Source organism: Lysinibacillus sphaericus (assembly GCF_000600105.1).
GTDB lineage: Bacteria > Bacillota > Bacilli > Bacillales_A > Planococcaceae > Lysinibacillus > Lysinibacillus sphaericus.
The window spans coordinates 1153431-1211101 of sequence record NZ_CP006837.1 but is presented as its reverse complement, the minus strand read 5'-3'; the positions used below and the strand labels follow the sequence as shown (position 1 = coordinate 1211101).

General features: G+C 37.5%; 54 protein-coding genes, 1 riboswitch and 1 other annotated feature (2 of these 56 cut by a window edge). Of the genes, 10 read left to right on the top strand and 44 right to left on the bottom strand.

The window, feature by feature from the left end:
• Both T479_RS05550 and T479_RS05545 read right to left on the bottom strand, forming a co-directional pair.
• Nucleotides 1-251: the 5' portion of a GNAT family N-acetyltransferase gene (locus tag T479_RS05550; protein ID WP_025218846.1), read on the bottom strand. It extends 163 nt beyond the left edge of the window; the window shows 251 of its 414 coding nt (coding positions 1-251); it begins with the start codon at nucleotides 249-251; its stop codon lies beyond the left edge, outside the window.
• A gap of 24 nt (nucleotides 252-275) precedes the next feature.
• Nucleotides 276-1502, bottom strand: a complete 1227-nt coding sequence (locus T479_RS05545) for an MFS transporter (RefSeq protein ID WP_038509511.1) — start codon at nucleotides 1500-1502, stop codon at nucleotides 276-278.
• 62 nt (nucleotides 1503-1564) lie between these two features.
• Nucleotides 1565-1825 (bottom strand) — a binding site (T-box leader).
• 254 nt (nucleotides 1826-2079) lie between these two features.
• Here T479_RS05545 and T479_RS05540 point away from each other — a divergent pair.
• The 9 genes from T479_RS05540 to T479_RS05500 all read left to right on the top strand — a co-directional run bounded on the left by T479_RS05540 (nucleotide 2080) and on the right by T479_RS05500 (nucleotide 8500).
• A complete protein-coding gene (locus T479_RS05540) occupies nucleotides 2080-2604 on the top strand; it encodes a sigma-70 family RNA polymerase sigma factor (protein WP_024361596.1) in 525 nt (174 codons plus the stop codon).
• On the top strand, nucleotides 2597-3304 hold the full coding sequence (locus tag T479_RS05535) for a DUF3600 domain-containing protein (RefSeq protein WP_025218844.1): 708 nt from the start codon (nucleotides 2597-2599) through the stop codon (nucleotides 3302-3304). Before T479_RS05540 ends, T479_RS05535 begins: the two co-directional genes overlap by 8 nt.
• 317 nt (nucleotides 3305-3621) lie before the next feature.
• A complete protein-coding gene (locus tag T479_RS05530; protein WP_024361598.1) occupies nucleotides 3622-4041 on the top strand; it encodes a hypothetical protein in 420 nt (139 codons plus the stop codon).
• Nucleotides 4042-4551: 510 nt separating this feature from the next.
• Nucleotides 4552-4911, top strand: coding sequence for a GntR family transcriptional regulator (locus tag T479_RS05525; RefSeq protein ID WP_024361599.1), 360 nt, complete (start codon nucleotides 4552-4554; stop codon nucleotides 4909-4911).
• Between the two features lie 3 nt (nucleotides 4912-4914).
• Complete coding sequence (locus T479_RS05520) at nucleotides 4915-5781, top strand: ABC transporter ATP-binding protein (protein WP_025218843.1); 867 nt, start codon at nucleotides 4915-4917, stop codon at nucleotides 5779-5781.
• Nucleotides 5778-6473 (top strand): hypothetical protein, encoded by a 696-nt coding sequence (locus tag T479_RS05515; protein WP_025218842.1) that lies wholly within the window; start codon nucleotides 5778-5780, stop codon nucleotides 6471-6473. Before T479_RS05520 ends, T479_RS05515 begins: the two co-directional genes overlap by 4 nt.
• Nucleotides 6474-6494: 21 nt before the next feature.
• Complete coding sequence (locus T479_RS05510) at nucleotides 6495-7238, top strand: CPBP family intramembrane glutamic endopeptidase (RefSeq protein ID WP_024361602.1); 744 nt, start codon at nucleotides 6495-6497, stop codon at nucleotides 7236-7238.
• 108 nt (nucleotides 7239-7346) lie between these two features.
• Nucleotides 7347-7811 carry a DJ-1/PfpI family protein gene (locus tag T479_RS05505; protein ID WP_249038313.1) on the top strand — a complete coding sequence of 155 codons (465 nt, stop codon included), beginning with the start codon at nucleotides 7347-7349 and terminating at the stop codon, nucleotides 7809-7811.
• A 362-nt stretch (nucleotides 7812-8173) separates the two neighbouring features.
• Nucleotides 8174-8500, top strand: coding sequence for a CotD family spore coat protein (locus tag T479_RS05500; protein WP_024361604.1), 327 nt, complete (start codon nucleotides 8174-8176; stop codon nucleotides 8498-8500).
• Between the two features lie 53 nt (nucleotides 8501-8553).
• Here T479_RS05500 and T479_RS05495 read toward each other — a convergent pair whose 3' ends face one another.
• The 7 genes from T479_RS05495 to T479_RS05465 all read right to left on the bottom strand — a co-directional run bounded on the left by T479_RS05495 (nucleotide 8554) and on the right by T479_RS05465 (nucleotide 16716).
• Entirely contained in the window at nucleotides 8554-10116 is a 1563-nt protein-coding gene (locus T479_RS05495) for a sensor domain-containing diguanylate cyclase (RefSeq protein WP_025218841.1), read from the bottom strand.
• Between the two features lie 454 nt (nucleotides 10117-10570).
• Nucleotides 10571-11110: a PadR family transcriptional regulator gene (locus tag T479_RS05490; protein WP_025218840.1), complete on the bottom strand. Its 540-nt coding sequence runs from the start codon at nucleotides 11108-11110 to the stop codon at nucleotides 10571-10573.
• An 88-nt stretch (nucleotides 11111-11198) separates the two neighbouring features.
• Complete coding sequence (locus T479_RS05485; RefSeq protein WP_038509507.1) at nucleotides 11199-12347, bottom strand: YhgE/Pip domain-containing protein; 1149 nt, start codon at nucleotides 12345-12347, stop codon at nucleotides 11199-11201.
• A 288-nt stretch (nucleotides 12348-12635) separates the two neighbouring features.
• Nucleotides 12636-13235, bottom strand: a complete 600-nt coding sequence (locus tag T479_RS05480) for a hypothetical protein (RefSeq protein ID WP_025218839.1) — start codon at nucleotides 13233-13235, stop codon at nucleotides 12636-12638.
• 199 nt (nucleotides 13236-13434) lie between these two features.
• Nucleotides 13435-14769, bottom strand: coding sequence for a type I glutamate--ammonia ligase (gene glnA, locus T479_RS05475; protein ID WP_024361926.1), 1335 nt, complete (start codon nucleotides 14767-14769; stop codon nucleotides 13435-13437).
• A gap of 99 nt (nucleotides 14770-14868) precedes the next feature.
• Entirely contained in the window at nucleotides 14869-15243 is a 375-nt protein-coding gene (locus T479_RS05470) for a MerR family transcriptional regulator (RefSeq protein ID WP_024361927.1), read from the bottom strand.
• A gap of 222 nt (nucleotides 15244-15465) precedes the next feature.
• Complete coding sequence (locus tag T479_RS05465; RefSeq protein WP_025218838.1) at nucleotides 15466-16716, bottom strand: methionine gamma-lyase family protein; 1251 nt, start codon at nucleotides 16714-16716, stop codon at nucleotides 15466-15468.
• A 147-nt stretch (nucleotides 16717-16863) separates the two neighbouring features.
• Between T479_RS05465 and T479_RS05460 the strand changes: the two genes are divergently transcribed.
• Nucleotides 16864-17469, top strand: a complete 606-nt coding sequence (locus T479_RS05460; protein ID WP_024361929.1) for a trimeric intracellular cation channel family protein — start codon at nucleotides 16864-16866, stop codon at nucleotides 17467-17469.
• 220 nt (nucleotides 17470-17689) lie between these two features.
• Here T479_RS05460 and cobT read toward each other — a convergent pair whose 3' ends face one another.
• From cobT to recA, 35 genes are all read right to left on the bottom strand, one after another.
• Nucleotides 17690-18745 carry a nicotinate-nucleotide--dimethylbenzimidazole phosphoribosyltransferase gene (cobT, locus tag T479_RS05455; RefSeq protein ID WP_025218837.1) on the bottom strand — a complete coding sequence of 352 codons (1056 nt, stop codon included), beginning with the start codon at nucleotides 18743-18745 and terminating at the stop codon, nucleotides 17690-17692.
• A 110-nt stretch (nucleotides 18746-18855) separates the two neighbouring features.
• Nucleotides 18856-19030: riboswitch (cobalamin riboswitch) on the bottom strand.
• Between the two features lie 113 nt (nucleotides 19031-19143).
• Nucleotides 19144-19446 (bottom strand): rhodanese-like domain-containing protein, encoded by a 303-nt coding sequence (locus T479_RS05450; protein WP_024361931.1) that lies wholly within the window; start codon nucleotides 19444-19446, stop codon nucleotides 19144-19146.
• Between the two features lie 98 nt (nucleotides 19447-19544).
• On the bottom strand, nucleotides 19545-19775 hold the full coding sequence (gene hfq / locus T479_RS05445) for an RNA chaperone Hfq (protein WP_024361932.1): 231 nt from the start codon (nucleotides 19773-19775) through the stop codon (nucleotides 19545-19547).
• 107 nt (nucleotides 19776-19882) lie between these two features.
• Complete coding sequence (miaA, locus tag T479_RS05440) at nucleotides 19883-20767, bottom strand: tRNA (adenosine(37)-N6)-dimethylallyltransferase MiaA (protein WP_029747180.1); 885 nt, start codon at nucleotides 20765-20767, stop codon at nucleotides 19883-19885.
• A complete protein-coding gene (locus T479_RS05435) occupies nucleotides 20754-21671 on the bottom strand; it encodes an alpha/beta fold hydrolase (RefSeq protein ID WP_024361933.1) in 918 nt (305 codons plus the stop codon). The genes miaA and T479_RS05435 overlap by 14 nt, the downstream gene beginning before the upstream one ends.
• Nucleotides 21672-21674: 3 nt before the next feature.
• Nucleotides 21675-23321 (bottom strand): glycerol-3-phosphate dehydrogenase/oxidase, encoded by a 1647-nt coding sequence (locus T479_RS05430; protein WP_025218836.1) that lies wholly within the window; start codon nucleotides 23319-23321, stop codon nucleotides 21675-21677.
• 17 nt (nucleotides 23322-23338) lie between these two features.
• Nucleotides 23339-24832 carry a glycerol kinase GlpK gene (gene glpK / locus T479_RS05425; protein WP_024361935.1) on the bottom strand — a complete coding sequence of 498 codons (1494 nt, stop codon included), beginning with the start codon at nucleotides 24830-24832 and terminating at the stop codon, nucleotides 23339-23341.
• A 97-nt stretch (nucleotides 24833-24929) separates the two neighbouring features.
• Complete coding sequence (gene mutL, locus T479_RS05420; protein ID WP_025218835.1) at nucleotides 24930-26816, bottom strand: DNA mismatch repair endonuclease MutL; 1887 nt, start codon at nucleotides 26814-26816, stop codon at nucleotides 24930-24932.
• A gap of 14 nt (nucleotides 26817-26830) precedes the next feature.
• Nucleotides 26831-29398 carry a DNA mismatch repair protein MutS gene (gene mutS / locus T479_RS05415; protein WP_024361937.1) on the bottom strand — a complete coding sequence of 856 codons (2568 nt, stop codon included), beginning with the start codon at nucleotides 29396-29398 and terminating at the stop codon, nucleotides 26831-26833.
• Nucleotides 29399-29753: 355 nt separating this feature from the next.
• The gene (cotE, locus tag T479_RS05410; RefSeq protein WP_174412970.1) at nucleotides 29754-30368 is read right to left on the bottom strand and encodes an outer spore coat protein CotE; all 615 of its coding nucleotides are present in this window, start codon (nucleotides 30366-30368) and stop codon (nucleotides 29754-29756) included.
• Between the two features lie 179 nt (nucleotides 30369-30547).
• Nucleotides 30548-30985: a YlbF/YmcA family competence regulator gene (locus T479_RS05405; RefSeq protein ID WP_024361939.1), complete on the bottom strand. Its 438-nt coding sequence runs from the start codon at nucleotides 30983-30985 to the stop codon at nucleotides 30548-30550.
• Nucleotides 30986-32530 (bottom strand): tRNA (N6-isopentenyl adenosine(37)-C2)-methylthiotransferase MiaB, encoded by a 1545-nt coding sequence (gene miaB, locus T479_RS05400; protein ID WP_025218833.1) that lies wholly within the window; start codon nucleotides 32528-32530, stop codon nucleotides 30986-30988.
• Between the two features lie 230 nt (nucleotides 32531-32760).
• A complete protein-coding gene (locus T479_RS05395; RefSeq protein ID WP_024361941.1) occupies nucleotides 32761-33774 on the bottom strand; it encodes a histidinol phosphate phosphatase domain-containing protein in 1014 nt (337 codons plus the stop codon).
• Nucleotides 33774-34556, bottom strand: coding sequence for a DeoR/GlpR family DNA-binding transcription regulator (locus tag T479_RS05390; protein ID WP_025218832.1), 783 nt, complete (start codon nucleotides 34554-34556; stop codon nucleotides 33774-33776). Before T479_RS05390 ends, T479_RS05395 begins: the two co-directional genes overlap by 1 nt.
• Nucleotides 34553-35554 (bottom strand): ABC transporter ATP-binding protein, encoded by a 1002-nt coding sequence (locus tag T479_RS05385; protein WP_025218831.1) that lies wholly within the window; start codon nucleotides 35552-35554, stop codon nucleotides 34553-34555. Before T479_RS05385 ends, T479_RS05390 begins: the two co-directional genes overlap by 4 nt.
• Complete coding sequence (locus tag T479_RS05380) at nucleotides 35551-36336, bottom strand: ABC transporter permease (protein ID WP_024361944.1); 786 nt, start codon at nucleotides 36334-36336, stop codon at nucleotides 35551-35553. The genes T479_RS05385 and T479_RS05380 overlap by 4 nt, the downstream gene beginning before the upstream one ends.
• Nucleotides 36336-37166, bottom strand: a complete 831-nt coding sequence (locus tag T479_RS05375) for an ABC transporter permease (RefSeq protein WP_370510656.1) — start codon at nucleotides 37164-37166, stop codon at nucleotides 36336-36338. Before T479_RS05375 ends, T479_RS05380 begins: the two co-directional genes overlap by 1 nt.
• A gap of 99 nt (nucleotides 37167-37265) precedes the next feature.
• A complete protein-coding gene (locus tag T479_RS05370) occupies nucleotides 37266-38099 on the bottom strand; it encodes an alkaline phosphatase family protein (protein ID WP_024361946.1) in 834 nt (277 codons plus the stop codon).
• Nucleotides 38089-39177, bottom strand: a complete 1089-nt coding sequence (locus T479_RS05365) for an ABC transporter substrate-binding protein (RefSeq protein WP_024361947.1) — start codon at nucleotides 39175-39177, stop codon at nucleotides 38089-38091. Before T479_RS05365 ends, T479_RS05370 begins: the two co-directional genes overlap by 11 nt.
• A 255-nt stretch (nucleotides 39178-39432) precedes the next feature.
• A complete protein-coding gene (locus tag T479_RS05360) occupies nucleotides 39433-39807 on the bottom strand; it encodes a 2-oxoglutarate ferredoxin oxidoreductase subunit beta (protein ID WP_227665416.1) in 375 nt (124 codons plus the stop codon).
• A gap of 833 nt (nucleotides 39808-40640) precedes the next feature.
• A complete protein-coding gene (locus T479_RS05355; protein ID WP_024361949.1) occupies nucleotides 40641-41507 on the bottom strand; it encodes a 2-oxoacid:ferredoxin oxidoreductase subunit beta in 867 nt (288 codons plus the stop codon).
• Nucleotides 41507-43246 (bottom strand): 2-oxoacid:acceptor oxidoreductase subunit alpha, encoded by a 1740-nt coding sequence (locus T479_RS05350; protein WP_024361950.1) that lies wholly within the window; start codon nucleotides 43244-43246, stop codon nucleotides 41507-41509. Before T479_RS05350 ends, T479_RS05355 begins: the two co-directional genes overlap by 1 nt.
• Nucleotides 43247-43674: 428 nt before the next feature.
• The gene (locus tag T479_RS05345; protein WP_010858535.1) at nucleotides 43675-43941 is read right to left on the bottom strand and encodes a stage V sporulation protein S; all 267 of its coding nucleotides are present in this window, start codon (nucleotides 43939-43941) and stop codon (nucleotides 43675-43677) included.
• Between the two features lie 230 nt (nucleotides 43942-44171).
• The gene (locus T479_RS05340) at nucleotides 44172-44969 is read right to left on the bottom strand and encodes a TIGR00282 family metallophosphoesterase (RefSeq protein ID WP_025218830.1); all 798 of its coding nucleotides are present in this window, start codon (nucleotides 44967-44969) and stop codon (nucleotides 44172-44174) included.
• A gap of 167 nt (nucleotides 44970-45136) precedes the next feature.
• Nucleotides 45137-46288, bottom strand: a complete 1152-nt coding sequence (locus T479_RS05335; RefSeq protein ID WP_227665415.1) for an acyltransferase family protein — start codon at nucleotides 46286-46288, stop codon at nucleotides 45137-45139.
• A gap of 57 nt (nucleotides 46289-46345) precedes the next feature.
• A complete protein-coding gene (locus T479_RS05330; protein ID WP_025218828.1) occupies nucleotides 46346-47854 on the bottom strand; it encodes a lipopolysaccharide biosynthesis protein in 1509 nt (502 codons plus the stop codon).
• On the bottom strand, nucleotides 47851-48894 hold the full coding sequence (locus T479_RS05325) for a glycosyltransferase family 2 protein (protein WP_025218827.1): 1044 nt from the start codon (nucleotides 48892-48894) through the stop codon (nucleotides 47851-47853). Before T479_RS05325 ends, T479_RS05330 begins: the two co-directional genes overlap by 4 nt.
• A gap of 4 nt (nucleotides 48895-48898) precedes the next feature.
• On the bottom strand, nucleotides 48899-50239 hold the full coding sequence (locus T479_RS05320; RefSeq protein ID WP_025218826.1) for an O-antigen ligase family protein: 1341 nt from the start codon (nucleotides 50237-50239) through the stop codon (nucleotides 48899-48901).
• Nucleotides 50236-51417, bottom strand: coding sequence for a glycosyltransferase (locus tag T479_RS05315; protein ID WP_025218825.1), 1182 nt, complete (start codon nucleotides 51415-51417; stop codon nucleotides 50236-50238). The genes T479_RS05320 and T479_RS05315 overlap by 4 nt, the downstream gene beginning before the upstream one ends.
• 38 nt (nucleotides 51418-51455) lie before the next feature.
• The gene (locus T479_RS05310) at nucleotides 51456-52574 is read right to left on the bottom strand and encodes a glycosyltransferase family 4 protein (RefSeq protein ID WP_024361957.1); all 1119 of its coding nucleotides are present in this window, start codon (nucleotides 52572-52574) and stop codon (nucleotides 51456-51458) included.
• A 63-nt stretch (nucleotides 52575-52637) separates the two neighbouring features.
• The gene (locus T479_RS05305; protein WP_025218824.1) at nucleotides 52638-53402 is read right to left on the bottom strand and encodes a tyrosine-protein phosphatase; all 765 of its coding nucleotides are present in this window, start codon (nucleotides 53400-53402) and stop codon (nucleotides 52638-52640) included.
• Nucleotides 53403-53433: 31 nt separating this feature from the next.
• On the bottom strand, nucleotides 53434-54138 hold the full coding sequence (locus tag T479_RS05300; protein WP_024361959.1) for a CpsD/CapB family tyrosine-protein kinase: 705 nt from the start codon (nucleotides 54136-54138) through the stop codon (nucleotides 53434-53436).
• 31 nt (nucleotides 54139-54169) lie between these two features.
• Nucleotides 54170-54868: a YveK family protein gene (locus T479_RS05295; RefSeq protein WP_038509499.1), complete on the bottom strand. Its 699-nt coding sequence runs from the start codon at nucleotides 54866-54868 to the stop codon at nucleotides 54170-54172.
• A 325-nt stretch (nucleotides 54869-55193) separates the two neighbouring features.
• Nucleotides 55194-56753 carry a ribonuclease Y gene (gene rny / locus T479_RS05290; RefSeq protein WP_024361960.1) on the bottom strand — a complete coding sequence of 520 codons (1560 nt, stop codon included), beginning with the start codon at nucleotides 56751-56753 and terminating at the stop codon, nucleotides 55194-55196.
• 454 nt (nucleotides 56754-57207) lie between these two features.
• Nucleotides 57208-57671: the 3' portion of a recombinase RecA gene (recA, locus tag T479_RS05285; protein ID WP_025218823.1), read on the bottom strand. It continues 601 nt past the right edge of the window; 464 of the gene's 1065 nt are visible here — the last part of the coding sequence; the start codon falls outside the window, past its right edge; it ends in the stop codon at nucleotides 57208-57210.

Here is a 57671-nt window from a genome sequence, read left to right as displayed (position 1 = left end):
TTATCCATCAGTTCCGTACCAATATGCTGTCCACGAAGTTCTTCACTTACCCATAAATACTCAACTTCTAGCCAATTTCCATGTGTCTCTCCAATTAACCCTGCAACTCTAGTTCCTTTTTCATCTTCTACAAAAATTCCAATATCTTTTACTACCTTTTCTTCAAGATTTGAAAGATTGTATTTTAATAACGCTTGAAAAATATGGGCTTTCTCCTCGTTAGTAACATTTTCACATTCAATATATTTCATTTTTCTGCCTCCTCTATTGCTTTATTAATTATTGAAAGAAGATACCTCTTTTTTAAAATACGCTTGCTTTTTTGTCCCCGTTACAGCTTTCCAAGCCAATAACCCTAAGAACAAGAAGAACATCGCACCAATTAAGCCGACAGGTCGAATCGAAGTGAATTCAGCGGCTAAACCCATTACAATCGTTACGGCTACAATAATACTTGCTTCAATAACACGAAAGAAGCTTTCAAACCTTCCCATTATCTTTACAGGTACATGATTTTGGTAAAAAGTTAGATAGCCTGTATTTGCAAATGTTACGGCAAAGCCTATTAAAAATACACCTGGTACTGCACTAAAAAAACCGCTAGCACTATAAAATACTAGATATCCAATTGAGGTGAAAATAGTACCGACACCTATTAAATGATTCACCGCAAGATGCTTTGTAAATATAGAATTAATGATAGACCCGATGATAATGCCAGCTCCAAAAATACTTAGTAAATACCCATAATTAGTATCTGAAATTGACAGTACACCTTTAGCAAATGCTGCCTCTAGAGAATCGATTGCAGTCATAAATATCGTAGTACCACTAAATAATAAATAAATTTTGGTGATATAAGCATTTTCCTTTGTAAAATTAACAACTACATGACAATCTTTTTTTATTAATTCCCATGAAAATCTTTGCATTTTTGTTTCTTTATCTCTTACATCAACATTAGGTAGCATCATGATAAGAAGTGCCGAAAAAAGTAATGCAATTGCATTTATATGAATGGCAGTATACGGTGTGCCTAGCCAAAATAATATACCCGCAATAGCAGGCCCTATTAATGAACCACAAGAATTGATAAAACTACGTAGTGCATTAAAACGTTGCCGATCTTTCACAGGGATTAGTTTCGTCATATACACCATCGATGTAGGCTGAAATATAGCACTGCCCACATTTATGATAAATGCTACTCCATAGACATAAATAAGCGAAGGTAAAAAAGGAATTACCGCAATACATAATGCCCGGAACATGTCCAATCCCATCATAAGTAGCCGCGTATTTACCCGATCAATTAAGCTACCTGCCCAAGTATTTGAAAAAATCGTTGCGATTGGACCGAGGATATATAATAAAGCAATGGCAAGTGGGGAACCTGTTTCATTCAATAAGATTAAATTAAGTGCAATCAGATAAACCCACGCACCCACATTTGAAATGCCTATCCCGCCTAACAGCATTAAAGGATACTTCCATCTGGACATTATCACCACTCCTATTTTATTTTTAATAAAACAAAATAAAAAACTCACCCCCAAGATAGTATCTTGGGGGCGAGTCATATCGCGGTGCCACCCCAGTTCGTTTCTACATTGCTGTAGCAACCTTATCGAGTACGGCATTTTTCAAAATCGTGCGATACTCTATCCCGTTAACGTGAGAATACGTTGCATCATCATTGTGTCAACAAATAAATCCAATGCACAGCTCAAAGGCTTGTTTCAACATATTTCGTATCCCTCCTTTTCAGCTCCCAGAGGTCTCTGTAGATCGTACGTATGTTTACTCTTCTTTTCATAGCTTTTCATATGTAATTTTGTAAATCTTATACTATTTTAAATTAAATTTCAATACTAAAAGAAATTGACTATTTTTTTCATGTCTAATATAACACACTAATGAGGGTTGATTATCCATATGCGTCTCGTCACTTTTAAAACTATACTTTCATAATTGACATCCAATTGACAACTACTTTTAATTTTTTGATAAAAAATTTAAGCCAAAACACCTGATCGTTTGTCTAATAGACGTACAACGAAAACGAAAGGAGGAAATACGATGAAACTTGAACGTTTAGTAAAGAAAGCACAAAAAGGAAATGATAAAGCCTATGTAATGCTTTTCCAACAGTACGAAGCAGATATTTATCGAATGGCTTTTGTCTATGTAAAAAATAAAGAAGATGCATTAGATCTTGTTCAAGAAGTGGCCTATCAGTCTTTTAAAAAAATCAGTACATTGAAAAAGCCTGAATTTTTCAAGACATGGCTAATGAAAATAACGATTAATTGTGCCCTAAACTTAATTAATAAAAATAAAAAAGTAATTCCGCTAAATTCAAACTTGGACAAGATTATGAGGACGGAAGATGAAGATATTGCACTGACGTTATCTTTAAATAAGCTAATTGACACTTTACAAGAGGATGAAAAAAGTGTCATTTTACTAAAATATTATGATGATCGGACATTAAAGGAGATTTCCGAGATATTAGATATCCCACTAGGAACCGCAAAGTCTGTCCTATACCGCGCTCTAGATAAGCTTCGTCAAAATTTTAAGGAGGTAGATAGCTATGCATAATGATCTTAAACAAGAGCTTTCACAAATTGACATCCCTGCTGAAATCCACGAAAGAAGTAAATTGGGCATTAAAAAAGCAAAATCCGAAAAAGGTGGTAAATTGAATCGTTTTGTTAAGAAACGATTAGCTATCGCTGTGATTTCCGCTTCGTTAATGATTCCAACAGGCGTATTTGCTTATCAAGCATTACTTGCCGATGAATTATATGGTTCTTTTGATAATCTAAAAAAACATGCTGCAAATGTGACAATGGAAAGTTACTTATTATTCAATGCAAAACTCGATCAAGCAAAAGGTGACTTAGGAAAAGAAGAGTATGAACAATTTAAAGAATTATTAAATGTCTTTACAAGTGCCAAAATTGAATATGGCAACCACAATGGCAACATCGATTATTCTCAAATTCCCGTAGAGCCATTAGAGGAGATTAAAGCCGCTATGTATGAAGTGCAACCATACTTTGACAAATTGAACGGCCTTCCATCAAGTAAAGACGTTTTAACGGCTGAAGAATATGAACAATATATACAAGCCCTCATGACCTATGAAACGACGATGGCACAACTAGGTGTTTCTAGTGTTCCAGACGTCGAGACAATGCCTAAAGAAATGCAACAGCAATTCATCGAAGCTCAAAATTACTTACAATATGTAAATGACAAGCAGGTTGAAGTAAAAATTGACGCGGGAATTGAATGATAACAAGAAAACAGCTTGGGAGTAGAATATACCAAGCTGTTTTTCTATTGTCCCTCCTCATCGGAGCCTATGAGGCAACACTTCCACGTTATGTTTCGTCATACTTTTAGTAGTACGCTACAATTCCCTTAATAATGTATAAAAACAAAAAATGTTAAAACTTATAGGTGCAAACGTAACGTCATAAAGTGTAAAATATCCACTATAATTAAGATATATAATGTTGCCCAACTAGTATTTGTCGGCGATGTCATAAGTATCTTTTCTTCGTGGTTTTTGACAAGTTGTGCTATATTCAAAGTGTCAGGAGTGAGTTGATGAAAAAGTTTTTAACAATTATCACAATAATTCTTGTTTTACTCGGAGCAGCTGGCTATGCCATGTGGCATTTTGGGACAAATATTGCTTCCGAAAAAATTATCGAAAAAGTGGAGTCTACTTTAGATGACGAAAATCTAGCAGAAGTAAAAACCTATATCGAGAACGATCCGAAAGTTCAAGAAATTGTAAGCGAGGCAGCAACTACAAATCCGGATACTCTCCCCTTCCAAACTAAGGAAGAAGCGATACGTGTGTTAATAACAAAAGTGGGCGTTAATCGTTTACTTGATATTCAGGAACAAGCGCAAAACGGTTCAATTAGTGAGGATGAAATATTATCCGAAATGGAAGGTAAACTATCTGAAGATGAAATTTCTGCTTTAAAATATGTTTTATATAAAGAATTGAATAAATAAAACGAGCCCTAAACGTTTAAATTGTCACAAGCAGTGATGCTAAGAAAACACAGCTATTGTTATTTCTTACACTAACGCCAACCACTCAAAAGTCTCACAGTGAAAAGTGGTTGTGGCAACCCATTGGTGCTGGTGGGTCTAACAATATGGACTCGATTCCTCTTTAGTGGAATCGAGTCTTTTTTTATAGACATTACCGCAAAGCACGACTAAATAATGGGTCCTCCAACAAATCCTCAAGACACCTGGCATTTATTTTTTTCATGCGCGTCCCCTTGCTCACAGTTATAAACGACGACCTCCGCCATGCTATTTTATCACCTTCCTACTCATGCAACTCCGAAACGAACTAACCTAGCCCAATCATAAAAGGACAAAATTTGAAAATAAACTATATGAAAACAAGATTTTTAAAACTAGAGATAATTGCCAACAATAAATTGACAATTTAATTGCTTCGTTGTATGGTTAGTTACATAAGTAATGAACCAATTAACTAGGAGGTGGATTGTGATTTATTCGTTAAGCAATGAAAAACCAATCTTCCAGCAAATTCGTGAACGGGTTGAAGATGCCATTCTTGATGGGCAACTACAATCTGAAGATCGCATTCCATCAACCAATGAATTTGCCAAAGAGTATCAAATAAATCCTGCAACAGCAGGCAAGGGTGTGAACGAATTAGTGGAAAAAGGTGTCATTTATAAAAAACGAGGCGTAGGTATGTTTGTCAGTACAGATGCACGAAAAATTTTAATTGCAGAACGTAAGGAAAACTTTTTTGCACAACATATTGAACCGTTAAAAAAAGAGGCGGTACGATTAGGCATCTCTGACGAAGAATTACAAAATATGTTACAGAGGGGATAATTTATGAAGATTGATGTTAGAAATGTTAGCAAACTGTATAAGCAAAAACATGCTTTAAAAAATGTATCTTTTACGATTGAAGGGCAAAAAATCATCGGTTTTTTAGGTCATAATGGCGCTGGTAAAACAACATTTTTAAATTTATTAGCAGGGCTTATTCCTACAACTGAAGGGCATATACGTATCAATGGCGAGAATGTTTTCAATGCCCCTGCTATATTGCGTAACATTTGTTTTGTTGCAGAGAGTGGCAATTTTCAAGAAGATATGACGATCGCACAATGTTTAAAGACTAATCGTTTTTTCTATCCAAAGTGGGATGAACAGCTTGCAAATGAGCTTCTTCAAGTATTTGCCCTTAATCCAAAAGATAAAGTGCGCAATTTATCTAAAGGGATGGTATCTGCACTCGGTATTATTACAGGGTTTGCTAGTCATGCTGCCATTACCATTTTCGATGAGCCCTATATTGGCTTAGACGTAGCTGCCCGCAATACATTTTATGATTTATTAATTGATCAACAAATAGAACATCCAAGGCTATTCCTTTTATCGACGCATTTAATAGATGAAGCCAGTGAATTGTTTGAAGAAATCCTTATTCTGCAAGAAGGTGAGTTATTGCTGCAAAAAACGGCGGAGCAATGGGATCAGTATATTGTTGCAGTAAAAGGAAATGCTCAAGATGTTGAACGCGCAATACTAGACTTAGAAGTCATTTACAAGCATATTTTTATGCATGATATGACGGCCGTTGTCTATGCCAACGGTCGTGCAATCGAAGGTCAAAATATTACATTAGAAAATGTATCTTTACAAGACCTGTTAGTGTATTTAAGTAAACAGCAGAAAGAGAGGTTAGTAAAATGAAAACAGTACAAGGTAGTTTATATGTATTTTTTCAAAGCTATAAAAAAAGTAATATTATTTTTTGGTGCATTTTGTTTGCCATTGTCCTACTGTCATTTTTTATTGATTCCTTTTTTGGACAATATATTACTTTTGCTATGACCATCTCTATACCTGTCTATATTTTTTATAGTACGATGGGTGCTAAAATTTTAAATAAAACATTGCCTTATTTTTTAAAGCTTGGCTTAAGCCGTATGCAGTATGTTTGGAACGTAGGCTTATTTTTCATCGTTTGGAGCCTTATTGGTGCATTTATAATTGCCTGTACACACAAAATGATTTCCTTCGTCTCAAATCTATTAGATTATCAAAATATGGTCATTATTCACCCTCTATTCTTTTTTAGCAGTTCGGATTCATTTTTTCTAACAATGGCGATAGACACCGTGTTACTACTATTTTGTTTAATCTCAAGCCTGCTTTTAAATGTCGTCTTTTATCGCTTCGGCACATTAGGTGGCTACAGTTTTATTGGTGTAATGGCTTTGATTCCGATAATGATGGTAATTTTCGGATGGTACTCGCCACTTTTGCTGACATTATCGAAAGCATCCACTTTGCAAATAATCAGTAGCTTACTAGGTATGATTATTATCATTTATATTGTCATCTCAAGTGCATTACGAAAAGCTCCTGCAATGCCATCATAAAACCTTGAAGGGATCGACAAAATGAAAAAAATGATTTGTAAAATTGTAGGTTTAGAACTGCTTCTTCTATTTTTTTATGTTGCCAACGGGGCTTACGTTTCCATTCAACAACCTTCTAGTCCCTTTTTGCAATTTGCTTTGTTGATTCCTTTAGCAATCGGTCTCGTTCTTTATATAATTGCCAAAAAGAAATGGCGTCATTATTTCTTTATTCCCATTAATATCGAAAATATCTTTGTCTACTCACCTATGATTTTCGTTTTATGTATTATTTTATTTAGTACGAAAGGGTTAAATTTCGAATCCATTAGCGATTTATTGCTCATGTTTATCATGCAAATGTTTGTTGTTGCTTTTATTGAAGAAACAGTTTTTAGAGGCATCTTGCTGCGCTTATTGTTATCTAAGGGAACTTTTACTGCTATTTGGCTTTCTAGTATTCTTTTTGGCGTGACGCATGCATTGCAACTTATTGGGGGACAATCGCTGGAAGATACCATTATACAGATTATTTATGCCTTTCTTGTAGGTCTCGTTCTTTCGTTACTTATAATCGATGGGCAATCTATTATTTTGACGATTGTCTTCCATGGTTTCAACAACTTCTTTAATTTTATGGGGAATGCAGAAAGTTCCATGTTAACAGCGTATCTTATCATCATTGTACTGTTTGTGTATCTGTTATTTTTATGGAGACGTGTTAAGAAAAAGGCAGCGGTACAATCTCTGCGTAGTAGCAGTTCTGTACAAAATTTCTATCATTAATATATAGATATTACGCATGAAAAGAGAGGATAAAAATGAAAAAAACTGCCGTACTTTTATATCCGCAATTTTAGTGAATACGAATTAAGTGTAGCGTTATCGATATTAATGCAAGGGAAAAAACCTATCGTAACGATTGGCTTAAATCATCAGAAGATTATGGGCGAATCTGGTTTAACTTGTCTAGCCGATAGGCAATTAAGCGAAATTAATGTAGATGAGATTGATAGTCTCTTATTACCTGGCTGTATGGATATTGGAACATTAGTAGATGAGCAAGAATTATTATATTTTATTAAGACATTGGATTTACAAGGCGCAGTCATAGCTAGTATTTCCAGTTCCCCTTATCTTTTAGCCAAGGCAGGTGTACTAAAGGATAAATACTATACAGTCGGTTTACCACTTGAAGGCATGAAACAATTGGGTGTTTTTGATCTTAGCTATTACGCCGATGAACTAATAGTTCAGGATGGTAGGATTATCACGGCTAGAGGTAGAGGTTTTATTCAATTTGGTTTAGCCTTAGGTAAAGCGTTACAGCTAGATTTTGATGCACAATGGTATAAATAACAGTGCCTGTCACCCAAACAATTTTATTTAAATACTGATGATAAAACCCATAAAAACAAAGGATAGTTCTCGCCAATAGCTTGGCTTCAGAACTATCCTTTATTAGTTACATGATACTTTTATTTAACAGCTGGATTTTCATTTCTTTTGCTGTATACGTAAATTGACAAATAGCCTAAATCCCTTTTTGACTTTTCACCATAATACTTTTTCAATTTAACATCACACGGGCAAGAAAATTCATGCTATTGGGGCGTTTAAGAGATTTAACTAGCCCTTAATAGGCATACAAATAGACCATTTAGTCTTACATCTCATATGTTAATTATGAACCACAACTTATCAAAACAGGAGGTAATAACATGTTTAATCGTAAGCGTCACCATGGAAGAGGACCACAATGCTGCCCACCACAAACAATGCCAACACAATTTGACCCACCACAATTTTTACCGCCAGAGCAATATGTACGCACAAATTACATTCATACAGTTGTACCACACGTTCAACCTGCACATATTACAACAGTGAACAAACATATTATTGATCATCAATACTACTTCCCATGCACAGAGAACGTAGTAAATGAATGCTGTGAAAATCATACACTATGTGGTATGCCACATAATCACTGCCATATGCCACAACAACACATGGGTCACCATAAACATATGGGCATGGGGTATTAATTTGTATGCGATGAGACTCTTGATGTCTCATCGCTTTTCTTATATAACTAACATTATTTTTCGCCTGCTGTTTTTACCTGGTTCCGACCTGCTTGCTTAGCAAGATACAATGCTCCATCTGCCGCTTCAATCAATGCTTCTGTCGTACTAGCCATTTTAGGATACTCTGCAACTCCCGCTGATAGCGTTACTGGACGACCACAAGGACTGTTCGAATTTGCTAACTGTTGTCTTAAATTTTCCGCTACAACGGCTGCTTCTTCAACAGTCGTATTAGGTAATAGAATAATAAATTCCTCACCGCCATAACGACAACAAATATCGTTTTCTCGTGCCACTGCTTTCATTTTTTTGGCTAAATATTGTAATACTTTATCTCCCACTGCATGGCCATAGGTATCGTTGACGCTCTTGAAATGATCCAAATCGAGTAAAATAATTGAATGCATCAATTGATTTTTCTCCCATTCAGATAGCGTAGCATCCATTGTTCGTCGGTTTGTGACCCCAGTTAAAGGGTCGGTTGTCGACTGATCTTTAAAATAGGAAACTTGCCCTTGCAAAAAGGACAAACTTCGAATAAGTGCACTCTTTAAATAATATGCTTCAAAATACCAACTGCGTACGGACTTTAACCCTTCAACACTTCTCGAATCTAAGCTCTCTTCTGTTAATGTTGCTAACTGCTGCAACGGGCGGGCAATTCGCGCTGCGGTCCATAATAAAACAAAAATCGACAAAAGCATAAGCGGTATTGCATTAATTGCTACTTCTTGTACTCGATCAAACGAAGGCTCTAGCGCTACTTCTAATGGTCGTTGAGAAATGACACCCCAACCCGTTATCGGTACTGCACTATATCCAGCCAACATTTCAACATTTTTAGTATTCGTGACTAGCTGTGCACCATTTTTTCCTGATACTACTGCTTTCACTACTTTATTTTCCATTACAACATCATTGATGCGACTTGGATCTTGATGGTAGATAATACGTCCATCTGCATCTACTACAAACACATAAGAACCGTCATTATAATAATGCTCCCCTAACAGCAAATTAAATACATTATGTTCTTTTAAATAAATTGTACCTGCTACCATTCCCAAGTATTCGTTCTGCGCTGAAAATATAGGATAGGAGATAAAAATAATGAGTCTCCCTGTAATCCCTTTATACGGTTTCGATACGAGAGGCGTTTTTTTGGATAACGCCTCTTTCCCTCCTACAGAGGTCAAATACTTTCCTTTTACATCTACAGAAGGTGGTGAAACTGACAGTACTAGACCATCCGCATTCGACACTATAACGGAGTTAAACATATTATTTTGCATTTTCAAACGGTCTGTTTCTTTATCCAATGCTGCTTCATCGCCCATAATTGATTCCATATGATCTGCGCTGTAACCTAAAATTTGAAAGGCTTCTTCTAAGTAGGCGCTTGCGGTAGTTGCCAATTTTTGAGCATATACACGATTTGTTTCAAGTGAATTTTCCTTGATGGAATCCACATTCATACGATAACCACTCCATATGCTACCGATGCTTGTGAAAAAAAACGCTGCCATAGCTAAACCCATTATTAAATGTTTTAGCCTCAACTGTCTTGATTTCATTGTCTTCTTTTACTCCTATTTATGTATTTTGACTAGCTATTACTTAAGTTAAAAGACGCATATTTCTTAATCTATTAAAACACATATATCATTTTATTTTACAATTTATTTGTATATATTTAAAGTTATTGTAAAAGCAATATTGTCAAAGGCCTATATAATTATTGAAAAGCAAAACTATTATCATAATTTGGATATAAAAAATTACTATAACCTTAGTTATAAATTTTATTGTCAGTATATTTTCGTATTTTTTAATGCTGATAACACTTTAAGTAATTGCTAAATTAAGCTTTCTATCGGAATTGCCTGATAAGAGCTGCACTTTCCCCTTCGTCGGCACTTATCATTCAATTATATAATAATCCCTTGATTATTTGCGGGAAAAATCTCATTGAAAAAATAAGCGCAAAAAAGACTATTTACAATCATCATTGCAAATAGTCTCTTTCTGTTATATTTCTCCTTTTCGTACATGCTCTATTAATCTTTCTAGGTATTGTATGGAGCCCTGTATTCTAAAATTCGCATAATCGCTAACAAATTCAGCCAGCACTTCTACTCCTGGTTTCATAAACTGTTGTCTATCTGAATTAAAGAGATTATCCCATTTTGAATGCATCGCGTTTAACTTTTTTTCTAAAATATGAATAACCCGATCGCGGTCAACATGTTTGATATTGGCTAAACCAATAACCATATCACCAATTGTGTTTGCATTTTCAAATGATTTATAAATCTTTTTTGGCAAGGCTTCGCGTCCTTTTTCCGTTATAGCAAAAACGTGCTTATCTGGTCGATTATCTTCTTTTATAACTTCTTTCGTCTCAATTAGTCCTTGTTTCGCTAACGATTCAAAATGATAGTATAACTTACTTTCCGTCAAACCATTAATTGAGTCAAGAGACTGTAATTCAGAAATTTGTTTTTTTAAATTATAAGGATAATTATCTTCTTCCATAAGCTTGCTAAGAATGAAAATTTGAATTGCCATTATTTCAGCTCCTTAGGCAAATATTAGTTCCATTTTATCAAAACTAATGATTTACTTCATCAGAATTATAAGTGCATATTTCTTTGCTCTATTGTTCTACAGTTATTGGTAGGGGTTTATGAAGCATCCAAACGATCAGTACATTTATAACCATCGCTACAAATCCAACTGTTGTTAATCCTAAAATAAAAGGTGTGGCACTAATACTACCAAAAATATTGCTAAAGTATGCTTGAACAGAATAATACATTGGTGAAATATGGCTAATCCACTCATACGGTAAATACATCATTTCACGAGATATTGTTGCACCGTTAGCGATTGTCTGAATTAATAAAATTGGAATGTTTAAAATCATTCCTGCTTCCCCAATTAATAACACAACAACCGCATTGAAGTTAAAGCATGCCCAATAAATTAAAATTTGTTGGCCTAATATTTGGAAGAACACATCAGTTCCCGATAAATCATTGATAGCAAATGACATGCCCGTTGAAACAAGCCCAGCCAAAATACCAATGAGTATCGCTGTTAATTGCATATAAACGAATAAACGTGTTTTCGTTGCTTTCCCACGATTTGCTTTAAACGCTCCCACTAATTGCATTGCGCCAATCATAGCACCTACATAAAGCGCCATCGTTAAAAACATTGGTAGCATATTGTTATGCATGCCGTCTGGCACATCATTAATTGTCTCGATATTTCCTACATAGCTATTTTCAATTTGCTCTGCTAATTTGGCTGCTTGCTCTTGTGGTAAATGTAAGTTCATTAAAATCCCTTGCGCTGTTTGTTGTGAAAACTGTGCACTTAGTTGCTCATTTATTTGCATAACAATTTGTTGCATAGAGGACGATACAGCGGTTGCACTTGCTTCGTTAATGGAGAAATCGATGCTTGATGAAACATCTCCTTTTTGTAAATCAGCAGAAAATGTCTCTGGAATGTGAACGACTAACGCTAAGTCGTTTTTCTCTAAATCTTTTAATGCCTCTTTATTAGTAATATCTGTTTCAATATCCTTAAATGGAAGCTGTTCAGTTAAGCTATCAGCTATTTGGGCACCATATTCCCCTTTATCATCATTAATAATCGCAATTGGTAATGCATCAATATTGCCTGGTATCGCTGTGTAACCTGGTAGGAAGATACCCAACATACATACAGCATAAAAGATCCCCATAAAAATAGAGCCCTTGGCACCTTTCGTTTTTAAAAATTCTTTAAACTTCACTTAATTATTACTTCCTTTCTACGAACACCTAGTCTATTTATATTCTAAACAAAGTAGTTTAATTTAAGTAGTTTAATTAAACCGTGAGTGTAATTTTACAAAAATACTGTTTACTTTGCAATAAATAAAGATAGCCGACTATCATTAATTTTTATTTTTTGTCCAAACTGTGAAGTAGAAAATGGCATATTATCAACATTACAAAAAGTTAAACACACATCGCGCAACAAAAAAGCATTGCAGTTAAAAACTGCAATGCTTTTTTATAGTGTATAGCACCCTTAGGCATTACCTATTCATCTCGTTAAATAAATCATAGCCATAAAATAAAAATTTTAATTTTACTTTTATAATACATTGTTCAATTCTTCTATTTTTTTCTTCTTCAGAATACTCCATTGGCATTTTTACACAAACACCTAAATCGATCCACTTGATTATTTCTTGTTCGTTATCCCAATAGATATGTTCTAGTTTAAAATCAAAATCATATCGATTGACACTCATCATTTCCTTTTTGGCTTTAATCAATTGATTAAGAATTTTTCTTAATTCTTCAAGACTTATACCTTCTTTTAGCATCTCTAAAAGCGTTTTACCTTTTGCTTTTTCTATAAATAAATAATCTCTTTTTTTATAAGCGAACATCTTAGGAAAATATGGACTATCATGTAACTCCAGCAAAGCACAAATATCATTATCGCCTTTTCCGTCTGGTAATAACTTCTTTAATATAATTTCTTGTTCTTTATCCTCAAAAACAATGGAACGTCTTCTAGAATTTTGTATAATTTTCACATCTTTATTTAACACTCTTTTAAAGTTATATAAGTAAATTGAATTCTTACTTTCTTTCGGTAGCTTATGAAAAAATTTTGTTATTTGCACAGTCAATGCTCCTTTCATCCATAAAAAAATTTTAAAAAATATTTGGTTATTATTCAATAATTGACAAAAATGTTTTTTTAAAATAATTAAATACTATATTTTAGGAGTGTCAAAATAGCTGTGGACAGTTTGTGGGCTTGACAAAAGGATTTGTGGGCAAAAAAAAACGTTGGAGCCCATGAGCTCCAACGTTTTTTGATTAATACATTTTTAAATATTGGTCGCGTTCCCATTGGTGTACGGTTGTACGGTACATATCGAACTCGATTTCTTTTGCTTCTTTGAAGTTTGCGTAAATGTGTTCACCTAAAGCTGATTGAGCCACTTTATCTTGTGCAAGTAATGTTAACGCATCGTCTAGTGCTGGTGGTAAATTCGCAATACCGTTCGCTTTGCGTTCTTCTTCTGTCATTACATAGATATTGCGGTTAATCGCTGCAGGTGGCGTTAATTGTTGACGGATACCTTCTAGACCCGCTTCTAAAATAACAGCCATCGCTAAATATGGGTTTGCTGAAGGATCCACTGAACGTACTTCTACACGAGTTGAAAGTCCGCGTGCAGACGGGATACGAATAAGTGGTGAACGGTTTTGTGCAGACCATGCAACATAACATGGCGCTTCATAACCTGGAACTAAACGCTTATAAGAGTTTACTGTTGGGTTTGTTACGGCTGTGAATCCTTGTACGTGTGCAAGAACACCTGCCATAAATTGCATTGCTGTTTCAGAAAGACCTAGCTCTGTAGATTCATCGTAGAATGCATTTTCTTTCCCTTTAAATAAAGATACGTTGAAGTGCATACCAGAGCCTGCTTCACCGAACAATGGTTTTGGCATAAATGTAGCATGTAGACCGTGTTTACGTGCAATTGTTTTAACAACTAGTTTGAATGTTTGGATGTTGTCACAAGCTGTAATAGCATCTGCATATTTAAAGTCGATTTCATGTTGACCTGGTGCTACTTCATGGTGTGAAGCTTCGATTTCAAAGCCCATTTCTTCAAGCTCTAACACGATATCACGACGACAGTTTTCACCTAAATCTGTAGGCGCTAAGTCAAAATAACCACCGTGGTCATTTACTTCTAATGTAGGTTCACCTTTTGCATCTAATTTGAATAAGAAGAATTCTGGCTCAGGTCCTAAGTTGAAGCTTGTGAAGCCCATATCTTCCATTTTTTTAAGGATACGTTTTAAGTTGTTACGTGGGTCACCAGCGAATGGTTCGCCTTTTGCAGTGTATACGTCACAGATGAAACGTGCTACTTTCCCTTTTTCTGAAGTCCAAGGGAACACTACGAAAGAATCTAAATCAGGATATAAATACATATCCGATTCTTCAATACGCACGAAGCCTTCAATGGACGAGCCATCGAACATCATTTTGTTTTCTAGTGCTTTGTCTAGTTGACTAACAGGAATTTCAACGTTTTTAATAGTACCTAGAATATCCGTAAATTGTAAACGAATGAAACTTACATTTTTCTCCTCGATTAAACGCTTGATGTCGTCTTTTGTGTATTTACCCACAGTTTTCCACACTCCTATAAATTGTCTTGCTTATATCATTACCCTACCCTACTAAAAAAATAATAAACTGATTGTAATTTGAACCATTTCGTATTTATTTTAATAGAATCGGGATAAATCCCCACGTCGGATGGATGATTTTTGCATGCGCTGCGCTTGACGCATTTCTTCGCGCATAATCCGACGTAATTCTGTGTCGGTTAAATCTGGTTCTTCAGCGGCAATAGGATCTGATTTTTTGGCAAATATTTTTTTAATCTTCGCCATATTCATGCCCTGCTCCAAGTAATCTTTTATTTCAAGAAGTATATCGACATCATTTAATGAAAACATACGACGATTGCCTTCTGTTCGGTGTGGCTCAATTAAATGGTGTTCTTCATAATAACGAATTTGGCGTGCCGAAAGCTCGGTCAATTGCATCACGATACTCATAGATAATAACGGCATAGTTCGTCTAATTTCACGACTCATTTAAGTCCCCCCCAATACCCGCTTATCATATAACGAAAAAAATTCACTGTCAACAAAGATGTTAGGTTTCCTAACATGGTTTTTTAATTTTTTTTAGAATTGATGCAAAATTGTTAAAAACTAGTCAAAATACCTGAACGAAACATACACATTTACAGTTTATCTATTTATATTAGAGACAAGCCCCATCACTAAACTGTAATGGGGCCTTGTTAATAAAGTCTATTTTTGTAAGCCTTGAACTGCACTACAAATAGCAAATTTCACGTGCTCATATGTCAAGCCACCTTGAATAAATGCTGTAAATGGTGGACGAATTGGACCGTCTGCTGTCAGTTCAATACTCGAACCTTGAATAAATGTGCCTGCCGCCATAATAACATCATCCTCGTAGCCTGGCATATAAGCAGGCTCTGGTGCATAATGCGCATTAATTGGCGAGTTGGCTTGAATTTCACGACAGAAAGCAACCATTTGCTCGGCTGTATTAAACGATACCGATTGAATTAAATCTGTACGTTCAGCACGATAACTTGGGAACGTCGTCATGCCTACTTCCTCTAACATAGCCGCTGTGAAAATCGCACCTTTTAATGCTTGGCTGACTACATGTGGTGCTAGGAAAAAGCCTTGGTAAAAGTCACCTAGCGTATTTAATGTAGCGCCTGCCTCCGCACCAATTCCTGGTGATGTCATACGATAAGCACATTTTTCTACTAAGTCAGCTCGACCTGCAATATAACCACCTATTTTAGCTAAACCGCCACCTGGATTTTTAATAAGCGAACCAGCCATTAAATCCGCACCTACTTCTGTAGGTTCTTGTGCTTCCACAAATTCTCCATAGCAGTTATCTACAAATATAATAGCATTGGGTGCTAATTCCCGTACCTTGGCACACATTTCTGCAATTTGCGAAATCGTAAAGGATGGACGTGATGCATAGCCTTTTGAACGTTGAATGGCTATCATTTTTGTGTTCGGTGTAATGGCTGCAGCGACTGCCGACCAGTCAACCGTTTCATTATCGATTAAATCTACATGTCGATAACCAATTTTATAGTCCTTTAGCGAGCCCGTATCTTTGTCTCCTCCATCGACAATCGACTGTAATGTGTCATATGGTTGGCCTGATATATAAAGCAATTCATCACCTGGTCGTAACACGCCGAATAGACTAAGCGTAATTGCATGTGTTCCAGATATGATTTGAGGACGAACAATTGCCGCCTCTGCTCCAAAAACTTCCGCATACACACGTTCAAGATTGTCACGGCCCTCATCATCATAGCCATAGCCATTGGATGGATGTAAATGAAAATCGCTCACTTGATGCGTTCTAAATGCTGAAAGGACTTTTTGCTGGTTGAAGAACGCCATATTTTCTACTTTCGTATGATATGGGCGGACTCTTTCCTCAATTTTTTCCGCTAATGCTAACGTTTCTGCTGTTAAATGGGTTGTAAAAGTCATTGTTTTCGTCTCCGTTTCAAATTGTTCTTTCCTATCTTATCAATTTGTTTGCAACCCTGCAAAAAATGCTATTGTGTCTAGCTGTTAAATACGCTAAGCTAAGGGGCGGACTTACTACAAATTATTCTCGTTTAAGGAGGGAAAGTGATGGCTTGGGAAGTTTTTAGCATAATTGGGACAATTGCCTTCGCTATTTCCGGGGCAATAATTGCAATGGAAGAAGAATACGATTTATTCGGTGTATATATACTTGGCATTGTAACTGCATTCGGTGGCGGTGCCATTCGTAATTTACTTATCGGTTTACCAGTTACAACGTTGTGGGGACAGGATATGATGTTTCAAATTGCAATCGCTGCCATTACGATATTTTTTATTTTTCCTCATCATCTTATACAGCATTGGCATCGTTGGGGCAATTTTACAGATGCTATAGGCTTATCGGCTTTTGCTATACAAGGGGCATTATATGCAGTGAAGCTCAATATGCCCATTAGTGCGGTTATTGTAGCCGCAGTCTTAACTGGTTCAGGCGGTGGAATAGTTCGTGATTTATTGGCAGGACGTAAGCCACTCGTGCTACGTGATGAAATCTACGGTGTCTGGGCAGCACTTGCTGGTCTACTTATTGGATTGGAATTACTAGAAGGAGATATCTTTTTATACGTGTTATTCGGAGTTATTACAATTTTACGAGTACTTTCATATATGAAGAAATGGCGCTTACCTTTGCGAAAATTGAATCGAGCTTAAGGATGTAGAACTTAGCTATTCTTGCTTTTGCAATAAATAAAAAATTAGAAGTGTTCACCTAGTTGTTGATAGCGGGTAACAACGGCATAGCAGAAAAGTGTTAGATTGATTGGGTTCAATCTAACACTTTTTCTCTTTTGCCCCAGCTTCCTTTTGGCTATAGACGATTACTCTTTAAATGTTTAACTATGATTTTTCCCTTTCGGCACTTAACAAATGATTACTTCTCTACCAGCCCGACAGACTCAGCTAATGTCGCCATGTTGCTCACCATAGAGCAAGCTGCATCGAGTATTGGAAAGGCTAAAGCTGCACCAGAACCCTCTCCCAATCGCATGTTCATATGAAGCATCGGCTCCACTCCTAACAGTTCAGCAGCTATTTTTGCCCCCGGTTCTTCAGAGGCATGGGAAGGAATAATATAATCTTGCACTTTCGGTTCGAGTTCATAAGCGATAAGAGCAGCGACTGTCGAAATAAAGCCATCAATTACAACGGGCTTACGATTGGCAGCAGCCGCCAGAATTACACCAGCCATCGCACCTATCTCTAACCCACCCACTTTTGCAAGTACATCAATCGCATCATGACGATTCGGTTTATTTAAGGCAATGGCGTTTTGAATGACTTCAACTTTATGCGCAATTCCTCCTGATCCAACCCCTGCACCGAATCCTGTCACTTGTTGTGGGTGACACGCATGCAGTACGGATAAGATAGCCGCACTTGGTGTAGTATTGCCAATCCCCATTTCACCTGTACCCAATACATTAACTCCTTGTGCTATTTCTGCCGTTGCTACTTCAATTCCTACTTCAATTGATTGAATGGCTTCTTCCCTTGTCATGGCTGGACCTTTTGCCATGTTATCCGTCCCGTATTTGATTTTTTTTATTATAACACCCGCATCGAGCGGAATATCCTGTTTTACCCCTACGTCCACTGTTACAATTTTGGCATTTGTTATGTTTGCAATAGCACAAACACCTGTTATCCCTTTTGGAAAATTTAATGTTTGAAGAAATGTTACATCTTGCGGATTGGATGTTACGTCTTCATCACACACACCGTGATCGCCTGCACAGACAATAATTGCTTTGTTATCAATTTTAGGATAGAGCTCTCCTGTAATACCAGCCAATTGTATAGCCAGTGATTCAAGTTTTCCTAAGCTACTTGGTGGCTTGCTAAGAGAATCTATATAGTCCCTTGCTTTTTCCATTATTTCGTTATTAGCATGTTGAATCTGTTGAAGTGTTTGTTGTAATAATTGCATGTTCATTTCTCCTTTTTAAATAGCCTATTACATAAAGATTGAAATAAAAAAATGGAAAAACCTGTAGTTTATCTCATAACAAATAAACTACAGACTTTTCCATCGTCTATATCATCCGAAGCAATTAGGCAGGTCTCCTGGCTCAATTTCAACATTTTATAGAACCTTCCCAGCTATGCTAGTGGTATTCTCTATAAAACTCCGTTTTACAGTGGTGGGACCGCTAAAGATTTTCACTTTATTCCCTATTCTCCCAAAGTGGGCACCTAATGCTTTTATGTAATTACTTTAAATTTACGACAAAGTGTTTTTAGTGTCAATATTGATACTCGCATTTTAGTCCACTAAAAAACGAGGTACTTAACAAGCTGACCTGTTACATACCTCGATATATCTTCTTATTTAAATTCTAATTCTCCATCATAAGCAAGCATGCCACCTTCAAGGTTTGTTACGTCAAAGCCTTGTGCTTCTAAGTATGCACAAGCATTTGCAGAACGTCCACCTGCTTTACAAACGATAATATATGGTTTAGTCGTATCTAATTCATCCAAGCGCTCAGGGATTGTCCCAAGTGCAATATGTTGCGCACCAGGGATAACACCTTGTGCTACTTCATCGTCTTCTCGCACATCAATAATGTAAAGGTCTTCGTTTGCATCTAATCGTTCTAATAATTGTGTTGTATCCATCGATTTCATCTATAAAATCCTCCAATATATCAATTTCCTATTACATTATAGCGTGAACGAAAAAAAACAGCTAGTGATGTAACACTAACTGTTTCTATTTACTTTATTTATTCTTCTGCCTCTAAAAATTCGACTTGCTTTGCTGGAACGAATGTAGAAATTGCGTGTTTGTAAATGAGATGCTGTTTACTTTCAGCATCTACTAATAATACTGTAAAGTTATCATAGGATTTCACAGTTCCTTTTAACTGGAACCCGTTTAACAGAAACACAGTTACAAAAACACTGTTTTTACGTAGATGGTTCAAAAACGTATCTTGCAAATTGATTGATTTCATAGAATGCGCCTCCCCTACTCTCTTTCTACCTCTTCATTCCTATAGTAGCATGTTCTACCAATTTATCAATTAGTAATTTTTAGAAATTATTAAAGTTTTTAGTCTTTTCAAATAAAATGAATATCCATTTTATTGCGGAAATAAGTCAACTGTCTTTTCGCATAACGTCGAGAATTTTGCTTTAAATTTTCGATTGCTTCTTCTAATGTACATCTACCATCTAAGTAATCATACAATTCCTTATAGCCGATCGCTTGAATCGACTGTACACCTCGAATATTTTGTTGCCATAGTCCCTGCACTTCTTGCAGTAGCCCTTTATCCATCATGACATCCACTCGGAGATTAATGCGCTCATAAAGTTCTTCGCGAGACATATTTTGACCAAGTCCTATAATTAAGTGGCGATACAATGGGATTTCTCCACGATTGTGTTCCTCTGACGCCTTTGAAACACCACTTAATTCAATCATTTCTAACGCTCGAATCACACGTCTTGTATTGTTTGGATGAATTGTTTCAGCAGTTTTCGGATCAAGTGCTGCTAACTTAGCATGCATAGCTTCTGGACCTAACTTTTCTAGCTCCTCATAATAAGCTTTACGTGCTAGGTCATCAACCTGCTCGTCTGTAAATTGAAAATCATAAAGGACTGCTTGTACATATAGGCCAGAACCTCCAACAATAATCGGTAGCTTACCACGCGCCTGTATTTCATTAATTTTAGAGCGTACTAACGCTTGGTATTCCGCTACTGAAAAGGATTCCGTTGGCTCTTTGAAGCTTAATAAGTGATGTGGCACACCTTCCATCTCTTCTTCAGTAATTTTCGCTGTACCAATATCTAAACCTTTATAAATTTGCATGGAATCGCCATTAATAATTTCACCATTGTACTTTTTGGCTAGTTCAATGCTTAGTGCTGTTTTACCTGAAGCTGTTGGCCCAACAATCGCTACGACCTCTGCTTGCTGTATTTTATTTTCTATCATACTTTTCTAACCACCGTAATAAAACTTGATGAACCGCCTGTTGATTGTCTTCATTTAAAATTTCATGTCGTTTATCTTCAAATAAATAGACAGTAACATCTTGTAATCCTGCTGCTGCAAATTGTTCAGCTACGGAATAAACACCTAGACCACTATCACCAACAGGGTCCTTGCTACCGCTGATCAATAGAATCGGCAAGTTTTTCTGTATTTTTTCAATCTCTTTTTTTCGATTCAATACCATAAAGCCAGCTGTTAAGTCAGCAAAAAATTGATTGCTTGGAATAAAGCCACAATATGGGTCGTCAATATACTTTTGCACTTCCTGCTCTACCGAACATAGCCAATCATACCCGGTTTTAGGATTTGGAAACTGCTTATTAAAGCTACCAAAGCTCAACTTATTTAATAAAGGGCTCTCGGTTTCTTTACCGTGCCGCATTGCGAATACTTGCGCAACATAATGTCCTATCCTATGCAACGCTGAAACACTTCCTGTTCCACAAAGAATAACGTTAGCAACATTTGCTCCATAAAGTTGAATATATCTTCTAGCAATAAAGGACCCCATACTATGCCCGAATACCATTAAAGGCACATCTGCAAATTGAGCATGTATAGCCATCATGACTTCATGCGCATCTTCCACAACCCGATCAAAACCATTTTTTTCAGCGAAAAAGCCTAATGTGCCATTATAACCTGCCGTCTCCCCATGCCCGCGCTGATCATGCATGGACACGGCATAGCCAGCCGCACAAAGAATTTGTGCAAAGTTTACGTAACGACCGCTATGCTCTGCCATACCATGTAAAATATGAAAATGTCCCTTACAGGGAATAGTCGGCGTCAAAATTCGTGTAAACACAAAATGTCCATCAGACATTTTCATATAACGCTCCATCTTTTACACCTCCACATTAGGAAAACTTGTCGCATCTAGAATCGCTTGTTCTAATTGAGCAATATAAGTATTTCTTTGTGACTCTGAATAATGTAAACGCTGCTGCATCACTTGCACTACTTGTTGTTTATAACGTTTCACTGCATCAATATCAAAGTATAGCAAGCCTGTACGACGAATAAAGAAATCACAAGGTGTATATACCATTTCCGCTTCTATGCCGTATAGTAGCATCGCATGTAAAGCGAGGGGCATCGTACTACCATGCTCATGTAAATATTTCACCTGATCAAATAATGCGTCAACATTGGTACCGTATTTTTGCACTAAATGCTTCGCCTCGTCATAATTCAGTCCATATTGAACACCTTCTCTTGCTTTATAGGCAGTATAGTCTGGGAAATTAATCGCATTAATGCCCTTTGCACCAGAAAGCGACAACTCACGTGTCATACATGGACTTGCATGCTTAAATTTATGTGTTTTCACAATTTTATCAACGATTGTTTCAGCCATTTGACGATAGCCTGTTAGCTTGCCACCTGCAATGGTCATCAAGCCGCTTGATGCTGTCCATATTTCATCTTTACGCGAAATTTCAGAAGGATTTTTGCCTTTTTCAAAAATAAGCGGACGTACACCTGCCCAAGAAGATTCTATTGTATCTCTTGTAATTTCGGCTGTAGGGAATACTGTTTTAGCAGCCTCAATTAAATAATCTACATCTTGTTGTGTGGCAGTAGGATGTATTGGATCGCCTTCATAAACTGTATCTGTTGTTCCTATATATGTTTTGCCATCTCGCGGAATAGCGAAAGCCATACGACCATCTGGAATATCGAAATAAACGGCTTGTTGCAATGGGAAATCCTTTTGACTAAGAACGATATGGACACCCTTTGTTAAACGTAATTGTTTTTTATCTGTTTGCTTATCTTTATGACGTACTTCATCTACCCAAGGGCCAGTAGCATTGACGATTTGCGCAGCATGTACTTCCACTGTTTTTCCAGTGATATGGTCTTTTACTTTTGCCCCAATCAGCTTTTTCTTGCTATATAAAAACTCTGTCATTTCTGTATAGTTTACACAAAGCGCGCCATATTCAACCGCTTTTTTTAGCACTTCAATTGTTAAACGTGCATCGTCAGTCCGATACTCTACATAATAGCCACCGCCAACTAGCTCATCGCGCTTTAAAAGCGGTTCTAGTGTGGCTGTTTCTTGTGCACTTAGCATCGTGCGACGTTCTTGTTTTTTGACACCTGCTAGTCTGTCATAAACCTTTAACGCCACCGAAGTCGTAAATGGTCCAAGTGTACCGTGCTTATATAAAGGTAACAGCATCTTTTCAGGTGTCGTTACATGAACAGCATTGTCATAAACAATTTCACGTTCACGCCCAACTTCTGCCACTACCCCTACATCAAATTGTTTTAAATAACGAAGACCTCCGTGAATAAGCTTTGTTGAACGGCTAGAAGTACCCGCCGCAAAGTCTTGCTTGTCAATTAGTGCAACTGATAAGCCTCTCGACGCCGCATCAAGTGCAATCCCCGCACCCGTAATGCCACCTCCAATGACTAATACGTCAAAGCTATACTGCTCTAAATAATCCATAATTTTAGGACGATGCTCAAATGAAAACATACTTTCTCCCCCATTAGCTATGATTTGAATAAACGTGTAGCCTCCACAGCTCTCTGCCAGCCTGCATAGAAAATCTTACTTTGCTCTACAGTCATTTTCGGTTGATAGGTTTGCCCGTTAACCCACAATGCTGTTAAAGCCTCTTTATTTGGCCAAAAGTTCGTTGCTAGCCCAGCTAAATAGGCTGCCCCGAGCGCAGTCGATTCATTAAGCTTTGCTAGCTCTACCTTTAACTGCAAAATATCACTTTGGAACTGCATTAATAGACCATTACTGACAGCGCCACCATCTACTCGCAACACTTCAATTGGTGTGCCCGCCGCTTCTTCCATTGCATCAAGAACATCTTTCGTCTGGTAAGCTAGTGATTCAAGTGTTGCGCGGATAAAATGTTCTTTCGAAGTACCACGCGTTAAACCAAAAATAGCCCCGCGTGCATCGGTATCCCAGTATGGCGTGCCTAACCCTACAAATGCAGGAACTACGTAAACACCATCGGTATCAGCTACCTTTGTGGCATATTTTTCAGAGTCCTTTGCGGTACGAATCATGCGAAGCCCATCACGTAACCACTGAATAGCTGATCCTGCCACAAAGACACTGCCTTCTAACGCATAGGTTACCTTCCCATCAATGCCCCAAGCAATCGTTGTCAACAAACCATTTTCAGAATGTACCGCTTGGTCACCCGTATTTAATAACATAAAACAACCGGTACCGTACGTATTTTTAGCCATGCCTTTTGCAAAGCATGTTTGACCGAAAAGAGCGGCTTGCTGGTCACCGGCAATTCCTGCAATTGGAATTTCTTCACCAAAAAATATACTTGGTGCCGTTTTCGTATAAATTTCTGACGAGTTTTTCACTTCTGGCAGCATCGACATTGGAATATTTAAAAGTTCGCAAAGTTCTGCGTCCCATGTTAGTTCATGGATATTATAAAGTAAAGTCCTTGCCGCATTCGAATAATCCGTAATATGTGCCCTTCCTTTTGATAATCGCCAAACAATCCACGAATCAATCGTACCGAACAGTAAATCACCTTGTTCTGCCTTGGCACGTGCACCATCAACATTGTCTAAAATCCATTTAATTTTTGTTGCGGAGAAATAAGGGTCCAGTCGTAATCCTGTTTTTTGCTGAAACATACTTTCATGGCCCTGTTCCTTCAACGCTGTCACGATGTCTTGTGTTTGCCTTGATTGCCAAACGATTGCATTGTAGACAGGCTGGCCCGTCTGTTTATCCCAAACAACCGTCGTTTCTCGCTGATTTGTAATGCCAATTGCGTGTACTTCGCTTGCTTCATGTCCACTTTCTGTTAACACAGCTGCGATAACAGCGAGTACTGAACCCCATATCTCATTGGCGTTATGCTCAACCCAGCCAGCCTTTGGAAAATACTGTTGAAATTCCTTTTGTGCCACATGGACAATTTCACCTTTATGATCAAATAATATCGCTCTTGAACTTGTTGTTCCTTGATCGATTGCTAAAATAAATTCACCCATTTATTCCCCTCCTTAGGTTTTCACACCACGCTCGAAATCGCTGTAGGCTTCTTTTAAGGATATTAGTTACAATACCAACGCGTATGCTTCGTTGTTATTACATTACCCGTTTAAACATTTTTTCCACTTCATAGGTTGTAAAATGGATTAACACCGGCCGACCATGTGGACAAGTAAACGGATTATCCGCTTTACGTAAATCATCTAATAACGCAACCATTTGCTCTTTCGTCAAATAATGATTGGCCTTGATAGACTTTTTACAGCTCATCATAATGGCTGCCGCCTCCCGCATTTTTTTGACATCTGCTGTTTTTGTGGTCAAAACTTGCTCGATTAACTCCTCAATGATGTCCTGTTCCTCGCCATTCGGAAACCAGCTAGGATGTTCACGAATAACAAATGATGACTGTCCAAAATCCTCTAAAAACACACCAACGGCCTCTAGCTGCTGTCTATTTTCACGCAGAATCAGTGCCTCGTCTGCTGCATAATGGAAGGTCAATGGCAGTAATAATGCTTGCCGTTCATTTGGATTTACTTGTCCTACTTTTTCACGGTAAAACTCATATTTAATACGTTCTTGCGCTGCATGCTGGTCGATTAAATAAAAACCGTCCTCCATTTGCGCAACAATATAAGTGCCATGTATTTGTCCTACTACTTCAAGCGCAGGAAATGGTTCTTTTTTAGGCTCTTTCATTGGAGATTCTACTATTTGAGGCTCCTCATTTAAAAAGTCCATATGGTCGTTTGATGACGCTTCTTCTATCTGATTGGTTTCGATTGGTTGAATTGGTTGCCAGTGCTCTTCTATCACTGTAGGTGCAGGTTCTTCCATCGGTAATATGCTAGATTCCTGAACTGTTTGCGCATCATAAAGCTTTTCAACGATAGCATTCATTTTTTCTACATCAAGTTGCGGTACAGGCTTCCACATGTTCAGCTGTTCCGTTGCAGGTTTTGCAATCTTTTCCTTCTTCTCCATAAGTGGAACGCGCATAACATCGCGAATTTTGCCCCGTATCGTTTCTTCAATCAGTTTAAGTAGCTCTGGTTCTTTACTTAAACGTATCTGGTGTTTGGCTGGATGGACATTGACGTCTGTTAAATAAGGATCCCCTTCAATAAAGAGCGCTACGATTGGAAAACGTTCAATCGGTAAATACGTATGATAGGCATCGATAATGGCCTTTTGCACTAAATAATGTTTGACCCAACGCCCATTCACAAATAGCGACATATAATTTTTGGAAGCACGTGTCACCTCTGGTAAAGACACGTAACCCGTCACCTTATAGTCATGAGACTCGCCGTGAAACGGTACCATTTTTTTGGCGTTGTGCACGCCATAAATCGCGGCTAGGACTTGCTGTACATCACCTCGTCCATTCGTCTGCAATAATTGCTGACCGTTATGTAGCAATCGAAAGGCAATTTGTGGATTTCCGAGTGCTAGCCGATTCATCAAATCTATCGTATGCCCAAGCTCGGTTTGTATCGTTTTCATATATTTTAAACGAGCAGGGGTATTGAAAAATAGCTGTGCCACTGTAATATCCGTTCCTTTTCGTAAAGGACCGGGCTTTTGGGTTGTGACATGTCCCCCTTCTAACTCTACATACGTGCCTGATTCGCCAGTTGAAGTAATCATCGTCATTTTGGATACCGATGCAATGGATGCTAATGCCTCCCCGCGAAATCCTAACGTACGGATACGAAATAAATCATGCTCCTGATGAATTTTACTTGTTGCATGGCGTGAAAAAGAGATTAGTGCATCTTCCTCATCCATCCCACTACCATTATCAATCACTTGAATTGAAGTGAGTCCCGCTTCTAGTAAAAAAACATCAATGGACGTACTGCCAGCATCAATCGCGTTTTCGACTAGTTCCTTGACAACAGATGCCGGTCGTTCTACTACTTCTCCCGCAGCAATTCTATTGGAAAGCCACGCGTCCATAATTTGAATTTTTCCCATGGCGCATCACTCCTTTATTTTTTAGCGTTGACTAATTGCTGTTGTAATTCGTATAAGATATTCATAGCCTGCATTGGTGAAGTACCAAGGATATTCACCTTCTCCAAGTTTCTCAATACTTCAGCCTCAGCTGAAGGCAACGGCTCTTGTTCCGTAAATAATGACATTTGCACGGGCTGTTCAACGACCTCTTGTGATACCGGTAATGCTTTTCCTGCTTCAAAGTTTTCGAGCAATATACGAGCTCTCGATAAAATTTCCTCTGGTAATTGTGCCAATTGCGCCACATGAATGCCATAAGACTTATCGGCCGCTCCCTTTTTCACCTTGTGTAAAAAGACAACCGTGCCATTCTTTTCAGTGGCAGAAACATGCACATTTTGTAATCGAGGTAAATCCTTTTCTAAAGCTGTCAATTCATGATAATGCGTAGAGAAAAGGGTATTGGCACCTATTTTGTCATGAATATATTCCATCATGGATTGCGCAAGACTCATTCCATCATACGTAGAAGTACCTCGACCAATTTCATCAAACAGCATTAAGCTATTTTCAGTGGCATGCATAATCGCATGCTGTGATTCTAGCATTTCTACCATAAATGTTGATTGTCCAGCAGCTAAATCATCTGCAGCTCCAATCCGTGTGAAAATTTGATCTGTAATTGGTAATCGCGCCTTTTCCGCTGGTACATAGCATCCCATTTGTGCCATTACAACAATCAGAGCAACTTGGCGCATATATGTACTTTTACCGGACATATTCGGCCCAGTAATGAGCATCATATTGTGATTTTCTTCAAGTACGCAATCATTCGGTACATACATTTGCTTATTGAGCATTTTCTCAACTACAGGGTGACGACCTTCAATAATTTCTAGCGCACGACCCGCGTGAAATTCTGGCTTTGTAAAACGATATTTTTCTGAGACGCTTGCAAAGCTAAGCAATACATCTAATTCACTTATACTCGCAGCTAGTGCTTGTACCCGTGGAATATATGATTTTAATTGTTCACGAATTTCAACGAAGAGGTTGTACTCTAAAGCTAAGCTTTCTTCCTCTGCATTCAAAATAAGTGCCTCTTTTTCTTTTAATTCCTGTGTAATGTAACGCTCTGCATTTGCAAGTGTTTGCTTCCGTTCATAGCGTGTTAAATCCGCCAAATGAATATTGGACTTTGTAATTTCTATATAGTAGCCAAAAATGCGGTTATAGCCAATTTTCAAGTTTTTAATGCCTGTTTTTGTACGTTCTTCCTGTTCTAACTGGGCAATCCAGTCCTTCCCATTGCGAGATGCATAGCGAAGTTCATCTAATCGTTCGTTATAACCATCACGAATCACATCGCCTTCTTTAATGGTAATCGGTGGATTATCTGTTATAGCACGCGCTAATAAAGCTTCAACGTCCGCACATGTATCGAGTGTTGCCCCTAGCTTTTGCAATGTTTCTTTTTGTGCTCCAATTAGCTGTTGTTGAATAATTGGAACTTGACGTAATGAATCACGAAGCTGTGCTAAGTCACGACCGCCTACATTACCGAAAGCTACACGACCCGCTAAACGTTCTAAATCATAGACTTGTTTTAAGGAAGATTGTAATTCTGATCTTACAAAATATTCTTCTAATAAATCACTGACCATTGCAAGTCTTGCCTCAATAGCTGAACGTGAGGCTAATGGTTGATGTAGCCATTGTTTCAGCTTGCGCCCCCCCATCGCAGTAACGGTGTCATCTAATAGCCATAACAACGTACCTTTTTGGTCGCCGCCACGAATGGATTGTATAAGCTCTAAATTTCGTTTCGAACTAGAGTCAATACGTAAATAGTTTTTCATTTCATTAAAGGTAAAGGCTTGAATATGCGAAAGTGACCGCATTTGTGTCTTATCTATATAATGAAGTAATCGCAGGCAGGCCACTTGTATAGTTGCTGGCACTGCTTCTAAATAGCTGGCTGCTTTGTCCATCGCCATTTCGTCTTCTTCAACGGATAGTACAATGCCGACATTGATTGCATGTTCTGCTAACAAAAGCTGTAAGCTCTCCGTCACGATTAATTCTCGAATACCATATGCCTGCATTTGCATAAGAAGGGCTTTCCCATCCCCCTCAATCGATGAGGCAATCGCTTCACCTGTAGATAAATCCAAGTAGGCATAGCCAAATGTAGTAGCATCCAGCTGTTCTGCTGCGCCAATGTAATGATTGCTTTTACCATCTAGCGCCTTCCCTTCCATAATGGTACCGGGAGTAATCAGTTGGACTACTTCACGTTTGACTACGCCCTTTGCTTGCTTTGGATCCTCTGTTTGCTCACAAATTGCAACTTTATAACCTTTTTGCACAAGTGTTTCTATATAATTTTTAGCCGAGTGATGTGGCACGCCACACATCGGAATACGCTCCTTGGCACCTGCATCTCGACTCGTTAATGTAATTTCTAATAGTTGTGATGCATTAATGGCATCTTCAAAAAACATTTCGTAAAAGTCACCTAATCTAAAAAATAAAAAAGCATCCTGATAATCTTCTTTGACTTGCAAATATTGTTGCATCATTGGTGTATAGGTTGTCATATATAAATTCCCTCGCTCTTGCACTAAAATCAAATATGCTTTGGCATATTTATGTCTAAATCATTTTATGTGTTGCCTCTATGTGCACACCCTTTTCGTTACTTCCTTCATTGTGATAGCGAACCTTGACGCATCAGTACGTCTTCTCCAGTGCTTATGCTTGGGGCTAAGTGTTTGTTTAGCAACGATCCTGTACGATTCAAAGTTTCACCCTCAACGATTTTCTTCAAAGACAAGTAGACGTCATCCTCTGATTGTTAGTTTTATTATAACAAAAGATACATGCGAAACGCTTATTTCACCTTTGTAAAGATGCTAGCATTTCGCATGTATCAAAAAAATATCATCTTGTGATTTATCTTGGTCGTTCATCAGGAAACGATGAGGACTCTAAAACAAACCTACCATCGCTGCTTGAGCTAGACGAACTAGAACTAGACGAGGATGACGATGAAGACGAGCTTTCGTCATTAAAGCTCCATTCCTCTTCGAAATCTAGCGGATGTACACTAATGCAAATTGTCATTTCACCCATTACTTCGACAATCGTCTCACGCTCTACTACAATTTCAAATTTCGTGCCACATGGAGAAATTATCGCTTCCATGCAATTTGGTTCTTGTATCACACGCACACGTACATCATCGCCAACTGTTACTTCGCCATCTCTAAAATGCAGCTTTACCTTATCTTTATAGTGAACCGTTTCTGAAAACACTGCTGTTTTCGAATGATTACTATAAGCATACCATACATTGACATCAAACTTTCCTGACACTTCTACAAATTTACCGACTTTTTTTGCTGAACAAGTATGGTTGATTACCCAGCAACCGAGAATGCTCGTCGGTTTATTTGTTGGACATAACGTTACACGTTCTTCTGTTCTCTTCTTCCCTTTGGCAACTACTGCTTTCGTCACGATTTGTCGTAAACGTTTCAGCGCAATTCCTCCTTCGACTCTTTTCACTCCATCATATGCAGGTAGCGCCCATTGGGTGAACAGATTTCATAGAATCTAATTGATTTACTTTCTACAATTTTTTATTCAACAGCGGTCACAGAGGCTCTAATTCAGTGTAGATTCCCTTCTAAATTTCGGCATAAAAATAGCCCGAATGCTGTCATTCGAGCTGTTTCTTCTATTATTTATGAGCAACTACCTGGCTGTGTATTTTGTACATACGAACCCGTTTCACCACGTAACACATCGCCACCTGTAGAACGTACAATTTCGTTTGTCACATTGTTAGCAATTGTATTTGATACTAATTGTAATAAGTCGTTGACATCGCCTTGTGATTCTTTAAATTGCTGCACAACAGGAATAGCATTAATTTCTTCTTCAATTTTTGCAATTTTGTCTTCAATCATTTTTAACGCTTTTTCTTTACCTAGGTGTTGAAAGTTTACTGCTTGCTTTTGTAAGCTTTTTAAACTTGCAATACGTTCACGAACAAGTTGGTTTTCATTAATTTGTGCTTCCGCTTTTTTGAAAAACTCAACTTCTGGTGTATTGGCAATCATATGCGCAATTTCATGGGATTTCTTAATTAAATCTTCTTTTGTATACAATACTTGAGTCATTTACGCTTCCACCTTTTCATTTTTTACTACTTCCACAAATTCACCAGTTAATGAATAAGAAGTAGCCTCTATTATTTTTACTTTCACTAACTGACCAATCAACTCTGAAGGTGCTTTAAAATTCACGAGACGATTTTTACGCGTATAGCCAGCAAGCACATCATCACGACGTTTACTTGTTCCTTCTACTAACACTTCAACCACTTCGCCCATCAAGCCTTCTAGCGCTTTTCTAGAATATTCTTGTACGACAGCATTTAAACGATGTAGACGTTCCTTTTTCACCTCTTCAGGTACATTATCAACCATTTTAGCGGCTGGCGTTCCTTCACGAGGAGAGTAAATATACGTAAAGGCCATATCAAAGCTTACTTCACGATATAAAGATAACGTCTCTTCGAATTGCTCTTCCGTTTCGTTTGGGTAACCAACAATAATATCCGTTGTTAATGTAACACCTGGGATAGCGGCTTTAATCTTATCTACTAAGCTAAGGAAATGCTCACGACTATATTTGCGCGCCATAATTTTTAATACGTCATTTGAGCCTGATTGTACCGGTAAGTGAATGTGTTCAACTAAATTGCCACCTTTCGCCAATACCTCGATTAAATGATCATCAAAATCTCGCGGGTGACTTGTTGTAAAGCGAATACGTGGAATATCTATTTTTCGCAATGCATTCATTAAATCACCCAGTCGATAATCCATGTCCTCAAAATCTTTGCCGTAAGCGTTGACATTTTGCCCTAATAGCATGATTTCCTTATAGCCTGCAGCAGCTAGCTCACGCACTTCTGCTATGATTTCCTCTGGACGGCGACTACGTTCTTTACCACGTGTATAAGGTACAATGCAGTACGTACAAAACTTGTCACAGCCATACATAATATTGACCCAAGCTTTTATGGAACCTAGACGTTTTTTCGGCAAGTTTTCAATAACGTCGCCCTCTTTCGACCAAACCTCCACAACCATTTCTTTCGACATATACGCTTCTTTTAAAATATTTGGTAGGCGATGAATATTGTGCGTACCAAATACCATATCGACGTGTGGATACGTTTTTAAAATTTTATTGACTACGGATTCTTCCTGTGACATACAACCACAGACGCCAATTAACATTTCTGGATTTTTACGTTTATATTTTAGCAGGAAACCAAGCTCTCCAAATACTTTGTTTTCTGCATTTTCACGAATCGCACATGTATTCAGTAACACCACATCTGCTTCTTCGATAATGTCAGTTGAAGTATAGCCAAGTTGCATAAAAATACCAGCCATTACTTCTGTATCATGCTCATTCATCTGACAGCCGTACGTACGGATATAAAACGTCCGCCCTTCACCCATGCCAGCGAATTGTTCAGCAATTTGGAAGTCTTTATGATATTTCACTTCTTCTTTGCCACGTTTTTTTGCATCTTTTAATGAAGGTGCCGTAAAGACCTTCTCAAAATATTTACTATAATCCTTTTCAGGCTTGTCTTCTTTTTTTGGTTGATTGACTTGTTGACTTGTTAAGCGTTGTTCCTCATTCATTGCAGGTCAGGTAACTCCTTTCAAACGAAATCCGTGCATTCGAATTCCCATTTTACTATTATACTGAATGATTACTACTTCCTACAAGGTTTGCGTACTAAATGTCGTGGTTTTGACTTAAATACACTTTCTTAGCCAGAAGAATTCGACATTTCCTCTTTTGTAAAATCTAGTTGCCACTGCTTGCAACAGAAAAAATCACCGATGACAAGTATCAACGGTGATCTTCGTTAAAGCTCGAGATATTTCTTGGTGCGTTGTTGGAAGCCTAAAAGCTTTTTGACACCCAAAGTTTTTAGCCAATCTGTATTGGCAAATGTATAGTTTCCTAAATCATCTGGGAAGTGGGCGTCTGAAGATACGGTAAACTCGACACCTCGTTTCACGAGAACTTGTAAAAACAGTGGACCGGGGCACATTTCTTTAACGGGATAGCGATAATATAACCCTGCGTTTATTTCTGTAGCGGTTTGTGTTGTGACAAGCGCCTGTGCAATCTGTTCATACCATAAAAGATTAAACGCCTCATCCTGCACATGATAATTAAAGACTTTAAAATTATCCAAATGAGCTACAAAATCAAACATATTAGACTGAATCATTTGCACAACAGTGTTATAAAACTGTGTATACGTCATCTGTAAAGTTGGCTGGTCCATCTTTTTAAATAGATGCTCCGTTTGTGGATTATCAAAACCCCAGCCATCTATAAAATGAACCGAGCCAATTACATAATCCCACGGATGCCCTTGTAGGAGCGCAGTCAATTCTTCTTCACCGCCTACAAAATAATCCGCTTCAATCCCTAATCTTAACTCAACACCGTGCTGACGCCATTTGTCCTTTGCCTTGTCAATTGCCTTTACGAAATCGTCCATACTTTCTGTCATTACACTATTTAGCCAGTATCGTTGGAGTTGACCGATTTCTGTTGATTCATCCAATTGCATATAACGCTCAAAATAGGGGCGCGTTTCCTTAAACCGATACAAATGATCCACAATGCCTACCTCTCGTAAACCAAGTTGCTTTGCCCGTTGTAAATACAAATCGAGCCATTCTTCACTATAACAGCCATTATGCAATCTTTTAGCAAGCGTTGCCACTTGCCACTCCATTAAAGCTTTCGAGCCATTGTCAACATTTTTTAGGTCATGAAAATTGGCTATAGCTTGTGAAGTTCGCTCCAACCAACGAAAAGAATAAGGACCCTCCTCTAAATGTACATGATAATCAATTGTCATCAACTCTTCCCTCCACTACATACTGTCCATTGTTCTTCGTACGCTTGCCATTCCTCAGGACAAGCCATTTCACACATGATTTCCGTACATTGTGCCAAATCACAAATTTGATAAAATGATTTGCCATTAAGCTTTGATGCATCCGCTAGTAATATACAATTCTTACTTTGTTGAAGCATTTTTTGGGAAATCAAGGATTCATCTAAATCATAATCATAGACAATGCCATCCTGGATGCCCCCGCATGATAAAAATGCCTTATCAAAGTTCATATGACTTAACCACTCCAACGTCATCGCACCCGCAACTGAAGCTTGCCTTGGATTTGTTGTACCGCCTAGTAAAATAACTTTCCCTGTCATCCGTCTTTCTTCAATGGCGAGATTAAACTGTGCGGCGGCGGCAATAGAATTAGTGACAACCGTAATATCATCAACTGCCATTAAGTAATCCGCTATATGGACTGTCGTTGTCCCTGTATCAACGGCAATCGTATCTCCATCACAGATACGCTGAGCAGCCTGACGCGCAATAGCACATTTCGCCTCTTTATGCATTTGCAGTTTTCGCAAAAATGCTGGCTCCGTTCGAACGTTGGTATATTTGATTGCCCCGCCATGCACTCGGGTCAATAAATGCTGTTGTTCTAGCTCATCCAAATCTCGACGAACTGTTTCAGGTGCTACGAGCAGTGTCTCAGCAATATTTGCTACAATAATTTTGCCATCAAGCTCTAACTGCTTTAAAATAAATTCAAAACGTTCAATTTTTGCATATGTCATGACAGTGCAATCACATCTTCCTTCGCTACATAACAGTTGTAGTTTTTACCCAATTCAAGCGTATGCCCACGTTGATGTAACTGCTCCATTGTAAACATACAGTCACCTTCAAGCGTTGTACGGATAATATTGCCACTCATGAGTGACTGTGTCGCTACACCGCGAAGGCAAAGGTCACCTTCCATCATCTCTAAATGAAGAGCTTCTGGTCGTATGGCAAACTTGTTATTATCCCCAGGTAATTTTTCTCCTATCATTGTCTCTAACACTTGTCTAGGAATAACATTATAATGACCAATGAAATTGGCGATAAATTCACTTTGTGGATTGGTATAAATCTCTGTCGGTGTACCATATTGCGCAATTTGCCCATTACTCATCACAAATATTTTGTCTGACACAGCCATAGCTTCATCTTGATCATGTGTTACTAAAATCATCGTCATGCCAAGCTTGCGTTGTATTGCCCGTAAATCGGTCTGCAATTTTTTTCGTATTTGGGCATCAAGTGCACTAAGAGGTTCATCTAAAAGCAATACTTTCGGTCGCACAATAAGCGCACGTGCAAGCGCTACACGTTGCTGTTGCCCGCCGGATAACTCCTTTGGATAAGCATTCGCTTTTTCTGTCAAATGGACGATATGGAGCATTTCTTGTACACGTTGTTCTAGCTCTGTATTATTAACTTTTTGCATCCGCAAACCAAATGCTATATTTTCTTTAACAGTCATATTGGGAAATAGCGCATAAGATTGAAAAACCATGCCCACTTGGCGCTCTTTCGGTTGGACACCATTCATGTTTTGTCCTTCCAATTGAATTTCTCCTGCTGTAGCATTTGTTAAGCCCGCAATAATACGCAAAATGGTACTTTTCCCACAGCCACTCGGCCCTAAAAGCGTAATTAATTGACCTTTTTCAATTGTCATATCAATATTGGATAAGACAGTTGTTTGGTCATATTTTTTATGAAGTCCTTCAATCACAATATAGCTCATAAATTCGTCGCACCTTTCGAACGTTTCGTTAATATCGCAATAGCGAACGTTAATAAGCCCATCAGAACGATATAAATAAAGACAACTGCGCTAGCAATATGACCGCTCGTACTTAGCTTTTTCATTAAATAAATTTGTACCGTTTCAAAGCGTGAGCCGACGACTAAGTTAATAAGTACAAATTCTCCAAATAGTACGGAAAACGATAATAATGCACCTGCAAACAAGCCTGGATAAACGGTAGGCAACAGTATTTTCGTAAATGCCTGTGTTTTCGTTGCGCCTAATAATTGCGCAGCATCCAATAGCTGTCTTGCATCTACATTACGCAAGCTATTGCGCGTGCCTTGATAAATATAGGGCAAAATACCGATTACATAGGCACCCAATACGACCAAGATCATGGGTACACCTATTGTTGAATACACCCGAATCAAGCCAACAGCTAAAATAATCCCTGGAAATGAGTAGACCATTACAACGGCAACTTGAATCCATTTCTCATACTTTGGAAAATACAAAACGATGACAAAAATTGCAGGGACAATAACGATTAGTGCGATGATAACTGCCCCTCCCGCAAGGAGGACAGAGCGGCCAAATGCTTGCATAAATGCCGTATCCTGAAACAGTGTAGCAAGCCACTTGAATGTTAGCCCCTCGGGAAAAATACTTTTATGCCACTTTGACGAAAAAGCATACAGCATTGTCGCTACAATCGGTAATAGCAAATACAACATTAAAAAGAGGAAAATGATATTAGCTAAACTTCTTTTTTTCACTATAATTTCCCCCTCGTCTTTTTAATGCTCCATTCACTTATCAGCATGGCAGTTACCATTGTTACCGCTAGCAATACAGCAATCGCACTTGCCAACTCGGGTTGTGCAAATATATCCCCTTTAATGAGTGCTCCAATACGAATGGCCACTAAATTGTAATTACTATTTGTCAAAGCGTAAGCAGATGCATAGGCACCCATTGCATTGGCAAACAACACGCTAAAGGTTCCAACAATCCCTGGTAACATAACAGGTATCCCTACCTTCAGCCAAAACTGTAAAGTAGAAGCTCCTAAAAGAGCGGCTGCTTCCTTCCATTGCTGCTGAATACCATCATAAATTGGATACAATAGCATCAATGCTAATGGCAGTTGAAAATAAATATAAATGAGTAATAGACCACTCCAGCTATAAAGGGAAAATGACGATAAAGCGCCAATTTCCCATTTATCAAATAGCAAAGTAAATAATCCACTATTCCCAAGCAATACAATAAACGCAAAAGCTAAAGGAATACCTGAAAAATTTGATGTTAAATTGGTAAGTATTAAAATTTTCTCCCGTACCGGCTGTGAAAAGTGCGTAATGGCATACACTGCAAACAATGTAACGACGAGCGCAATCACAGCCGAAATAACGGATAATGTCAAACTATTTTTAAAACCTTGTAAAATATACGTATTCGTTAAGACAGATTTGTATTGTGCTAACGTAAATCCTTCGCTATTACTAAAGCTCGTTATCAGCATATACAGTAAAGGCACAAGGAAAAATAACAGAACAAGTAATAAGAAAGGTGTAAGCCAGGCAAACGATTGCCGCTTAGAAATCAAAACAATCACTACTTTCTAACTTAAAGATTTTGTTGCTCTTCGGCTTTCAAATTTATAATGAAAATTGTTCAAAATTCCCTGATATTATTCAATGTTTTATTTTACTGTCTGAACTCCCTCTAATAGTAATGGCACCATTTCCTCTGAAGGCGCTATATTTAGCAGGTGACAGCAAAGAGGTGCTACTTGTAGCTGGGATACTACACCGTCTTTTATACCTGCTTTCACTGTTTGAGAGATGACAAACATCGGTACATGTCGATCCTCCATCGTTGTCCCACCATGATTACCATCACTTGTCATCCCATGATCTGCTGTCACAATGACATCATATCCTTGCGCCATGCATTTGGGTATAAACAACGACAATAGTGCATCCACAGCTAATACACGATTACGATATTGCGCTGAATTTGCTGTAAATTTATGCCCGTCATCATCTACATTCATGGGATGAATATATAAGAAATCTGGTTGTTTTTGGTCCATTAACCATGCGGCATCTGCAAACAAATGGCTATCAGGATAATGATCCTCAAAGTAAAACAAGCCATTTTCAATCGGTAGCTGTTTATCGAATTGTAAACGATCTTCCATATGTTGAAAGGGTGCACGATTATAAAGTTCACTTACCCAATAATAGGCAGCCGCTGCAGTCGATAAACCATTGGACTGTGCTAAATGGAATAAACTATTTTGTGTTGATAAGCGCACCGTCATATTACTCGTGACGCCATGAACAATTGGTGGAGTGCCCGTTAAAATCGTTTCATATAATGGTCTCGATAATGATGGTACTTCCGAACGTACTTCAAAACGCGAGGCCATCTTGCGTTCTACTAAATGTTGCATAAAGCCCATATGTGTACAGGCAGTATCAAAACGAAGTGCATCAACAACAATGAGGACAACTTTGTTATTATTTGGCATGGATTAATACCTGCTCTTGATACATTTGTGGAATTTGCTTTGTTGTTTCCTCCCACTGCTTTTGGTCGCTAACAGGTTGCGCATTTTTATACATATCTGCTGGTAATAATAAATCCTTTACTTCTTGAGGTAATTGCACATTTTCACGAATTGGTCGGGCATAACCCTTTGCTAAGTTCTCCTGTCCTGCATCCGATAAAATATATTCTCGTGTTAACATTGCAGCATGTGGATTTTTTGCATATTTATTAATAACAGTTGCGTAGCCTGATGTGACAGAGCCTTCCGATGGGATGACTACATCAAAACGTTGCTCATCGATTTGATGACGATAACCTAGTGCATTGAAATCCCATAAAATTGCAACATCAATCTCTCCTTTTTCTAAATTAGCGACTGTTGGATCACCTTGTAGGCGTCCTTGTTTTGCTAATTCCGCAAAAAAGTCGATACCCGGCTGAATATTGGATTCATCTCCACCGAAAGCCATTGCTGCAGCTAATATCGCAAATTGTGCTTGGTTTGCAGTTAATGCATCTCCAATGCTGACATGATAGTCGCCATTTTTAAGATCTTCCCAAGACGTTGGTGGATTTTTCACATTGTTTTTATCTGTTAGAAATGCAATTGTCCCTGTATAACCAACAATCCAATGGCCCTCTTCATCTTTTGCCCAGTCAGGAATATCATCCCAATAGGAAGTTTTGTATGGCAATGTTAGACCTTTATCTTTAGCGATTGGACCAAAGGCAATTCCTACGTCGCCAATATCGGCTGTTGCATCGTCTTTTTCTGCTTCAAACTTCGCTAATTCCTCTGCACTCGACATATCTGTGTCCTGATGTTTGAGAGTGTACTCTGTTTCAAGCTCTTGCCATGTCTCTACCCAGTTTGCCCATGTGTCCGGCATACCGACTGAATTGACAGTACCTTCTTGTTTTGCCTTTTCTGTAATTTCATCAAGCGTTAAATCACTTTTGATGTCATTTGCATTAGACGAACTGTCAGAACATGCTGCTAACATAGAAATTGCTAATACACCAACTAAACTTTTCTTCCATAGCTTTTGAATTGCCATGAGTTGGACCCTCCATTTGTTTATGTTTATTTTTATTTGCTTACAACAGTAATCTTATAAAACAAACATTAAGCAAGTATGGATGGATTTAAAATATTTAGTAAAAAATATTGATTGTTTATAAATTTATGTGAAGTTTTTTAAGTCGTAGGGGAGTTATATAAAAGATGCTATTCTATCAAGAAGATAAGGAGGAATCCAGTTACGTATGCGCACGTTTGTTTAGTTTTCAGACGTGCACACACCCTAGATGAATCAAGAAAGTCCTAGAAAATCTGCATATGTATGCGGTTCATTTTCCTTTAAAATCGTTAAAAATGTAAAAGCAAGTTGAACAACTGACCACCATTTCATATTATAGGCCATTTCAAAACGGACAGGTTCTAATGTAAAAACATCCTGAAAAATATGTAGCGGCTCAATTTGTTCATCCTTTAATATAGATAGAAAACCTAAAAACAATGTATGATCTTTCACTTCAATCATTTTCCCATCAACGAGTGCATCGATATTTTCTGGCTGATGAAATTTACAATGTGTTGCAACATAGCGTTCTAAATCTTGCGCACGTTGTCGTTCTTCTCGTTCCTTTTTTTTCGCAATAAAATCAATGATATTATTCACGAACATCGCCTCTTTTTTTCTTTTATTGTATCATTTTTTCATTTAATTTTACCCGCACACACCCCCTATTAATCATTGGATGGATTTCTACTATTAAAAATTGGGTTGCAGATACTTGATGAAACATTGTAAGAATCTGTTGATTTTCGTTGCAGGCCCTTCCTTTCTACGGGCAATCGTGCAGCCCTGCAGTGGTGAGCAATGGATAAAGTGACACGTCATATATGTTCTATATTTCCTAAAAACTAAAGGTTATAGATGTGAATTGATTGATAACCATCATAGATATATTATTAAAAATATTAGTTTTAAAGTTTGATTAACTTGTTGTGTATTTATTTTTTGTAACTAAATAATTTCATGAGAGGAATGATTATAATATGAAGATTTACATATTTATTCTTATGACAGTTGCAATATTATTTAGTTGGTTCAAATATAGAAAAGAAGTGAAAATAGCGAAAAATAAAGAAGAGATTAGAAATGCTTTAGTGCGATTCATGCTGATATTGATTTTATTTTTAATTTTTATAGCAAGTGTTGTTTTGTAAGGTTTAAACATGTAGGAGAGAGGTAACTCTACCCAAACATGCAACTATATTAGGTATACCAATAAAATAAATAGCTTAACGGTTGAAGATTGAGGATTAGTGGACATCACATCCACTTTCCCGCCGAAAATTGTTTGAGTGCCTGGCACCTCCCTCAGAAATTCAGAATTGTTTGGGTGCCTGACACTCAAACAAAAAGACAGAAGGCGTTAAGATATTCCATCTTAATTGCCTTCTGTCTTCATTTTGAAAGCCTCAATCGAGCATAGTGGCTTTCAATGTTTTTATTTACATAAACTCCTGCACAAGTGCATCGAATTCATTTTCGCTCATTTTAATGTCGATATCCGTTAATGGCAACTCAGCGTAGCCAGGTACTTTTTCTTGATAAGAAGTTGTTTCTTTATCTTGATAAATAATACCTGTTACTAAGCCTTCATGCTCCATTACTGTGCGCATTGCCATGCCACGGTCAGCATTATCATAACCTTCAATATCAGCTAGCTTTGTTAAGTTTTCTTTAAACCAATCGTACGTATTCACTTTGTTGTACGTAACACATGGTGAAAATACGTTGATGAAAGAAAAGCCTTTATGGTTAATGCCCGCTTCAATTATAGCTGTTAATTCTTTAATATCCGTTGAGAAGCCTTGAGCCACAAACGTTGCACCACTTGTTAAAGCTACTTCCAATGGTTTTAATGATGGCTCAATTGCACCACCTGGCGTTGATTTTGTAATAAATCCAGCAGCCGAGCGTGGAGATGTTTGCCCTTTTGTTAAACCGTAAATTTGGTTATCCATCACAACGTATGTGATATCGATGTTACGACGGATGGCATGGATTGTATGACCCATACCAATCGCAAAACCATCTCCGTCACCACCAGAGGCAATGACGTTTAAATCACGATTGGCCATTTTCAATCCTTGTGCAATTGGTAATGCACGACCATGGATACCGTGGAAACCATATGAATTAATGTAACCTGAAATACGACCTGAACAGCCAATCCCAGAAATAACAGCTAGCTCGTTTGGTTCGATGCCTACATTTGCTGCTGCACGTTGAATCGCAGCCTGTACAGAGAAGTCGCCACATCCTGGGCACCAGTTCGGTTTCACTGTATTACGAAAATCCTTAAACGTTGCCATTAGCGAGTCAACTCCTTCACTCTATTTTCTAGTTCACCTGGTAAAAATGGTGTACCGTTATATTTTGTAATCATCTCAATTTTATCGTGACCACCAATATTCATTTTCATGATATTAGCCAATTGACCTGTGTAGTTGTTTTCCACAACGATTACTTTTTTCGCTTTCGCTACAAGAGGTGCCATCTCAGCAGAAGGGAATGGGTGAATTAAACGGATATGCGCATGGTTCACCTTCATGCCTTGTGCGTTTAAACGCTCTTGTACTTCTTCAATTGCTCCACGAGTTGAGTTAAAACCTACTAATAATACATCCGCTTCTTCATGTGGTGCATTTTTGTAAACTGGTGTATCAAACTTCAGGGCTTCTAGCTTGCGGAAACGTTTGTCCATTTGTGCACGTCGATTGCCCGTTGCTTCAGATGGTTTCCCTGTTTCATCATGCTCAACACCAGTAACATGGTGGATTCCATTTAAGTGACCTGGTAACACACGCGGTGAAATACCGTCTTCTGTATCTTCATAACGTTTGAAGTAAGCTTTATCTGCTGAAGCTTCAATATCATCAGTGACAATTTTACCGCGACGAATTTCAATTTTATTGTAATCGAATGGTTCAACCGTTTGTTTACCAAGTGATAATTGTAAGTCTGTCATTAAAATAACTGGCAATTGTAATTCCTCTGCAATATTAAACGCTTGAATAGTATCAAAGAATGCTTCTTCCATTGTAGAAGGTGCGATGACCACTTTCGGAATTTCACCATGCGTACCATAAAGCATAGCCATTAAATCAGATTGCTCTTGTTTCGTTGGTAAGCCAGTAGATGGGCCCCCACGTTGTGTATCAATCACCACTAGAGGCTGCTCAGTCATACCTGAAAGACCGATTGCTTCCATCATAAGTGAAAGACCAGGACCTGCTGACGCTGTAAATGAACGAACACCACCGAAGTTTGCACCAATCGCCATCGTCGCTGCAGCAATTTCATCTTCTGTTTGAATCACAGCGCCACCGAATTTTGGCAATTTTTTAATAAGGTATTCCATAATTTCAGATGCAGGTGTAATTGGATAAGCTGCCATAAAGCGTGTACCCGCAGCTAATGCCCCAAGTGCTACTGCATCATTACCGATCATAAACATACGGCGTTTACCATCAGCTGGCGCTAATGCCCACTCACCAACGCGATCGCCTAATAATTCATTCATCATGTCATGACCGCGCGCAATGGCCTCCATGTTTTTCTGAACAACCTCTTCACCTTTTTTACCGAAGATGTCATCCACAACATTTTGGAACACAGCGTCTTCTAAGTTTAGAAGTGAAGCAGTAGCTCCAATAGCAACCATGTTTTTCATTAACGTTGTACCTAGTTCAGCTGCCACTTCTGTGAATGGTACGGCAAATAATGGCGCTTTTGAATCCTCTGGCTTTACAGGTTCAAATTTTGCATCGGCTAAAATAATCCCTTTTTCTGTTAATTCTTTATAATTGACGTCGATTGTTTCTTGATCGAACGCCACTAAAATATCTAAATCATCCGCAATGGAACGTACTTCTGTTGGACGAACTGTAATTTTATTATTAGTGTGGCCACCTTTTATACGAGAAGAGAAGTGACGATAACCGTATAGGAAATAACCTAGACGATTCATTGCCATCGAGAAAATCTCACCTGTACTCTCAATCCCTTCACCCTGTTGCCCACCGACTTTCCACGAAAGCTGATGTAACATCTCAACAACTCCTTAAATCCAATGTATACTATTATTTTTTTCCTTCATAAGTTTAACACGAAGAAACGGTCTACACTATTGTTATTCAATGAATTAGACGAAATTCAGACCTTTGACTGAAAATGTTGTTCAAAAAGTTGTAATTTTCAAATCAATTAAGTATAAAAAATTAACTCACTAATTTCAAGTGTAGAATAATTGTATGAGTGACTGGCACGTAAAAAAATCCACTTCGCTTTTTGCGGGCACGATACAAGCCGCAACCCTCAATTTTACGAGGCTTGTACGTTGTGTGTATCCCACAGGAGCATTCGTGGATTTTTACTTTATTCGCCCTACTGACAGAGCGATAAATATTCAGAATTGTTTCGGTGACTGGCACTAATAATCGGTGGGGGTTTCCCCCCACCGATTAAAGTTCTACTTTATTATCGAACACGTTTTTCTACTAGCAGCTTTAAGGCTGTACGTTCTTCGCCTGCAATCAAAATATCGGCAAACGCCGGAGCGCAAATTAAATCTGTGCCACTTGGCGCTACAAATCCGCGTGCAATGGCCACTGCTTTTACGGCTTGGTTAAGTGCACCTGCCCCAACTGCCTGCATTTCTGCTTGCCCTTTTTCTCTTATTACCGCGACTAATGCACCTGCAACTGAATTTGGATTAGAGCGTGACGATACTTTTAATGAATCCACAATTATTCCTCCCCGTTTCGCGAATAGTGTTTACGCTCAACAACTCATGTCCCCCTTTTTGGTCCCCAAGTTATTGTCCGTAGCTCATTTTATGCTCGGCAATATGAAAATAGACTATTTTTCAATTCTTATATATTGTAAAGCCTTAAAAAACGAGTTATTTTCTTTCGTTAAATTAGCTCGACACAACAAAAAAACTACTGCACATGAAAAATGCACAGTAGTTGATCTTACGCCTGAAACGGATAGTCCTCATTAATATAAATTCTTTCACAACGCAATGCCTTTCCTGTCTTGTCATCAATCTCAACAAAAAAGCCACTTAACACATCACGACCCTTTTTTGGTACTTCAAAACGAGACGGCATATTTGTTTGGAACTTGTAAATTACACTTTCCTTTGTCATGCCTAAAATTTCATCATACGGGCCAGTCATACCTACGTCTGTAATATAAGCAGTACCGTTAGGATAAATGCGTGCATCTGCTGTTTGCACATGCGTATGCGTTCCAACGACTGCCGATGCCTTGCCATCCAAGTGCCATCCAAGCGCTATTTTTTCACTTGTCGCTTCTGCGTGGAAATCCACAAATACAAGCGGTGACGTTTTACGAGCTTCTTCAATCAATTGTTCAGCCATTGCAAACGGATCTTCATGCGGTGGCAAAAATACACGACCGTGTAAATTAATAACCGATAATGTAACGCCATTTTTCGCAATTTGCACCATGCCCTTACCCGGTGCCTCAGACGAAAAGTTCGCAGGACGAATTAAATAATCAGCATCATCAATAAAATCAAAAATATCTTTATTATCCCAAGTGTGGTTACCCATAGTAATAACATCTACACCCATTTGTAATAAATCATTATAAATATTACGTGTAATCCCACGACCTGCTGCTGCATTTTCACCATTTGCAATGACAACATCTGGACTATACTTCTTTTTTAATCGTGGTAAATATTTTTCTACCGCATCTCGGCCAATTGAACCGACGATATCTCCAATAAAAATTACTTTCATTTTACAAAACCACTCTTTCTATCAATAACACTCATTAGAGTTTACCATTTTTTCTTCATCAATCGCAAAATATAAAGAAAAACCATCACTAAATTATATCCCTTGTTTGCATTCGCTTGCTTTCATTTCTCTTTTCAGCTTAAAGCATCTCGTCTAACTGGCATTCATTAACGTTGATGAAGTACCTGTTTTGTTTTACCGGCAGTTTTTTTGTCGTTCGCTAAGCTTTCTTCTGCATGTACTTGCCCTACTAAATAAGGACCAAACCGCCATTTATTCAGTAAATACGTAGCACAGATAGAACATATCGTGCTGCATAAAAATGTAGTGATAATAACAGTAAATACACTTATATCATCTATAAATTTTATAAAAATAGTTTTTAGTAAAATAATAAAAAGAGGATGTAGTAAATAAATCCCAAATGAGTAACGGCTAATAAAAATAACAAACTTAGGCATGTACCTTACTTTATTTGCAACATAGAACAATAGAAAGGCTACGCTCAATGTATAGGGGATTACATCAATCCTCTTGGAGTGAACTTCAGTAATCAAGCCAGACCATTGACTGGCGAGTAATATACCGAGTGTAAGTATACCTACACTCGGTAGGAAATAACGCAATCGCTGGAGTATCAATAAAAACTGCTCATAGTTTTTACCGCAATAATAAGCTACGACAAAATAGGCAATCCAAGCAGGAAATGGCATCTTATTTAACACATTCCATTCCACTTCTAGATAAGGAAGGAACGATAAATACCGAAAAGGATCGAAAAAATTAAAGACTGCAAGGTAAGAAAAATTAACAAGACATGCCGTCATAATCACTTGGTAAGCACGGTATTTGGATACAACAAATTTCACAAATAATGGATGTAAAAAATAAAACTGAAAGACGATCACGATAAAATACCCGTGGAAATCACCTTCAAAAAAATTTAAAATAATCTTCTTATCAAAATCAACATTAGTCATGCTTATTGAATGAAAAGCCGCATCCAAAAAACCGATAAAAATAAACGGAAGAAAAATATAGTTAAAACGTTTTTTATAAAATTTTTTTGGCAGTTGATGTGGATAGGAATAAGCAATAACAAACTCCGAAATAAAAATAAAGACAGGTGTTCCAAACATCAATGCTAATTGAATAGATGTTAGTACAATATATATTGTATTTTTCTCTATATCGAACAAGTCCAACCCTAAAGTGACACTATGCATTAAAACAATTCCTAAACAGGCGACAAACCTTAGTAAAAATATTTCCTTCACAACTGGCTTCATTTTTCCACCTGCCATTTCTAAGCAATCCATCTATTTTCATTCGAGTGTTCTAGCTTGTATGCCTTCCTCATTATCAAGAGAACGCTACTAGTCATTGGAAATTACACGTTTTAAATGCAGCAAAATTTCCCGCATCGTTGTAGGTTGGAACATAAAATTCCCCATCACAACTACTAAAATGGTCCATAAAGAAATGCATATAGCTGTTAAAAACCATGCCTTTGCGCTCACAATATGTAGTTCGATTAAAAATAAAAATGGGGATGCCGCGATAAATGCCAAAATACAATTCAGCGCTATTTTTTTAACCGTAATACGTACGGAATTTTTTAATATTTCTTTAGATGTATATAAGATTAAGTCACAAGTACGATAGGCATACGAACACAGTCCGCCTATTAAAATGCCTTCCGCCCCTAAAAATTGCACTAAAACAAAGGACACAGAAAGATTAATGGCCGCTTCAATCATAGCTTGATTTTTTGTCTCTTTAAAATGCCCTGCCGAATTCACTAATGTATTCGCAGGAATTCGTATTGCATTGGCAATGCCTACTAGGACAAAGAGTGCAGCTAACCATGGTCTTATATAGTTTGCATCCTCAACACCCGCTGTATAAATCGTGATAAAAGGCAAAATTAACAGAGCTGTACATGTGTAACCGAAAGCAACGACTGCAAAAAAAACACATTCAAAATGATGAAAATGTCGTTCCAGTGCCTCTTTTTCTTCTTTTACAAGTATGTCTCCAAAGGCTGCTAACATCGCACCGGAGAAAGCTGAAATAAATAATGTAACAGCATTAAATACCATATTGTATACAGTAAATACACTAACCTCTGCAAGTCCAAGAAAAATGGTAATTAACATAAACGGTGTATTAAAAACAACAAGCGAGGCGATTTGATGGATTAATGCATCCCATCTTTTTTTTATAGCTGGTGTATTTGGTGTTACTTTACTATTAAAATATGGGTATTTTTTTTGGACATATACTTTTAAAAAAAGAATATCTAGTAATAAAAGAATGCTAGAACAGCCAACTACAATAATGATTGAAAAGCCAAGGGTTAGTAAAGTTAGGGATAGCATTGTACTAACAACTAATAAACATGTTTGAATTCGGAACACAATATAGCTTTTTTGATCTGCTGTTAGCAAAACGTAATATTTCCCAATCAAAAAATATTCCCATACACCACTGATACCTAAAATCAGCACCATATAAAATGCGGTTAGAGGTGACACATCTTCCTTTACTAACAGCGGATAGAACATAGCCAACAAGGCTACTAATACAACAAAAACCATACCCGAACGTCGATAAAAATAATGCGTGGCTGAAAGGATGCCATTTATCTGTTCTTTGTCGTTCATAGCTAATGGTTTGTAAAGCGCTGCGACGGATGCACTACCGATACCCGCTTCTACAATTTTTAAATAACCTAAAAATTGCTTAATCGATGTAACAAGTCCATTCGTAGCAGAACCGTAAGTCGTCATAAATAATCGAGGCAAAATAAAATTCATCACGGCGGTAACAACTTGCAACACGACATTGGAAAATAAGTTTAATAAAATTTTCCTTGTTCTCATTTTGCTCCCTTTATAGTCTTACTAATATTGGTTTTTTGTTTGACCCTAGCCAATACATATAGTAAAAAAATAGATTGTCTTTTTAATAACAAAATGATTAGTTTCACTTTGAATGGCAATTTATTTAGACAAATTGCCTGTAACACCTCATTAATGTCGCGATGTTTAAGCATTTTTTTGAGAAAGGCTCTTTTTTCACGTAAGGTTTTCTCATTCTCTCGATGCAATTCATTCTGGACTCCTGCAATCACTAAATAGGTCAAATAATACTGTAGTTGATTTACGAAATAAGGGGCAGGGGATAACTCTCTCAAATGTTTATATAAGACAAGTGTTTTCTCAAAAAACTGCTGATCATAGCTAGCTGTCATAGAAGAAGGATTTTGGCGATAATGATAAAGATACTGTTTGTCTAATAAATAGATACTTTTCGCATTAAGTAAACTTGGATATGTACAGGCAACATCTTCCCCCATGCGTATTTGATCGTCCACTTGATATTGAAATTTTTCAAGAAGTGACTTTTTAAATAATTTATTTGAAACAGAAGGAAATAATCCAAACTGATAGTATTGCCCCGCATACAGCATAATCGAGTAAACTTCTTCTATCATCCTATCCTTTTGATATAATCCAGGTTTCACAACTTGCGTAGCTTTAACTTCATAATCTTGATAATTTTCTATAATATCGCAAATAACAATATCTACGTTAAAAGCCTGTGCTGCATCACATAGTGCTTGATACATGTCCGCTTCAATCCAATCATCACTATCTACATAGCCAATATATTTTCCTTTCGCAATGCTTAGACCCGCTTTGCGCGCACTAACAAGGCCACCATTTTCTTTATGCACAACAATAATTCTTGCATCACGTGCAGCATAGTCGTCACATATGTTGGGACTATTATCCGTTGAGCCATCGTTGACCAGTATTAATTCAAAGTCCTCAAATGTTTGTCTTAAAATACTATCTAAACATTGCCGTAAATAGAGCTCCACATTATAAATAGGCACAATAATACTTAATAATGGCACTGCTTTACCTCCCAACCTCATGCTCCTGCGTTTTATAAAGTGCTAAGGCAAACATAATCATTAAAATATGAAAAGGGAAATAATCCATAACGAACGAATCAAGTACAGTATTAGCTATTAACATAATATAGAGAGGAATTGCGTTGATGGTTAGGTATTGAAAGTTTGTTTTACTATTACTAATGTTTTGACGGAGAACTTTAGTTAAAGTGAAGATATAGAGTAATGCAAGTGCTACTCCTACTACACCAAGATAATAAGGCGTGGATAGATACATTGTATGTGCCATTTTTGCAGTAGAGAAGCTCGTGCCAAACCCCGCTCCAAAAACAACGATTTTCGTACTTTGTAAAATTTCTGTCGCAAACATATTCCAGCTACTCACTCGACCAGTCGTAATAGCATCTGTCGATGTTCCTGCACCAAAAAAGCGAACCCAATAAATTTCGAATAGTCTCTCGTAAAAAAAAAATAACGAAACACTTAACACTACGACGATAAACGAAGCAAATTTAATCGCTGTTTTAACATTGTGCTTTAGAAACATAATGAACGTTAATAAAATGAATGTGATAAATGTGATAATAAACATTTTAGAATAAGTAAATACACCAAATATAGCTAAGATTATAATAAGCACAATCGGTGTAACTTCTATTTTATTGTCGTAACAATAAAGAACGAGTAAGCACGCAATAGCTATTAGAATTTGCAAACTAAAATAATTCGGATCTAAATCTAAACCTGTAAACCGTGTATTAATGGTACTTGTCGTTTTTACTGTATTAACGATTGTCATGGACTCAATAAAGTGATTAATCGCTGGAACCGAAAAACTTACCCACCGTACGAGAGCAGCGCTTAATAAGCCTACTGCATAGACATACGTATATCTTCTAAAATAACCCTTAGAATCGATGAACAGAACGGCAAAAAAGATGACACTATAATTTAATACAAAGCCAAACGCTTCGATAACATTGCCACTACTAAACAGTGTTGCCATAACAGCAAAAAACACAAAAAGAACATACGTTAAAACAAGCTGTGTTGAAATCCTCTTCTTGTGTATAAAGAGTGTTACTATACTTAACACAATATAAAAAAAGCATAGCACGACAAAAAGTGAGTGACCTGTTAACTCAAACTTTATGACATACACCCATGAAATAAAAAACAGTAAATAATCAAGTCGATGTGGTTGCTTATCCAACAGCATCGCTGTCATTACAAATAGGATAAAAAGCCAAAGAAAAAGCGGATTATCTGTATACATTTTTAACACAACAAAAATACTGGAAACAATACAGAGCAAAATACTATAATTTTTTCTTTTTACTATCATTGACGATCAAACTCCAATACTAATTGCTCTCGTGCCTTTCGATTTGTATAGCTATTTTCTTCAATATACTTTTTCATCTTGTCGAGACAATCCTTATTTTGGATGATATTAGCAATGACCGCGTAAATATCCTCTATATCCCCATCTGTTATCAATCCATTGAAACCATGTTGTATTTGTTCACCAGCTGCTGCAAAATTCGTCGTAATAACGGGCGTTTCTAATATTAATGCCTCGCCAACTACCATCGGATAACCTTCATACGCTGAAGTTAATATCAGGACATCGCTTTCTTTAATAAACGGATATGGATTATGACATTCCCCAACAAATTCAACTACATCATCTACACCTAATTGTAATGCTAATTGTTGATTAAAAAGTAAGTCTGGTCCATCACCTATAATTCGCCAATGCAATCGCCCGATAGAAGACTCTTTTAAAAGCTTACATATATATGGAATAAGGTCGAATCTTTTTGTGGCATTGTCCATTCTACCAACAGATACTAAATCCATCGTTCCTTTTTCAAATGGCGTATAATATGTTGCTAACTCTTTAATTTCCGCTATCGGAAAAAAATTGTAGACAACTTGTATTTTATGTTGATAGGGCGGGAGAAATTTTAGTAAATTTCGCTTACATGCTTCAGAAACACAAATTAATCTATCAAAATTTTTATAGGTTTTGATACAAACCTTATAATTAAAATTTGCTCTTAATGGATCGGTATGTATCCATGCAAGCTTTTTATGTGCCTGTACAAATTGATCGACGAATAAATTTGTACCTCGGTTAAAATAACTATTTGGTGCGTCATTAAAATAAGAAATGGCTATATGATAGTGTTTACTAGGGCGATGATTTTTTAAAAGTAATGTATAAAAGTTGTTGGAGCCAATAATGCGTACAAGCAACATACATACTATGCGCAGCAAAATATGCCAGGCATTTTTTCTCTGTTTCACGACATAAAAGGGGGTAGCGATTAGTTGTAATAATAAGTTGCCGATATTTACATTGACGTTAGGAGGGATGTCCTTTAAAAGCTCACCTTCACCAAATGTAAAAATATCAATTTCATATTGTTCATCAACACTAAGTTCTTTTAATGTATTAATTAACGCCTTTTGAATACCGCCCATCTGAAAATTTTGCGCAACAAATAATATTTTCATAAAGTCTGAAATCCCCCTAAAATCCAATATTATATGTGCTATAAATGGCTATACAATGTAATGATACGCTTTTCCATTTCGCTCCAGCTATAGTGGTCTTCATATAACAGTTTCATTTTACGAGAGATCTCTGGCCATTCTTTTTTACGCTCAATTAACTTTTCAATAGCTTGTTGTAAACTATGTTGATTATAATCAATTAACTCTCCTAGATTATGTGCTGCTACTACTTCCGACATTCCAGTATTTTTCACCATAATTAAAGGTTTTCCGAGCATCAGTGCCTCATAAAATTTATTCGGTGCTGCATAATAGTGATTAGAAACTTCGGGGTCGTAAATGGCAGTCATAATGTCACAACTATTTTCTAAAGCGAGTGTTTTGTCATACGGAATCTTCCCGTAATAGAGGATATTGTCATACTTTTGCGCGAGTTCGGCCAATCCGTCTGCATACTCGCCAAATCCGCCAATATGCAATTCATAGTTTCTATTTGCTTTTACTATTTCAACTAGTTCTTTAATAAGTCTTTCCTTGGCTAATATGCCAACATAGACTATTTTTACTTTATCTTTGTTCAACTGTACGTCATGATTTAACGGCATAGGAAGTGGCGTATTATAAATCACCTCTATTTTTTTGGGTGATGCATTCGCTATTTGACCTTTTCGTTTTTCTGTACAAATAATAACAGCATCCACACGATTCAACAGAGCGATATCTATCTTTTCAACAATCTTTCCTATCATTGCTGGCCCATGAAAGGGAGCAGTAATGGAATCAAACATATCATAAATAACTTTTTTACGGAGTAACTTCCCGCATATCGTGCCGATAAATGCTGTATCGAAGTCACAAGCGTGTATAATATCATAAGTATTTTTATGTTGAAGTAGCCATTGAAATAGTTTTATTTGAAATCGCAATAGTGGAAATAAATTTTTTTTAAATCCGCCACCAAAAGTAGCAGGGATGCCAAACCTTGTGATTTTAATGGGCTGTGTACGCTTTAGAAATTGTACTTTTTCCTTATATTTGCTATCTCTATCCCAAGCTACTATTTGTACATGCCAGTTATTTTTTATAAGGCTGTCCACTTCCTTTTCAACTCTAGGATCTGGAGATATTGGATTACTTCTCATAAAAACAACTCTCATCCCTACTGTCCCCTTATTTATTTAATCCCTTCTATCAGTCATGCATGTTTAATTTTTGCTTATTTAAAATAATCTCCAACCTTTTTTTGTAAATTGATTGTCAGGTTCATATACGATGACAGGCTGATTATGGATGATTCGTGCATTATTGGCTAAAAAATCATCCACTGCATCTAATTGTTTGTGCTTTTCTAAAAAGCGAAGTCCTTTTTCAAATAACAATGGGCGTGTCATAACATTATGCACATCCGAACCGTATGTATGAACGAGGTTCGAGCGAACTAATCTCAAAGAGAGCTGTTGAATGGATTTGCCAAAATGGCCAGCTAAACTGCCTGCGGTTATTTGTGCGAGTGCCCCCTCTCGTATAAGTTGCTCCAAGCAACTTGGATCTTCTGCTATGGCTGTATTGCGTTCTGGATGTGCAATGATTGGTGTAATACCCGCTGTCAATAAATTGTAAATCATTGTTCGTGTATATGTCGGTATGTAACCTGATGGAAGCTCTAATAATAAGTAATTCGAATCGGCTAATGTGTGCAACTGCCCGCTCTCTAACAACGCTAAAATATTCCCCGCCAGTCTCACCTCATGCCCAGGATAAAGTGTTAACGACATGTGTCGGTTGTCAATTTCCTGCTGTAATTTTATAATTTGTTCATTCACTTCATGAAAAGGAACATTATATAACGGGTGCAGAACATGTGATGTAGCTATCATAGCTGTAATGCCTTCTGCAATGGCTTGTTCAAATAATTGGAATGTCTCCTCTACTGTTTCTGGACCATCATCAACATTCACTAAAATATGGCTATGCATATCGACCATTACATTTCACTTCCCTATCTATACCCATATCCTAACGGTAATAGTGATCATAATATTCGCCTAGTGGTGTTTTATAATTATTTAAAACGACACCTAAAATATTCGCCTTTGACGCCTCAAGACTTAATTTTGCTTTTAGTACGCTTGTATTTTCCACTACACCACTATTGACAATTAATAGTGTGCCATGGCATTTATTAGCTAAAATTTGCGCATCCGTGACCGATAGCAATGGCGGAGCATCAAAAATAATGATGTCAAAATCTTTTATCAGTTGAACAATGACGCTATCCATCGTTTTAGAAGCTAAAAGTTCTGCTGGATTAGGAGGAATTGGTCCGCTTGTCATAACAAAAAGATTCGGAATCTCTGTACTGTTTAACACTTCTGCCATTTCATATTGTCTAGTCAGTAAATTTGATAGTCCCCTTATATTGGCTAAGCGAAATGTATAATGCATGGTTGGCTTACGTAAATCTGCATCAACAATTAATATCTTTTTTCCTTCTTGTGCAAAGACAACACCTAAATTAGCCACATTTGTGGACTTTCCTTCGCCCGGTGTGGCAGATGTCACTAAAATGGTTTTGATTTCTTGGTCGGGCATTGCAAAGGTAATGTTTGTTCGGATGGTACGAAATTGCTCAGAGACAAAGGAATTACTATTTGCAACTGTCACAAGCTTCCTGCCCATTTTGGCTAGTTTTTTTTTATTTGCTCTTTTATGTTGAAACATCGTTACTCCCTCCTTCTGTTATGGGATTTAATCATATATTTTTATAGGTTGCATCGTTTATTTTGCTAATGATACCCATAATCGGCAAGCCAATGATTTCTTCGATATCTTGCTCTGTCTTAACGGTTGTATCCAAGCATTCTAGTAATATAGCAAAGCCAGCGCTTACGATGAACCCTAGCATCGCAGCAGCCACAATATATAAATTTTTGTTTGGCGCCACTGGCTCAGGCTCGTCATCTAATGTCGCTACTGACAAAATATTAATATTATCTATCGTCATTAACACTTGAATCTCCTCTTGAAATACCCCAGCTACTGTATTGGCAATATTAACTGCCATATCAGCTTGCTTGTCTTGAACGGCAATATTCACAACTTGAGAATTACTCGCACTCGATACAGTAATCTGTTCTTTTAATTTTTCTGGTGTACTATCTAAATGAAGCCGGCTAATCACTTTCGATAAAATAGCAGGGCTTTGAATAATGACATTATACGTATTAATTAAACGCAAATCCGTTTCCACCTGTTGTACACCTAAACGTGATTGTTGGTCGATATTTTTTTGATTTACTAACAGCTGCGTTTGTGCTTCATAAGTAGGCTTTATGATAAAAAAACTAAAGAACGCCGTGACTAATGCTAAAAAAAGTGCAAAGCTCATAATATACAGCAATTGCTTTCGTACTATTTTCACTACATCTTGCAAGGTGATAGTTTCTTGCAACGACCCTCACTCCTTGACATTACATATACTGGCGATTCTATATTTTTGTCAGTTCTTCTGGCATTTTTCACAAAAAGTTTTATGGCCTATTATATTATTGATTGCCTTCTTTTATTCATCTTGAAAAAGAGCTAATACGAAGTGTTTCTTATATAAAATTGGACACAAAAAAAGTGTCCCCCTCTGTGGGAACACTGCACAATACAAGATGTTGTTGTGCATTTTTTACTTGAGCTAAATGTTAGCTCTTTTCAAAAAGGCACTGCTTGATGACTCATGTAAAAAGACCCCTCTTGCTTGTAGCCAAGAGGAGTCTTATATTTTATTATTTCGCGTACTCCACTGCACGTGTTTCGCGGATAACAGTTACTTTAATATGTCCTGGATAATCTAGTTCTTCTTCAATGCGCTTACGAATATCACGCGCAAGTCGATGAGAAGCTAAATCGTCAATTTTTTCTGGTTGAACAATAATACGGATTTCACGCCCTGCTTGGATGGCATATGATTTTTCAACACCATCGTAACTTTCAGAAATCTCTTCTAATTTTTCTAGTCTGCGAATATAGTTTTCCAGTGTCTCACTTCGAGCACCAGGACGCGCTGCAGATAATGCATCAGCTGCAGCTACTAATACTGCAATGACAGATGTTGCTTCTGTATCACCATGGTGAGAAGCGATACTGTTAATAACAACAGGATGTTCTTTATATTTCGTTGCTAACTCCACGCCGATTTCAACATGGCTTCCTTCAACTTCGTGGTCGATTGCTTTCCCTATATCATGCAATAAGCCAGCACGACGAGCTAACGCTACGTCTTCACCAAGTTCAGCAGCTAGTAAGCCTGCTAAATATGCGACCTCCACCGAATGTTTTAGGACGTTTTGCCCGTAGCTTGTACGATATTTCATGCGGCCCAAAATCTTCATTAGGTCAGGGTGTAGATTGTGGATGCCGATTTCAAATGTCGTTTGTTCCCCTGTTTCACGAATTTGTTCATCTACCTCGCGACGAGATTTTTCAACCATTTCTTCGATGCGAGCAGGGTGAATACGACCATCCTGTACCAGCTTTTCAAGTGCAAGTCGAGCCGTTTCACGACGAATTGGATCAAAACCAGATAAAATAACAGCTTCTGGCGTATCATCGATAATTAAATCGATACCTGTTAACGTTTCGAGTGTACGGATATTTCGACCCTCTCTACCAATAATACGGCCCTTCATTTCATCATTTGGCAAGTTCACAACAGAAACAGTTGTTTCTGCTACGTGATCTGCAGCAAAGCGTTGTAGTGCCAATGATAAAATTTCACGCGCCTTTTTATCAGATTCCTCTTTCACACGCGTTTCAGATTCCTTCGTCATCACTGCAATATCAGTTGCTAGCTCTTTTTCTACTTCACTTAAGATAATAGTCTTAGCTTCATCTCTTGTTAATGCAGAAATGCGCTCTAGCTCTGTTTTTTGCGCTGCAACGAGCTCGTCCACTTTGCTTTCCATCTGTTCAATATGCTGTTGTCTTTCAGCTAGAGCTTGTTCTTTACGCTCTAAGCCGGCTTCTCTCTTATTTAGAGCATCATCCTTGCGATCAAGATTCTCTTCTCTTTGCAATAAACGGTTCTCTTGTTTTTGAAGTTCTAAACGACGGTCACGAATGTCATTTTCGGCTTCAGTGCGAAATTTGTGAGTTTCATCTTTGGCTTCAAGTAGTGCTTCTTTCTTTAATGCCTCCGCTTCTCGTTTTCCTTCTTCAACGATTGTTTCAGCGACATGTTTAGCACCAGTGATTTTTGAGTCATTCACTTTTTTCATGTAGATATAGCTAACAGCGGCACCAACGATGAGTCCAAGCAAAGCGGAGATGATAGTAATTCCATCCATATGAACACCTCCTCTTGCTATTTGGGTAATACAGTTTCAGTCGGCGCATACAAAAATTGTACTGCCTATTTTAAAGTCATAATTCAGAAATTATACATATTTAATTGTATAGCTAGCCCCAAGCTCTGTCAAGGATAGACGGGCATCTGTTCGCCTATCTGAAAGAAAAAAAGTAAGTCATATCCATAAGGACTATAAATTTACTGTATCTTTTGTGCTAGATAAAATACCTATGCTCCTTAAAAATGAATTTATTTGGGACAAAGGTGTCAATACAATTATTACCACAATTACGTACATCTTAATACAATTATTTTCACTTTCTTTGACAAAACGAAGACTTCTTTCTTACTGGCTATACTTTAGCAGACGGTCAAGCGCAATTCATGCCTATGAAACTACAATGAAAACAAAAAAATCGTCCTCACCCCATTAGAGTGAGAACGATGTATTATTATTTGTCATCTTCAAGAAGAAGCATTAACTCTTCATCCATTTCCTCATCATCATGTGCAGCAATGGTATAAGATGATGCAGCCATGCCATAAGAAGAACGAATTTTATTTGCAATTTCTTCTAAAATAGCAGGGTTTTCTTTTAAATATTGTTTTGCGTTTTCACGTCCTTGGCCTAGACGCTCATCACCATATGCATACCAAGATCCACTTTTTTGAACGATGTCTAATTCTACACCTAAATCCACCGTTTCGCCTTCTTTAGAAATCCCTTCACCATACATAATATCAACTTCAGCTGTACGGAATGGTGGCGCTACTTTATTTTTGACAATTTTAATTTTCGTACGGTTACCCATAATGTCATTACCTTGTTTGATTGCTTCAGCACGACGTACTTCTAAACGAACTGAGCTATAGAATTTTAGCGCACGACCACCAGGAGTTGTTTCTGGATTTCCGA

What these genes read in the sequence shown, in the direction of transcription:
- T479_RS05545 (WP_038509511.1), bottom strand. Translation starts at nt 1,502, where the DNA reads ATGTCCAGATGGAAGTATCCTTTAATGCTGTTAGGCGGGATAGGCATT.
- T479_RS05540 (WP_024361596.1), top strand. Translation starts at nt 2,080, where the DNA reads ATGAAACTTGAACGTTTAGTAAAGAAAGCACAAAAAGGAAATGATAAA.
- T479_RS05535 (WP_025218844.1), top strand. Translation starts at nt 2,597, where the DNA reads ATGCATAATGATCTTAAACAAGAGCTTTCACAAATTGACATCCCTGCT.
- T479_RS05530 (WP_024361598.1), top strand. Translation starts at nt 3,622, where the DNA reads ATGAAAAAGTTTTTAACAATTATCACAATAATTCTTGTTTTACTCGGA.
- T479_RS05520 (WP_025218843.1), top strand. Translation starts at nt 4,915, where the DNA reads ATGAAGATTGATGTTAGAAATGTTAGCAAACTGTATAAGCAAAAACAT.
- T479_RS05515 (WP_025218842.1), top strand. Translation starts at nt 5,778, where the DNA reads ATGAAAACAGTACAAGGTAGTTTATATGTATTTTTTCAAAGCTATAAA.
- T479_RS05510 (WP_024361602.1), top strand. Translation starts at nt 6,495, where the DNA reads ATGAAAAAAATGATTTGTAAAATTGTAGGTTTAGAACTGCTTCTTCTA.
- T479_RS05505 (WP_249038313.1), top strand. Translation starts at nt 7,347, where the DNA reads ATGCAAGGGAAAAAACCTATCGTAACGATTGGCTTAAATCATCAGAAG.
- T479_RS05500 (WP_024361604.1), top strand. Translation starts at nt 8,174, where the DNA reads ATGTTTAATCGTAAGCGTCACCATGGAAGAGGACCACAATGCTGCCCA.
- T479_RS05495 (WP_025218841.1), bottom strand. Translation starts at nt 10,116, where the DNA reads ATGAAATCAAGACAGTTGAGGCTAAAACATTTAATAATGGGTTTAGCT.
- T479_RS05490 (WP_025218840.1), bottom strand. Translation starts at nt 11,110, where the DNA reads ATGGCAATTCAAATTTTCATTCTTAGCAAGCTTATGGAAGAAGATAAT.
- T479_RS05470 (WP_024361927.1), bottom strand. Translation starts at nt 15,243, where the DNA reads ATGAGTCGTGAAATTAGACGAACTATGCCGTTATTATCTATGAGTATC.
- T479_RS05465 (WP_025218838.1), bottom strand. Translation starts at nt 16,716, where the DNA reads ATGACTTTTACAACCCATTTAACAGCAGAAACGTTAGCATTAGCGGAA.
- T479_RS05460 (WP_024361929.1), top strand. Translation starts at nt 16,864, where the DNA reads ATGGCTTGGGAAGTTTTTAGCATAATTGGGACAATTGCCTTCGCTATT.
- cobT (WP_025218837.1), bottom strand. Translation starts at nt 18,745, where the DNA reads ATGCAATTATTACAACAAACACTTCAACAGATTCAACATGCTAATAAC.
- T479_RS05450 (WP_024361931.1), bottom strand. Translation starts at nt 19,446, where the DNA reads ATGAAATCGATGGATACAACACAATTATTAGAACGATTAGATGCAAAC.
- hfq (WP_024361932.1), bottom strand. Translation starts at nt 19,775, where the DNA reads ATGAAATCAATCAATTTGCAAGATACGTTTTTGAACCATCTACGTAAA.
- miaA (WP_029747180.1), bottom strand. Translation starts at nt 20,767, where the DNA reads ATGATAGAAAATAAAATACAGCAAGCAGAGGTCGTAGCGATTGTTGGG.
- T479_RS05435 (WP_024361933.1), bottom strand. Translation starts at nt 21,671, where the DNA reads ATGGAGCGTTATATGAAAATGTCTGATGGACATTTTGTGTTTACACGA.
- T479_RS05430 (WP_025218836.1), bottom strand. Translation starts at nt 23,321, where the DNA reads ATGTTTTCATTTGAGCATCGTCCTAAAATTATGGATTATTTAGAGCAG.
- glpK (WP_024361935.1), bottom strand. Translation starts at nt 24,832, where the DNA reads ATGGGTGAATTTATTTTAGCAATCGATCAAGGAACAACAAGTTCAAGA.
- mutL (WP_025218835.1), bottom strand. Translation starts at nt 26,816, where the DNA reads ATGGGAAAAATTCAAATTATGGACGCGTGGCTTTCCAATAGAATTGCT.
- mutS (WP_024361937.1), bottom strand. Translation starts at nt 29,398, where the DNA reads ATGACAACCTATACACCAATGATGCAACAATATTTGCAAGTCAAAGAA.
- T479_RS05405 (WP_024361939.1), bottom strand. Translation starts at nt 30,985, where the DNA reads ATGACTCAAGTATTGTATACAAAAGAAGATTTAATTAAGAAATCCCAT.
- miaB (WP_025218833.1), bottom strand. Translation starts at nt 32,530, where the DNA reads ATGAATGAGGAACAACGCTTAACAAGTCAACAAGTCAATCAACCAAAA.
- T479_RS05395 (WP_024361941.1), bottom strand. Translation starts at nt 33,774, where the DNA reads ATGACAATTGATTATCATGTACATTTAGAGGAGGGTCCTTATTCTTTT.
- T479_RS05390 (WP_025218832.1), bottom strand. Translation starts at nt 34,556, where the DNA reads ATGACATATGCAAAAATTGAACGTTTTGAATTTATTTTAAAGCAGTTA.
- T479_RS05385 (WP_025218831.1), bottom strand. Translation starts at nt 35,554, where the DNA reads ATGAGCTATATTGTGATTGAAGGACTTCATAAAAAATATGACCAAACA.
- T479_RS05370 (WP_024361946.1), bottom strand. Translation starts at nt 38,099, where the DNA reads ATGCCAAATAATAACAAAGTTGTCCTCATTGTTGTTGATGCACTTCGT.
- T479_RS05365 (WP_024361947.1), bottom strand. Translation starts at nt 39,177, where the DNA reads ATGGCAATTCAAAAGCTATGGAAGAAAAGTTTAGTTGGTGTATTAGCA.
- T479_RS05360 (WP_227665416.1), bottom strand. Translation starts at nt 39,807, where the DNA reads ATGTTCGTGAATAATATCATTGATTTTATTGCGAAAAAAAAGGAACGA.
- T479_RS05355 (WP_024361949.1), bottom strand. Translation starts at nt 41,507, where the DNA reads ATGGCAACGTTTAAGGATTTTCGTAATACAGTGAAACCGAACTGGTGC.
- T479_RS05350 (WP_024361950.1), bottom strand. Translation starts at nt 43,246, where the DNA reads ATGTTACATCAGCTTTCGTGGAAAGTCGGTGGGCAACAGGGTGAAGGG.
- T479_RS05340 (WP_025218830.1), bottom strand. Translation starts at nt 44,969, where the DNA reads ATGAAAGTAATTTTTATTGGAGATATCGTCGGTTCAATTGGCCGAGAT.
- T479_RS05335 (WP_227665415.1), bottom strand. Translation starts at nt 46,288, where the DNA reads ATGGATTGCTTAGAAATGGCAGGTGGAAAAATGAAGCCAGTTGTGAAG.
- T479_RS05330 (WP_025218828.1), bottom strand. Translation starts at nt 47,854, where the DNA reads ATGAGAACAAGGAAAATTTTATTAAACTTATTTTCCAATGTCGTGTTG.
- T479_RS05320 (WP_025218826.1), bottom strand. Translation starts at nt 50,239, where the DNA reads ATGATAGTAAAAAGAAAAAATTATAGTATTTTGCTCTGTATTGTTTCC.
- T479_RS05315 (WP_025218825.1), bottom strand. Translation starts at nt 51,417, where the DNA reads ATGAAAATATTATTTGTTGCGCAAAATTTTCAGATGGGCGGTATTCAA.
- T479_RS05310 (WP_024361957.1), bottom strand. Translation starts at nt 52,574, where the DNA reads ATGAGAGTTGTTTTTATGAGAAGTAATCCAATATCTCCAGATCCTAGA.
- T479_RS05305 (WP_025218824.1), bottom strand. Translation starts at nt 53,402, where the DNA reads ATGGTCGATATGCATAGCCATATTTTAGTGAATGTTGATGATGGTCCA.
- T479_RS05300 (WP_024361959.1), bottom strand. Translation starts at nt 54,138, where the DNA reads ATGTTTCAACATAAAAGAGCAAATAAAAAAAAACTAGCCAAAATGGGC.
- rny (WP_024361960.1), bottom strand. Translation starts at nt 56,753, where the DNA reads ATGGATGGAATTACTATCATCTCCGCTTTGCTTGGACTCATCGTTGGT.